This window comes from Pseudomonas sp. GW456-E7, assembly GCF_059424105.1.
In genome coordinates this window covers 1-50275 of sequence record NZ_JBWKZB010000043.1, presented here as the reverse complement: position 1 = coordinate 50275, position 50275 = coordinate 1, and the positions used below count along the sequence as shown (strand labels likewise).

The window sequence follows — 50275 nt, the reverse complement described above, 5'->3', positions numbered from 1 at the left end:
AACTTCCTTTCGGCTTCGATGACCTGAAGCAACCTGCTGCCGAAAACTGCGTAACTCTTTGTTTATCAAGGAGTTTTCCGTTTCGACTGCGCCGGAAGTGGGGCGAATTATAGGCCTCCAGAATCTGCCGTCAACACCTATTTACGCCTATTTGGCAGAAGAGGCCTTTTTAGCCGTTAAACGAGGGATTCGACGAGCTACGGGCGGTAGCCGCAGCACTAACAACAACGCACCTATAGACGCATAGATCACCCACTCTTTGAGGTCGGCACGCACAATCCAGAGCATATGCAGCAATCCAAGCCCGAGAATGACGTAAGCCAGGCGATGCAACTTCTTCCAACTCGCCCGCAATCGCCGCTGACTGTATCGATTGGACGTCACCGCCAATGCCAGCAAACCAAGAAAGCCCAGCGCCCCGACAATAATGTAAGGCCGCTTGCGCAACTCGACACCCAATTGCGACCAGTCAAAACCAAGAATGAATGCGGCATAGCTACTAAGGTGGAGCACTACATAGGCAAAACACCACAACCCCAACTGTCGCCGCACAACAATCCACCCTGGCCAACCGGTGAGCCTCTGCAAAGGCGTCATACCCAAAGTCACGAGCAGCAGAACAAGCGTCCCCAACCCCAATCGATCGACCAGTACCTTGCCCGGATCCGGCCCGAGGACATCCCCCCAGGCCTGAGACAACCACAGCAGCGGCCACACCAGTACCACGACAAAGACACCGATACGCCAAAACGGATAGCGCATCAGTAATTCTTCCTCAGGTCGAGCCCCGTATATAGAGAGGCAACTTCCTCTGAATAGCCGTTGAACATTTGCGTGTCGCGCACATTGGGCTTGAACAAACCGCTCGGCAGGCGGCGTTCACGAGCTTGAGTCCAGCGAGGATGATCAACCGTGGGATTCACGTTCGCATAAAAGCCATACTCATCCGGAGCAATACTCTGCCAGGTGGTTTTCGGCTGCTCGCTGACCAGACTGATGCGCACGATGGACTTGATGCTCTTGAAGCCATATTTCCAGGGCACCACCAAACGCAACGGCGCGCCGTTTTGATTAGGCAACTCACGCCCGTACATGCCTACCGCAAGAATCGCCAAGGGGTTCATCGCCTCATCCAGACGCAGCCCTTCTATATAGGGCCAGTCGATCAAGGCAAAACCCGAGCGCTGGCCCGGCATGCTTTTGGGGTCCTGCAGGGTTTCGAAGCGGATGAATCTGGCTTTCGAGGTCGGCTCTACTTCCTTGAGCAACGCCGAGAGGGGAAAGCCGATCCAGGGAATGACCATCGACCAGGCTTCCACGCAACGCAGTCGGTAGATTCGCTCCTCAAGCTGGTACGGCTTCATGAAATCCTCCAGCGCATACCGCCCTGGCTTGCCCACCTCCCCGTCCACAACCACCGACCACGGCTCAGTCTTCAGCGCGCCGGCATTGGCGGCCGGATCACCCTTGTCGGTGCCGAACTCGTAGAAGTTGTTGTAGTGGGTCGCATCCTTGAACGGCGTGATCGCCTCATCCTTGACGTTGACCGCACCCCACTGGGTAGCAGGAAGTTTTTCGCTGAACCAGGAAGGCGCCTTGCCGGGTTCGACATCCGGGTAACGCGCAGCATCGCCAGCGCTGGCCCATTGCGGCAGGCTGCCCAGGGCGAAACCGGCAATCGTGGCGCCGAGCACATTGCGTCGAGAAAGATAGAGGGATTCAGGTGTGACGTCCGACTCATGGCAGTCGGACGTTCTGGTGACTTTGATCAGCATGGTTACTCCGCAGCTCTGGAGGACAGGTGCACCCATAGACTGCGGAGTATGAGGGAAATTACGCGCTCTTGTTACGGCGAAGACGTAACAGGTATTGAACCGGGCCAGAGGCTGCATAGGCGAGAAACACCAGCAACAGGATGCGCGGCGGATCACTGAACACCACGGCAAACACCAGCACCACCGCGAGAATCGCCACGAACGGCACGCGCCCCTTCAGGTCCAGCTCCTTGAAGCTGTTGTACTTGATGTTGCTGACCATCAGCATGCCGGCCGCAGCCACCATCAGCGCAACCAGGAAGGACATCTTCGATCCCTGGATACCGTAATCGCTGAACGCCCAGACGATGCCTGCAACAACACCCGCCGCCGCCGGGCTGGCCAGGCCGATAAAGTAGCGCTTGTCCGCCGTACCGACCTGAGTATTGAAACGTGCGAGACGCAGCGCCGCACCCGCGACATAAACGAAGGCGACCATCCAGCCGACCTTGCCCATGTCACCCAGCGCCCAACCGAAGGCCAGCAACGCCGGTGCGACACCAAAGGCAACCATGTCCGACAGCGAGTCATACTCGGCACCAAAGGCGCTCTGGGTATTGGTCATGCGGGCCACGCGGCCATCAAGGCCATCGAGCACCATCGCAACGAAGATCGCGATGGCCGCAAACGCGAAATACTTGCTCGCATTGGCCGAGTCACCCGCACTCAGGGCCGCCTGGGCGCTCATCGAGTTGATGATGGAGTAAAACCCTGCGAACAGGTTCGCAGTGGTAAACAGGTTCGGCAGAAGATAGATACCACGATGCCGGACTTTACGACCTTCAGCGTCATGGCCCTCCTCGACATGTTCATCGATGGGCAGCAGGCTTTCGGCGTCAGAAGCCTGGTTTGGCTCTTCGGGGCGTTCGCTCATGGACATTACCTTGCAACGGGGTGGAAAGTTTGGACAGGTGTCTGGGACGACGGTTCGGCCGCAAACGATGCAGCTTTATACCAGAACCGCTCTCCCAAACGAAAAAACGCGGCCTAAGCCGCGTTTTTCGTACAAGGGCGTGACTTAGTTTTTAGCTTTGTCGACGATCTTGTTGGCACCGATCCACGGCATCATGGAGCGCAGTTGCTCACCGATGATTTCGATACCGTGAGCGGCGTTGTTACGACGCTTGGCGGTCATCGAAGGATAGCCGGTAGCGCCTTCGCTGATGAACATCTTGGCGTATTCGCCGTCCTGAATACGTTTCAGGGCGTTGCGCATGGCCTGACGGGATTCGGCGTTGATAACTTCCGGGCCGGTCACGTACTCGCCGTATTCGGCGTTGTTGGAGATCGAGTAGTTCATGTTGGCGATACCGCCTTCGTACATGAGGTCAACGATCAGCTTCAGTTCGTGCAGGCACTCGAAGTAGGCCATTTCTGGCGCGTAGCCAGCTTCAACCAGGGTTTCGAAACCGGCTTTTACCAGTTCAACGGTACCGCCACACAGAACGGCTTGCTCGCCGAACAGGTCGGTTTCGGTCTCGTCCTTGAAAGTGGTTTCGATGATGCCGGTACGACCGCCGCCAACGCCGGCAGCGTAGGACAGCGCAACGTTCTTGGCGTTGCCCGAGGCGTCCTGGTAGATAGCGATCAGGTCAGGGATACCGCCGCCCTTCACGAATTCGGAACGTACGGTGTGGCCTGGAGCCTTCGGCGCGATCATGATCACGTCGAGGTCAGCGCGCGGCACAACCTGGTTGTAGTGGATCGCGAAGCCGTGGGAGAAGGCCAGGGTGGCGCCTTTCTTGATGTTCGGCTCGATTTCGTTCTTGTACAGGGAGGACTGGAACTCGTCCGGGGTCAGGATCATGACCAGGTCGGCAGCTGCAACAGCCGAAGCAACGTCGGTCACTTTCAGGCCATGGGCTTCTGCCTTGGCAACGGTAGCCGAACCTTTACGCAGGCCTACAGTCACGTCAACGCCGGAATCTTTCAGGTTGCACGCCTGAGCGTGGCCTTGGGAACCGTAACCGATGATGGCAACTTTCTTGCCCTGGATGATCGACAGGTCGCAGTCTTTATCGTAGAAAACTTTCATGAATTTCCCCTATATCAGGCCGTTCAGGCCGTTCGCTAATTTGGTTTAGATGCTGAGTACTTTGTCGCCGCGGGCAATGCCGGTCACGCCGCTACGGACGGTTTCCAGAATCGAGGCGGTGCCGATGGACTGAATGAAGCTGTCGAGCTTGTCGCTGGTACCGGTCAGTTGAACGGTATACACGCTGGCGCTGACATCTACGATCTGCCCACGGTAAATATCGGTAGTGCGCTTGATCTCGGCGCGCTGGGCGCCGGTGGCCTTGACCTTGACCAACATCAGTTCGCGCTCGATGTGAGCACTTTCCGACAGGTCGACCAGTTTTACCACTTCGATCAGCTTGTTCAGGTTCTTGGTGATCTGCTCAATGACTTCATCGTGACCGACAGTGGTCAGCGTCAGACGCGACAGGGTCGGGTCTTCGGTTGGGGCCACGGTCAGGCTTTCGATGTTGTAGTTGCGCTGCGAGAACAGGCCAACCACGCGAGACAGAGCGCCGGGTTCGTTTTCCAGAAGCAAGGAAATAATGTGCCGCATGATTAAGTACGCTCCGTCTTGCTCAGCCACATATCGCGCATGGAGCCGTCTTTGATCTGCATCGGATAGACGTGCTCGCTGGTGTCGACCGAAATGTCGATCACCACCAGGCGATCCTTCATGGCGAACGCCTCTTCCATCTTCGACTTCAAGTCCTTCGAATCGGTGATACGCACGCCAACGTGACCGTAGGCCTCTGCCAGTTTGACGAAGTCAGGCAACGATTCCATATAGGAATGAGAGTGACGGCTGCCGTAGCTCATGTCCTGCCACTGGCGAACCATGCCCAGCACACCGTTGTTCAGGATGACGATCTTGACCGGCAAACCGTATTGCAGACAGGTCGACAGCTCCTGAATGTTCATCTGGATGCTGCCCTCGCCGGTGACGCAAACGACGTCGTCATCCGGGAAGCTCAGCTTGATGCCCATGGCCGCCGGGAAACCGAAGCCCATGGTGCCCAGGCCACCGGAGTTGATCCAGCGGTTCGGCTTGTTGAACGTGTAGTACTGCGCCGCGAACATCTGGTGCTGACCCACGTCGGAGGCTACAAAGGCATCGCCCTTGGTCACTTCGCACAGGGTTTCGATCACGGCCTGCGGCTTGATGACGCTGCCGTCGCCCTTGTCATAAGGGAACAGGCCACGATCACCGCGCCACTCATCGACTTGCTTCCACCAGCTGGCAACGGACTCCTTGTTCGGGGTCTCGCCGATTTCCTTGAGGATCGCGACCATTTCGGTCAGGACACTCTCGACCGGACCCACGATAGGCACGTCGGCCTTGATGGTCTTGGAGATCGAAGCCGGGTCGATGTCGATGTGAATGATCTTGGCGTTCGGGCAGAACTTCGACGCGCCGTTGATGACACGGTCGTCGAAACGCGCGCCGACAGCGAGGATCACGTCAGCATGGTGCATCGCCAGGTTGGCGGTGTAGCTGCCGTGCATGCCAAGCATGCCGATGAACTGACGGTCGGTGCCAGGGTAGCCACCGAGGCCCATCAGGGTATTGGTCACTGGCAGGTTGAGCATCTTCGCCAGTTCGGTCAGTGGTGCGGAACCACCGCCGAGGATCACGCCGCCGCCCGAATACAACACAGGACGCTTGGCCGCCAGAAGCATCTCTGCCGCCTTGCGGATTTGACCGGAGTGACCGCGAACAGCCGGGCTGTAGGAGCGCAGCTTGGCTTTTTTCGGGAAGACGTATTCGAACTTCTCGGCCGGGTTGGTCATGTCTTTCGGAATATCGACAACGACCGGACCAGGGCGACCGGATTGCGCCAGGTAGAAGGCTTTCTTCATGACTTCCGGGATTTCCGACGCGTGCTTGATCATGAAGCTGTGTTTCACGATCGGCCGGGAGATACCGATCATGTCGGTTTCCTGGAATGCGTCGGTGCCAACCATGGTGCTCGGCACCTGGCCGGAAATGACCACCATCGGAATGGAGTCCATGTAGGCCGTGGCAATACCGGTGATGGCGTTTGTCGCGCCCGGCCCGGAAGTCACCAGTACCACGCCGGCTTTACCGGTGGCACGGGCGTAGCCGTCAGCCATATGGGTAGCCGCTTGCTCGTGACGAACCAGGATGTGGGTCACTTCCGGTTCTTTGAACAGGGCATCGTAAACATGAAGAAGAGCACCACCCGGGTACCCGTAGATATATTTGACGCCTTCGTCGCGCAAAAAGCGGACGAGCATCTCACCGCCAGATAAAAGCTCCACGTTGCTCACCTCTAAAACGCCAGAATACCGCCCACGAAAAATGGGACGGGTCTTAATAGGTTTACTTCTCAGCAGAGCATGAGCGACGGTGGTCGCCGACTACGTCAGCACTGACTGAGCAAGTATTGGGATCGTCCCAAGTGTTGCGGGCCTTTCCCACCCAGCGCGAGGTAACGCGTTGCGGGTGTAACAGGTCGACGCGGATATGCGCCTCATGATCTGCTGAGAGGGTCTGCTTCTGGCAGTCCCTGTACAGCGGACTTTGGATTCTTCTGTTTCGCCCTTCGCAAGTCAAGTCGTCTATGAGCTTTATTCTACTAAGCACATGAGAACGCAAGAAAAAACCCGTAAATCCGCCGCGTGTTAGCTTCGATTGCGCAACTTTTGGCAAAAAATTGGCACGCGCATGCGCTTACCCTGCAGCGGCCGACAAAATAGAGAGAGATTGTGGACAACTGCCAGCGGACGCTGGCAGCTTCTGGCTCAGCGAGAGGCTGTGATCAACTGATCAAACTCTTTGAGCAATACCTGCAACTGCCGATCCCTGCCCTGGACATTGCGTCCGGCAAAGACCATCTCAGCCATTTCCTGAATGCCCGAAGCATTGGGTAGCGGCAGATCCTGCTCGAGGATCATCTTCATGCGCGGCAGGAAGATCCATTGCAGCCATTGCTCGAAATCCAGTGTATCGACCGAAAACGGCTCGACACTGGAAAGCGCTTCGGCCGATGGCGAGACGTCATCCCACCAGCCTTGCACCCGCAACTCGCGCTCGATCAACAGCAGTTGATCGGCGATTTTCAGAAAGCGCGCATCCATCACAGCGTTACCTTGGCCTTCTGGCGCGCCAGTGCCGCGCCCTGGGAGTCACCCTGCTTTTCACGTGCCTGGGCAATCAGCTCCCACAAGTTGGCCTGAAGGGCCGGACGCCCATTGGCCAAGGTCAGCCCCCGGCGCGCGAACTGCTCGGCCTGGGCTGCATCGCCTTGAGCCATCCGCACCTGCGCCAGACGGTACAGCACCTGCGGTTCACGCGGAGCAACGCGCTGGGCGCGTTCAAGGCTGGAGGAGGCACCGTTGAGATCACCGCTCGCCTGTTGCTGTTGAGCGGTGGTCAGCAAAGCCAGTACCGGGCCGTCCAGCTGCTCATCGGCAGAGAGCCCGCCCGAGCTGGCCGACGGAATCCCGCTTGGCGACGACGGCATGCTGTAGCTGCCCTGGTTGATCGGCGCCGACTGTACCGGCGACGTGTCAATCGGCCCCGGCGTGATCGGCCCCGGGGTAATAGGCGTAGTGCTGATTGGCGTTGAAGTCGTTGCTGCGCCTGGCACCATCACCACGACGCCGCTGTCACCTTGCGGAATCGCCTGGGTCTGCGACTGACCTTGTACAGGGCGCTTGACGGTCGTCTGGCGGAAGCCGCCATTGGCCGAGATCCGCTCACTGTTGGACACCGCGGTGCCGGAATCCACAACCGGAATCGAACCACGTTGGACGGTAGAGCAACCGCTGAGCAAAGCTACGGCGGCAACCGCTGGAATCAACCACTTGTTCACTTGAAATCCTCTTTGCTTAATTCATCCAGCCCTTGACCCAGTCCATCACCGACTCCGCAGGGTTTTCACCACCGCAAGCGGCGCCGGGAGGCGGTTCGCTGCCGCGAATATACGGCATCTGCACGGCACCGGGGCAACCGGCGTCAGAACCTTGCCCGGTTCGCGAATCCACCCAGGCCTGAACAATATTATCCGGCTGCGGCATGTCCAGCGGCAACGGGTCGGCCTTGCGCATGAAGCTGGTCCAGACCTGCAAGGCCCCGGTGGCGCCCGTGAATGGCGTCTTGCCGTTGTCGTCGCGCCCCAGCCAGACCACCGCCAGCAAGTCCTGGCTGAAACCGGCAAACCAACTGTCTCGCGAGTCGTTACTGGTGCCGGTTTTACCCGCGAGGTTCAGCGTTCTTGGCAACACGTTGTAAACCGAGCTGCCGGTACCTTCTCGCATCACGCGCTGCATGGCGCTCTGGATCAGGTAAATGGAGGCCGGATCGAAACGCTGCTGAATCTGGAACGGATAACGCTTGAGCGGCTCGCCTTCGGCCGTCAGCACGCTGCGAATCCCGCGCATCGGTGTATTGAAGCCACCGTTGGCGAGGGTCTGGTACATGGTCGCCACTTCGATGGGCGTCATCCCGCCAGCGCCGAGCAACATCGACGGGAAGGCCGGGAATTCACGAGACACCCCCAGGCGCTCCACCGTCTTCAGGACGTTCGGCACACCGACCGCCAGGCCGAGACGCGCGGTCGACAGGTTGTAGGAATGCGCCAACCCCTGATAGAGGAAGACGGTACCGTGAGAGCGACGATCATAGTTCTGCGGCTTCCAGACCTGGCCGTCGGCGCCCTTGACCGAGAAAGATTCGTCCGACAGCCAACTGGTCAACGTGTACTGGCTCGGCTTCTCCAGCGCGGTCAGGTACACCGCCGGCTTGATCAACGAGCCGATCGGCCGCACAGCATCCAGCGCCCGGTTGAACCCGGCAAAACTGGCCTGGCGACTGCCGATCATGGCCTGTACTTCGCCGGTCTCCGGGTTGGTCACGACCATGGCCGCCTCGACGTCATCGGACCCCTTGCGCCCGGCCAGGCGCTTGAAGGTGTCGTTGACCGAGGCTTCAGCCTTCATCTGCAGGATCGGGTCGAAACTGGTGAAGATGCGCAGGCCTTCTTCGGTCAAGTCTTCGTCGCGATAGTCTTCGCGCAACTGACGCTTGACCAGATCGAGGAAGCCGGGGAACGAGCTGTCGGCCAGACTGCCGCGCTTGGTCACGCCCAGCGGCATTTTCTTCGCCGCCTCAACCTGCTCGGCAGTCGCGACGCCCTGCTCCTGCAGCACATCGAGTACCAGGTTGCGCCGCTCAAGGGCACGCTCCGGATAACGGCGAGGGTTATAGGAAGACGGCCCTTTGACCATCCCCACCAGCAGTGCGACTTGATGCAGCTTGAGTTCGGCCAGCGGCTGGCTGAAGAAAAACTGGCTGGCCAGACCGAAACCGTGCACCGCGCGCTGACCGTCCTGCCCGATAAACACTTCGTTGAGGTAAGCCTCAAGGATTTCGGGTTTGTCGTAATGCAGTTCAAGCAGCAGCGCCATCATCGCTTCGGTGAGCTTGCGGCTCAGGCTGCGCTCGTTGGTCAGGTAGAAGTTCTTGACCAACTGCTGAGTCAGGGTACTGCCGCCCTGACGCATGCGGCCGGATGAACCGTTGACCCAGATCGCTCGGGCGATCGACTTCGGCGAAACACCGAAGTGATGATAAAAATCGCGGTCCTCGACCGCCACCAGCGTTTCCAGCAGATACGGCGGCACCTGATCGATCTTGATCAGGATCCGGTCTTCGAGGTTTTTCGGGTACAGGCCACCGATCAGCAGCGGCTCCAGGCGCACCACCGACAGTTTCGAGCCTTTTGCCCCCGCCAACTCGGCCACGTAATCGCCGGAGAAACGCACCCGCACCGGTTGCGCCTGCTCCATGCCTTCATAGAACTGGAAGCCACGGGTGTTCAGGTCAACGGTATTGCCGTTCACCGACGCCGCGCCCGGGCCGTTGGCCACGCTTTCACGGCGATAACCCAGGGCATCGAGTTCGGTCAGGAAATCATCCCGGCTCAGCTTTTGTCCGACGAACAGCTCGAGGGGACGAGCGTAAACCTTGGCCGGAATCGTCCAGCGCTTGCCGGAAAACTTTTCCTGGACAATTGCATCAAGGTAAACGGCGAATCCGGCCAGCACTACCAGGCCGACCAGACTGAGTTTAATGGCCCAGCCCAGCCACGGGCGCAGGCCCCTGGAGGGTGGTTTTTTTGGGGTACGGGGAGTTCGAGTACGAGTCATGGCGGCGGATTATACGCACTTTATTCATACTCAACAGGAGCGCTCCGAGGTTTGCGTCAAGCGGACTTGCAGCCATAATGACGGCCTTGATTTTCCAGACTCTGAAGGATCGCCTGTGAGCCAGACCTTGATCGCTGCCCTGCAAAACCCTGCCCTCTACCCGCACCCGGTAGAAGGATTCCAGGTCATCGAAACCCATATCTCCTGGGTCATTCTCACCGGCCCCTTCGCTTATAAAGTGAAGAAACCGGTCAACTTCGGTTTTCTCGACTTTACCGGCCTTGAGGCACGCGAACATTTTTGTACTGAAGAGCTGCGCCTGAACCAGCGCCTGACCGACGATTTGTACCTGGAAGTGTTGCCCGTCACCGGCAGCGCCGAGGCTCCGCAATTGGGCGGCGAAGGGCCAGCCATCGAATATCTGCTGAAGATGCGCCAGTTCCCGCAAAGCGGACTATTGAGCACCCTGCAAGCCAATGGCGAATTGACCACCGCGCACATCGACGAGATGGCCGAGCAGATCGCCCGCTTCCACCTCAACGCCCCAAAAGTGCCGGCCGGGCACGAAGCCGGCACCCCGGACAGCGTCATGGCGCCGGTACGGCAGAACTTCGAGCAGATCCGCCCGTTCCTCAGCGATAAAGCCGACCTGTTGCAACTCGACGCCCTGCAAGCCTGGGCCGAAAGCAGCTTCGAGCGCCTCAAACCACTGCTCGCCCAGCGCAAGGCCGAAGGCTTCATTCGTGAATGCCACGGTGACATCCATCTGGGTAACGCTACCGTGATCGACGGCAAGGTCGTGATCTTCGACTGCATCGAATTCAACGAGCCGTTCCGTTTTACCGACGTTTATGCCGACACCGGCTTCCTGGCGATGGACCTGGAAGATCGCGGCCTGAAGTGCCTGGCGCGCCGTTTCGTCAGCCAGTACCTGGAGCTGACCGGCGACTATCGCGGCCTCGAGCTGCTGAACTTCTATAAAGCCTACCGCGCCCTGGTTCGCGCCAAGGTCGCCCTGTTCAGCATGCCGGCCGACGCCACTGCGGTGCAGCGCGCCACGACCCTGCGCCAGTACCGCAACTACGCCAACCTCGCGGAAAGCTACAGCACCATTCCTTCGCGCTTCATGGCCATTACCAGCGGCGTTTCCGCAGTCGGTAAAAGCCATGTCGCCATGCGCCTGGTCGAAGCCCTGGGCGCGATTCGCCTGCGCTCCGATGTCGAGCGCAAGCGCCTGTTCGGCGAGCAGACCGTCGAGAATGATGTACAGGCCGGCATCTATAGCGCCGACGCCAGCGCGGCGACCTATGCCCGCCTGCACGAAATCGCCGACGTCATTCTGCATGCGGGCTTCCCGGTGGTGGTCGACGCCACTTATCTCAAGCGTGAGCAGCGTGACAGTGCGGCGAAGGTGGCCGAGGCCACGGGTGCACCCTTCCTGATCCTCGACTGCAATGCACCACAGGCCGTGATCGAAAGCTGGCTGGCCGTGCGCCAGGCCGACAAGAAGGACCCGTCCGACGCCACTCTGGCCGTGATCGAAGCCCAACAAGCCAGCCGTGAGGCGCTGACCCCCGCAGAAATCCTCTGCAGCAAGCGCGTCCAGACCAATGAAAGCGGGACTCTGGATACCGTTGTGGAACAGATTCGCCAGCGCCTGCCGGGCCTGTAAAAACTATTTCAGTCGTGAGGCCCTCGCAGGCCTCACGACTGTCAAACAGTGGCACTATACTGGCGTCATAAAACCATCAGGTGATGCGACATGAGCCAGCCAAAACTTCTCGACACTCCGCTTTATGCCCTGCTGCACAAAGACGACATCAGAGGCTTTAACAGCGAGCGCCCCAAGGATGGCCCCATCGACATGGTGGGTGGCGATTTCCGGGGGCTGGACCTGCGCGAACTGAATGCCGACGGTGTGGACTTCAGCGACGCCTACTTCCGTTCCGCCGACTTGCGCGGCATCGATTTTCGCAAAGCGAACCTGGAAGGCGCGAGCCTGGCCCACGCGCAAATCTCCGGTACCTACTTTCCAGTGGAACTGAGTGCCGACGAAATCCTCATGTCGATGAACTTCGGCACGCGATTGCGCTACCGCACACGCTGATCACTGTTGCCGGCAGACAGGTCCAGTGCCCCCCATTGCACTGGACTGCGGGGACATTCACTCGCCATCCCTGATTGCTCTCCCCTACCCCTTTTTTTTGCGCGTTCGCCGACCTTCAACACCCTGCCAACACGTGTCTCTTAGAAGCATTTGCGTCGAAAACGAGCAAACAATCACGCTTTTCCTACTGATGGCTACACTCCTCAGAAGATTGCCCACGCTCTCCATTCGGCCATCGCAAGGAGGCTTGATGAATGATGAACTGCAACACCTGAAGAATCTTGGCAAGACGTCAGCGCAATGGCTGCATGCCGTGGGCATCCATAGCGCATCGGACTTGCGTCGCCTCGGGGCGGTGGATGCTTATCGGGCCGTGCGTACGCGCGGTTTTCGGGCGTCCAAGGTGTTGTTGTACGCGATTGAAGGTGCCCTGATGGACGTTCACTGGAATGACATTCCTGCCGAGCGCAAGGAAGCGTTGAACAAACAACTGGAAGCCATTTCTTCACGCCACAAGAACTGAGCCGACAAATATTTCCGAAGTTTTGCAACCTGAAACCCAATGATTACGGGGCCTGCAGAAGTAAATTCGGCAAATCGCAATGAAATCAAAAAACAGCGGTTGACTTGGTAATGAGAATCGATATGATTATCACAACTGGTCGCGAGACTGGTCGATTTTCTGAATAGCCCTTGGTTCGGACTCTCAGATTATCTCCTCATCAGGCTAATCACGGTTATTTGACCCGGCTCTTGCCGGGTCTTTTTTTGCCTGTGGAAAAGTACTGACGGGATTCGGCGATGGATGCGCCCTGCCGATCACCACAATGCGGGTGGTCAGACGCATGACAGTTTCCCGGGCATCGAACGGTCAGGCCAAGTATCCTCGACGATAGGCAGTTGTCCCCGGCGGGCAAGACGGCCAATTGATCGCATTTAACCGTCAAGCCCGGACATATCCGGTCACGAGCTGCGGGACTGAGGATAGAGATGAAGTTGCTTTGTGCAGGTGCCGAACTGGTCAATGACAGCAGTCGCGGTTTCGACATTGACGGCCAAAAGCTTTTTGCGGTGCGCCGCAGCGGCCAGGTCCATGTCTACATCAATCGCTGCCCACACCGGGGTGTGGCCTTGGAGTGGCATCCCGACCAGTTTCTCGACCCCAGCAACAGCCTGATCCAATGCGCCACCCATGGCGCACTGTTCCTGATCGAAGACGGTGAATGCGTCGCCGGCCCTTGTGCGGGGCAAGCCTTGACCAGAGTGGCCTGCCGCGAGGATGAACAAGGGATCTGGATCAGCCTTTAGCCGCCCGGCAACACGTCCAGACGCCGGTCGACCAGCATTTCCTGGTGATTCAAGCTCACAGCGTAAGCCAGCACCTCGACCCCACACTCAATAGCCTCACGCAAAGCCTGCGCATAAGCCGCATCGATTTCCTGCGCCGGACGCACGGCCTCGATGCCGGTCAGGCAAACACAGTACAACTGCACCGCGCGAATACCGTCCCTGGCCAAGTGGGCCAGTTCCCGCAGATGCTTGGCGCCACGCTGGGTGACCGCATCGGGAAACGCCGCCACCGCCGTACCGTCGAAACCCAGGGTCACGCTTTTGACCTCGACGTAGGCAGGTCCTTCGGGGTAATCGAGCCGGAAATCGATACGACTGTTTTCCTGACCATAAGCCACTTCGCGCTTTAGTCCGGTAAACCCGTTCAATTCCGTGATGATGCCCGCTCGCAGCGCCTCTTCGATCAAACCATTGGCCCGGGCGGTGTTCACGCAAAACAGCCGCCCTTGCGGGGTTTCGCCGATCTCCCAGGTGCCGGGCAACTTGCGTTTCGGGTCGTTGGAGCGGCTGAACCAGACCTGTCCGCCTTCGACCTGACAATTGAGCATCGAACCTGTGTTCGGGCAGTGAATGGTCAGCAACTCGCCGTCAACGGTTTCGATATCGGCGAGAAAACGCTTGTAGCGTCGAATCAGGCGACCTTCTTCGAGGGGGGGATGAAATCGCATCAGCCTTGCCAACTCCGCAACCCACGGGCAATGCGCTCGACCGCTTCCTGCAAACGCTCGAGATTTTGCGTGTAGGCGAACCGCACATGATGCCCGGCCTGATAACGCCCGAAATCCAGCCCCGGGGTGAAGGCCACATGTTCGGTCTCGAGAAAATGTTTACAGAACGCGAAGGCATCGCCGCCGAACTTGCTGATATCAGCGTACAAGTAGAATGCCCCTTCCGGTTCCACGGCAATGCCGAAGCCCAACTCACGCAAGGCCGGCAGCAGGTAATCCCGACGCCGGCCAAATTCGGCGCGACGCTCTTCGAGAATACTGATGGTTGCCGGCTCGAAACAGGCCAGCGCGGCGTGCTGCGCCATGCTTGGAGCACTGATGTAGAGATTCTGGGCGAGTTTTTCCAGCTCACCGACGGCAGCGTCAGGGGCGACCAGCCATCCCAACCGCCAACCGGTCATCCCGAAGTACTTCGAAAAACTGTTCAGCACGAAGGCACTGTCGTCGACTTCCAGCACGCTGGCCGCATCGGTGCCGTAGGTCAGGCCGTGATAGATCTCGTCGACCACCAGATGACCGTGGCGCTCCTTGATCGCGACAGACAGTTTCGCCAGTTCATCGCGGGTCAGGATCGTGCCGGTCGGATTGGCCGGCGACGCCACCAATGCGCCCACACTGTCGTGATCCCAATGACGCTCGATCAGGCCGGGCGTCAATTGATAACGCACCTCCGGACCGACCGGCACCAATTGCGCGGCGCCTTCGACCAGTCGCAGGAAGTGCCGGTTACAGGGGTAGCCCGGGTCCGCCAGCAGCCAGTGCTTGCCGGGGTCTACCAGTAAAGCGCTGGCCAGCAGCAACGCGCCGGACCCGCCGGGTGTGATGAGGATGCGCCGAGGGTCGATGTTCAAGCCATAACGCTGCTGATAAAAGCCCGAAATGGCCTCACGCAGTTCCGGAATGCCGCGCGCGGCGGTGTAACGGGTCTTCCCCGCTGTCAGCGCAGCCTGGCCGGCCTGGATGATCGGTTCGGCGGTGGTGAAGTCCGGCTCGCCGATTTCCAGGTGGATCACATCGTGGCCAGCCGCCTGCAATTCATTGGCCCGCGCCAACAGCGCCATGACATGAAAAGGTTCGATCGCGCGACTGCGGGCACTGTAGGACTGAGCCATTGGCCTTCCTTCAACTGGGAAAAAAACCGATTCTACCCAAGCGCAGGAACGAGCGAGAACCTAAAGCGGTCAGAGGGCTTATAACCCTGACTACAAACGATTCAAGCGTGTGCGCAAGGTTTGACTAAAATCAATAGTTGAGCAGGGTTCCGGAGCCGCCAGACAACGGTTTGTCATCATTGGCAAGCACCATGAGCCGCAAGCTCGACATCCGGGAGTAGCGCGGCCCGAGTTGATCTGGTAAGTTCGCCCGCTTGCAGCCGCAGGGCCGGCAGGTGTCGGTGATGGAGCAATCCTGCGCAGATGGATTACAAGAGTAGAGGCGGTCTATTTCATGTCCACCCAAGCAAAGCAGCAAAACCAGGCAATCAGCGGCTTCGAGCCCTATGTTCAGAAAGCTGGCGAAGAGTACATGGGCGAGCCCATGCGCAAGCACTTCACCAAGGTCCTGAATCAGTGGAAAAAAGAGCTGATGGAAGGTGTCGACAAGACCGTGGACCACATGAAGGACGAAGCGGCCAACTTTCCTGATCCGGCAGACCGTGCCAGCCAGGAAGAGGAATTCGCCCTCGAACTGCGTGCCCGCGATCGTGAACGCAAGTTGATCAAGAAGATCGACAAGACCCTTCAACTGATCGAAGACGAAGAGTACGGCTGGTGTGAATCCTGCGGCATCGAGATCGGCGTCAAGCGCCTCGAAGCGCGTCCTACCGCCGACCTGTGCATCGACTGCAAGACCCTGGCGGAAATCAAGGAAAAGCAAGTCGGCAAGTAATTGCGACTTGAACGAAGAACGGAGCGTGCGAACGCTCCGTTTTTGTTTCTAAAATTCGCCTCAGCAGCAAACCTGTGGGAGCGGGCTTGCTCGCGAAAGCGGTGCATCAGCCTATATTGATGTTGAGGCTGATGGCGTCTTCGCGAGCAAGCCCGCTCCCACAAGGTGGTTAGCGCAAGCCTGGAAAAAGTAACACTGCCCTTATGACTGCCATCGCCTCATCCACCTACATCGGGCGCTTTGCCCCCACGCCCAGTGGCCATCTGCATTTCGGTTCTCTGGTCGCAGCGCTGGCTTCTTACCTCGATGCGCGCTCGGTGGGCGGACGCTGGCTGATGCGCATGGAAGACCTCGACCCGCCCCGTGAGGAACCCGGCGCCCAGGCGGCCATTCTCAAGGCCCTGGAAAGCTATGGCTTCGAGTGGGATGGTGACCTGGTTCGCCAAAGCGAGCGGCACGACGCCTACGCCGAGGTGCTCAATCGCCTGTTCAATCACGGCCTGGCCTACGCCTGCACCTGTTCGCGCAAACAGCTGGAACCGTATCACGGGATTTATCCGGGGCTGTGCCGCAATGCCGGCCATGGCGCCGATGATGCCGCCATCCGCCTGCGCGTACCGGAGCTGGAGTACCACTTCCTCGACCGGGTGCAGGGCGAGTACCGCCAGCACCTGGGCCGGGAAGTCGGTGATTTCGTGATCCGCCGCCGCGACGGGCTCTACGCCTATCAACTGGCCGTGGTCCTGGACGATGCCTGGCAGGGCATCACCGACATCGTTCGGGGTGCCGACCTGCTGGACTCCACGCCCCGCCAGTTGTACCTGCAAGAACTGCTCGGCCTGCCGCAACCGCGTTATCTGCATATCCCGCTGATTACTCAGCCTGATGGCCATAAACTCGGTAAATCCTACCGTTCGCCGCCGTTGACCAAGGATCAGGCAACGCCACTGTTATTGCGGGCGCTGCGTGCACTGGGACAGAACCCGGGAACCGAACTGATTGATGCCACGCCACGGGAAGTGCTGAACTGGGGCATTGCCCACTGGGATGCCTTGCTGATCCCGCGCACACTGAGCCTGCCCGAGGCACAGCTGCTGTGATCGCACTTGCAGTGGCGCGCCCATCCGTTACCATCGCCGCACGTTTTCGGGCACGCACATAAAAAAGAGAGGCCGGGATGTACATCTATCGCTTGGTCCTGCTTTTGGTAGTGGGCATTTACCTGTTTTCCCCGGCCATCATGGATTGGTGGATCGACGCCACTGGCGCCTGGTATCGCCCTTATCTGCTCTGGCTGATTCTGATCGTCGTGACCTTCATCCTGCAGAGTCAAAAAGATGCCGATGAGCTTTAGCCTGACCCAGATGATCCTGATCAGCGCCGCGTACCTGGCGGTGCTGTTCGGTGTGGCCTGGATCAGTGAACGGGGCATGATTCCCCGGGCGATCATTCGCCACCCGCTGACCTACACCCTGTCACTGGGCGTCTATGCCAGTGCCTGGGCGTTTTACGGCACCGTGGGCCTGGCCTATCAGTACGGCTACGGCTTTCTGTCCAGCTACCTGGGCGTTTCCGGGGCCTTTCTGCTGGCGCCGGTGTTGCTTTATCCGATCCTGAAGATCACCCGCACTTATCAACTGTCGTCCCTGGCGGATTTATTTGCCTTCCGCTTCCGCAGCACCTGGGCCGGAGCGCTGACCACGATTTTCATGCTGGTCGGCGTATTGCCGTTACTGGCCCTGCAGATTCAGGCGGTCGCTGACTCCATCGGCATCCTCACCCGCGAGCCCGTACAAAATCGCGTGGCCCTGAGTTTCTGCGCACTGATTACGCTGTTCACGATTTTCTTCGGCTCCCGCCACATCGCAACCCGGGAAAAGCATGAAGGCCTGGTGTTCGCGATTGCCTTCGAGTCGGTGATCAAGCTGATCGCCCTCGGCGGTGTCGGGTTGTATGCGCTTTACGGCGTGTTCGACGGCCCGCAACAGCTTGAGCTTTGGCTGCTGCAAAACCAGACCGCGCTCGCGGCCCTGCACACGCCTTTGCAGGAAGGCCCGTGGCGCACCCTGTTGCTGGTGTTCTTCGCCTCGGCGATCGTGATGCCGCACATGTATCACATGACCTTCACCGAGAACCTCAACCCGCGTTCGCTGGTCAGTGCGAGCTGGGGCCTGCCGCTGTTCCTGCTGCTGATGAGCCTGGCGGTGCCGCTGATTCTCTGGGCCGGCCTGAAACTGGGCGCCACCACCAATCCGGAATACTTCACGCTGGGCATCGGCATCGCCGCCAACAGCAAGGCTTTGGCATTGCTGGCCTATGTCGGCGGGCTGTCCGCCGCCAGCGGCCTGATCATCGTCACCACGCTGGCGCTGTCCGGGATGGCCTTGAACCACCTGGTGCTGCCGCTTTATCAGCCACCGGCCGAAGGCAACATCTACCGCTGGCTGAAGTGGACCCGCCGGGCGCTGATTGTCGCGATCATCATGGCTGGCTACGGCTTCTACCTGATGCTCGGCGCCGAACAGGACCTGGCCAACCTCGGCATCGTCGCGTTCGTCGCCACGTTGCAGTTCCTGCCGGGCGTGCTCTCGGTCCTGTACTGGCCGACCGCCAACCGTCGCGGCTTCATCGCCGGCTTGCTGGCGGGGATACTGGTGTGGCTGGTGACCATGTTGTTACCGTTGGTCGGCAACCTGCAGGGCTTCTACATTCCGCTGCTGAACATGATCTACGTGCTGGACGACACCAGCTGGCACATGGCGGCGATTGCCTCGCTGGCGGCCAACGTACTGATGTTTACCCTGATCTCGCTGTTCACCAACGCCAGCACCGAAGAGGCCAGCGCTGCCGAAGCCTGCGCCGTGGATAACGTGCGCCGCCCGCAACGCCGCGAACTGCACGCCGCCTCGCCCCAGGAATTCGCCACGCAGCTTGCAAAACCATTGGGTGCAAAAGCGGCGCAGAAAGAAGTGGAACAGGCACTGCGCGACCTTTATCTGCCATTCGACGAACGCCGACCCTATGCCCTGCGTCGCTTGCGTGACCGCATCGAAGCCAACCTCTCCGGCCTGATGGGGCCGAGCGTGGCCCAGGACATGGTCGAAACGTTCCTGCCCTACAAGGCAGGTGGCGAAAACTACGTGACCGAAGACATTCACTTCATCGAAAGTCGACTCGAGGACTACCACTCGCGCCTGACCGGTCTGGCCGCCGAACTCGATGCCCTGCGTCGCTATCACCGCCAGACCCTGCAGGAATTGCCGATGGGCGTGTGTTCGCTGGCGAAAGATCAGGAAATCCTCATGTGGAACAAGGCCATGGAGGAGCTGACCGGCATCGCTGCGCAGCGCGTGGTCGGTTCGCGCCTGAGCACCATTGCCGATCCGTGGAAAGAACTGCTGCAAGGCTTCATCAATCTGCCGGACGAGCACTTGCACAAGCAGCACCTGGCCCTCGACGGCCAGACACGCTGGCTGAACCTGCACAAAGCGGCGATCGACGAACCCCTGGCACCGGGCAACAGTGGCCTGGTGTTGCTGGTGGAAGACCTGACCGAAACCCAGATGCTCGAGGACAAACTGGTGCACTCCGAGCGCTTGGCGAGCATCGGTCGCCTGGCGGCCGGCGTGGCCCATGAAATCGGCAACCCGATCACCGGTATCGCGTGCCTGGCGCAGAACCTGCGCGAAGAACGCGAGGAAGACGGCGAGCTGAAGGAGATCAGCGGGCAGATCCTCGAGCAGACCAAGCGCGTGTCGCGCATTGTCCAGTCGCTGATGAGCTTTGCCCATGCCGGCAGCCATCAGCACAGCGACGAGCCCGTCTGTCTGGCCGAAGTGGCCCAGGATGCCATCGGCCTGCTGGCACTGAACCGACGCAATTTCGAAGTGCAGTTCTACAACCTGTGCGACCCCGAGCACTGGGTCGAAGGCGACCCGCAACGGCTGGCCCAGGTGTTGATCAACCTGCTCTCAAACGCCCGTGACGCATCGCCTCCCGGCAGTGCGGTGCGGGTCAAGAGCGAAGCCGGCGAACACACGGTCGATCTGATCGTGGAGGACGAAGGCAGCGGTATTCCGTCGAGCATCATGGACCGATTGTTCGAACCTTTCTTCACCACCAAGGACCCTGGCGAAGGCACCGGTCTGGGCCTTGCACTGGTCTATTCCATCGTTGAAGAGCATTATGGACAAATCACCATCGACAGCCCGGCTGATGTTCAAAGCCAACGCGGCACCCGAATCAGGGTTACCTTGCCGCGTCATGTCGAAGCGACGTCCGCTGTGAACTGAGACCGTCGAGAGTATCGAATCAATGCCGCACATTTTGATCGTCGAAGACGAAACCATTATCCGCTCCGCCTTGCGCCGCCTGCTGGAACGCAACCAGTACCAGGTCAGCGAAGCCGGTTCAGTGCAGGAAGCACAAGAACGCTTCACCATTCCCTCGTTCGATCTGATCGTCAGTGACCTGCGCTTGCCGGGCGCGCCTGGCACAGAGTTGATCAAGCTCGCCCAAGGTACGCCGGTGCTGATCATGACCAGCTACGCGAGCCTGCGCTCGGCCGTCGACTCGATGAAAATGGGTGCGGTGGATTACATTGCCAAGCCATTCGACCACGACGAAATGCTGCAAGCCGCCGCACGCATCCTGCGTGACCGACAAACGGCACAAACCGGTGGTGAAGCGGTTGCCGGCAAAGCCGCCAATGGTGCGGCGAAGTCCGGTGCCGACAACAGCAACGGTGAAATCGGCATTATCGGCTCATGCCCGCCGATGCAGGACCTGTATGGCAAGATCCGCAAAGTCGCGCCGACCGATTCCAATGTGCTGATCCAGGGCGAATCGGGCACCGGTAAAGAACTGGTGGCCCGCGCACTGCACAACCTGTCCAGACGCGCCAAGGCACCGATGATTTCGGTGAACTGCGCAGCCATTCCGGAAAGCCTGATCGAGTCCGAACTGTTCGGCCACGAAAAAGGCGCATTCACCGGCGCCAGCGCCGGGCGCGCCGGCCTGGTGGAAGCGGCGGACGGCGGCACCTTGTTCCTCGACGAAATTGGCGAACTGCCGCTGGAAGCCCAGGCTCGCCTGCTGCGCGTATTGCAGGAAGGCGAAATTCGTCGCGTAGGTTCTGTGCAGTCGCAAAAAGTCGATGTGCGCCTGATCGCCGCGACTCACCGCGACCTCAAGAGCCTGGCGAAGATCGGCCAGTTCCGCGAAGACTTGTATTACCGCCTCCACGTTATTGCGCTGAAGCTGCCAGCCCTGCGCGAACGCGGTGCGGACGTCAACGAAATCGCCAACGCCTTCCTGGCGCGGCAAAGTGCGCGAATCAACCGCACCGACCTGAAGTTCGCCGCGGATGCCGAGCAAGCCATTCGTCACTACTCCTGGCCGGGCAACGTCCGTGAACTGGAAAACGCCGTCGAGCGCGCCGTTATCCTGTGCGAAAGCCCGGAAATCTCCGCCGAGCTGCTGGGCATCGACATCGAACTGGGCGACCTGGAAGATGACGAATTCATTGGCCTGCCCCCCCAACAGGGCAACAGCAACGCCGGTAACAGCAACCACGAACCGACCGAAGACCTCTCCCTGGAAGACTACTTCCAGCATTTCGTCCTCGAGCATCAGGACCACATGACTGAAACCGAGCTGGCCCGCAAACTCGGGGTCAGCCGCAAATGCCTGTGGGAGCGCCGTCAGCGCCTGGGCATCCCGCGGCGCAAGACCGGGGTGGCCAGCGAAAGCTGAACCCCACCTGTCTCATGTGCGGGTAACACGTGACTTTGTGAAAAAACTGTTACCTCAGTTTTTTCACGTAACAGAAGCCGGGGCTTACGGTAACGAAGCCCCGGCTTTTTTTCGCCTTCGAAATGCCTGGCAGCCGACCTAACCCCTTGTTTTATTGGGTTTCGCAAAAGTTGGCACGCACCCTGCTATATGTTTGGTACAAGAACAATAACAAGCAATGCACAAGACAATAAAAATAAGACGAATCGACTCACGCACAATAAAAACAAGACGGCGAGAGGCGCAGCTAACTGATTCTTTTGGAGAGGCGTTGTATTTGGGGCTTGCCCCACGACCAGGCCGAGAACAACAAAAACTGTCCTAAGACAGAGCCTGTACTGGTTGGATCGAAAGATCACTGCAATTCAGCGACCAAAGCAATCCGTTTGCTCTTGGCTCCCGATTGGGAGGGTCATGAAGGAAAGCTTCATGACAAGGGCACTTAACAAAAACAAAAAGCCCGAAACCAAAAATAAAAATAGAGCATGCAACTACTTCTTGGGGAGCTTCGGCTCCCCTTGTAGTTTCCGCGATTCAGAAAAACCCGCGTATCACTGTAGGAGCGAGCCTGCTCGCGAAAATCCCACAGGCACATCGGGGCATCTGGTTTTACGCGTAATCGTTCACGTCCATCGCGAGCAAGCTCGCTCCTACATCCTGCGCCTTACAGCTCATATCTGCTGTGTCCTACACCATCCCCCGACTAAATGCTAGAATCCCCGCCCATCATGCGGTCATTCTTCTGTTATGGCCGAATATTCCTTCAAACAGTGCATCCCATGCTGAAGAAGCTGTTCCAGTCATTCCGTTCTCCCAAGCGTCCTACGCAACACATTCGCAGCACGCCTGAAGTGCTCAACAGCGGCCAACACTCGCTGCAAAAGGCGCAATTCAGCCGCTACGCGGTGAATATCGTTGAACGCCTGCAGAGCGCCGGTTATCAGGCTTACCTGGTGGGCGGCTGCGTGCGCGACATGTTGCTGGGCATTACACCGAAAGACTTCGACGTTGCCACCAGCGCCACCCCCGAGCAGGTGCGGGCCGAATTCCGTAACGCGCGAATCATCGGGCGTCGGTTCAAATTGGTGCACATCCACTTCGGCCGCGAAATCATCGAAGTCGCGACCTTCCGTGCCAATCACCCGCAAAACGAAGACGAGGAAGACAGCAACCAGTCTTCGCGCAACGAAAGCGGGCGCATCCTGCGCGATAACGTCTATGGCACCCTGGAAGAAGACGCGCAACGTCGCGACTTCACCATCAATGCCCTGTATTACGATCCGGTCAGCGAGCGCATCCTCGACTACGCCAACGGCGTACACGACATCCGCAATCACCTGATCCGCCTGATCGGCGATCCGAAGCAACGCTACCAGGAAGACCCGGTACGCATGCTGCGGGCCGTGCGTTTCGCCGCCAAGCTGAACTTCGGTATCGAAAAACACAGCGCCCTGCCGATCCGCGACCTGGCGCCGATGCTGCGCGAGATCCCGTCGGCTCGCCTGTTCGAAGAAGTGCTCAAGCTGTTCCTCTCCGGCCACGCCGCGGATACGTTTGAAATGCTGGTCGACCTGCAGTTGTTCGATCCACTGTTCCCGGCCAGCGCCGAAGCACTGGAATACAACCCGACCTACACCCACACCCTGATCAGCGAAGCCCTGATCAATACCGACCTGCGGATCAAGCAGAACAAACCGGTCACCCCGGCGTTCCTGTTTGCGGCCCTGCTCTGGCCTGCCCTGCCGGCGCGCGTCCTGCGTCTGCAGGAGCGTGGCATGCCGCCGATTCCGGCGATGCAGGAAGCGGCGCATGAGCTGATTGCCGAACAGTGCCAGCGAATCGCGATTCCGAAACGCTTCACCATGCCGATCCGCGAGATCTGGGACATGCAGGAACGCCTGCCGCGCCGCAGCGGCAAGCGTGCCGATCTGTTGCTGGACAATCCGCGCTTCCGCGCCGGCTATGACTTCCTGTTGTTGCGCGAGAGTGCAGGCGAGCAGACTGACGGCCTCGGCGAATGGTGGACCGACTATCAGGACGCCAATGAAAGCGAGCGCCGCGACATGATCCGCGACCTCAGCGGCAAGGAAGAAGGCACCGGCGCCCCGCGCAAGCGTCGCCGCAGTGGTGGTTCCAAGCGCAAGCGCGCCGCTGGCGCTTCGAGCAGCTCGGGCGAGTAATCCATGGAACGCATCTACATCGGCATGGGCAGTAATCTGGCTGCCCCCGCCGAACAATTGCGCAGCGCCGCCGAGGCGCTGGCGTCCTTGCCGCAATCCCGACTGGTCGGGGTTTCTGCGTTTTATCAAAGCGACTCGCTGCTTCCCGGACAACCGCGCTACACCAATGCGGTGGCCGCTCTCGACAGCATGCTGGCGCCACTGGAATTGCTGGATGCCTTGCAGGCCATCGAAAACGGCCAGGGTCGCGAGCGCCTTGAACGCTGGGGACCGCGTACGCTGGACCTCGACATCCTGCTGTTCGGTGATCGCCTGATCGACGAGCCGCGCCTCAAGGTTCCCCACTACCACATGCAGGAACGGGCCTTTGTGCTGTATCCGCTGGCGGAACTGGCACCTGCGGATTTGCAACTCGCCGATGGCCGAACCCTGGTCGAACTGCTCAAGGCATGCCCGTTCGTCGGCCTGGAACGCCTGCCCCCGAACTGACCCAAATCCCCTGTGGGAGCGAGCTTGCTCGCGATAGCGGTGTTTCAGCCAACATTGATTCTGGATGACACACCGCCTTCGCGAGCAAGTCGGATCGCCGCACCGCCACTCCCACATTGGTTTTGTGTCGAGCACAAGATCTGCTGCTGAATCGCATCAGTTACTCCGGTAACACCCCACCCGTAACAATGCGGTAACACACGCAATTGACTTCCCTCGTTCTCCTCACGACTATAGGCGTCCCGCTGCCGCCTACACGGCGTTCAAGGGCGCAATCCAGGCCTTAAAAGCACGACGAAAGAGCGTGCGCCTGTATTCAACGAAGAATCACGCGCGTTACTCGCAGTAGTTTCCACAGCGCCTGAATGAGGAACTTTTCATGCCAGCCATCACCCTGACCACCCTGCAAGGTCTGAAGCAAAAAGGTGAAAAGATCACCATGCTGACCTGCTACGACGCAACCTTCGCCCACGCCTGCAACCAGGCCGGCGTCGAAGTGCTGCTGGTGGGCGACTCTCTCGGCATGGTTTTGCAGGGCCACGACAGCACCTTGCCTGTCACCACCGCAGAAATGGCTTACCACGTGGCTGCCGTCAAACGCGGTAACAGCGATGCCCTGATCCTCGCCGACCTGCCTTTCATGGCCTACGCCACCACCGAACAAGCCATGACCAACAGCGCCCTGTTGATGCAGGCCGGCGCGCACATGGTCAAGGTCGAAGGAGCGTTGTGGCTGGCCGATTCGATCCGCCTGCTGGCCGAGCGCGGCATCCCGGTCTGCGCGCACATGGGCCTGACGCCGCAGTCGGTGAACATCCTTGGCGGCTACAAGGTCCAGGGTCGCAATGAAAACCAGGCGCGGCAGATGCGTGCCGACGCGATCGCCCTGGAACAGGCTGGCGCGGCCATGCTGTTGCTCGAATGCGTCCCGAGCGAGCTGGCAGAAGAAATCACCCAGGCGGTGAAGATTCCGGTGATCGGGATTGGCGCCGGCAATCGCACCGATGGCCAGGTGCTGGTTCTGCACGACATGCTGGGGCTGTCCATTACCGGCCGCGTGCCAAAATTCGTGAAGAACTTCATGACTGGCCAGACCAGCATTGAAGCTGCATTGAATGCCTACGTGACTGAAGTCAAGGCGGCGACTTTCCCTGGAATCGAACACGGATTCTCTGCATGAACACCGTAAAAACCGTACGTGAACTTCGGGCCGCCGTGGCCCGTGCCCGTAGCGAAGGCAAGCGCATTGCCTTTGTGCCGACCATGGGCAACCTGCATAGCGGTCACGTTGCGCTGGTGACCAAGGCCTCCCAACGGGCGGACTTCGTGGTGGCGAGCGTTTTCGTCAACCCGCTGCAATTCGGTGCTGGCGAAGACCTCGACAAGTACCCGCGCACCCTCGCCGCCGACCAGGAAAAACTGCTCCAGGCCGGTTGCCATCTGCTGTTCGCGCCAACCGTCGAAGAGATGTATCCCGACGGCATGGCCGGCCAGACCCGCGTCAGTGTCCCGCAATTGTCCGAAGGCCTGTGTGGCGCAAGCCGGCCGGGGCATTTCGAAGGCGTGGCGACGGTGGTGAGCAAGCTGTTTAACATGGTCCAGCCGGACCTGGCGATCTTTGGCGAGAAGGACTTCCAGCAACTGGCGGTGATTCGCGCGCTGGTACATGACTTGAACATGCCGATCCAGATCATCGGTGAGCCGACCGTACGGGCGGCCGATGGCCTGGCGCTGTCGTCGCGCAACGGTTTCCTCAACGAAGAGCAACGCGCTGTGGCACCGGTGGTCTACCGCACGCTGAATGCGATCAGCGAGGCGATCAAGCAGGGCGAACGCGACTTCCCGGCGCTGATCGACACGCAGGTCAAACAGCTCGAAACGGCTGGCCTGCGTCCTGACTATCTGGAAATCCGCCATGCCCTGACCCTGCGCCCGGCGACGGCGCAGGATCGTGACCTGGTGATTCTGGTAGCGGCGTTCCTCGGTACGACGCGGTTGATCGACAACCTGCATCTGAACCTCGACGCGCCCGTCTGACCAACACAATAACCCTGTGGGAGCGAGCCTGCTCGCGAAAGTGGATGTTCAGTCACAACAGTTTTGCCTGATCCACCGCTATCGCGAGCAAGCTCGCTCCCACAGGGGTTCTGCTGCGCACATACAGACCTTACTGACGCCCACAAACCCTTCGGGCCACTTGCCCGCCGACCTGGGAAACACTCATGCACGCCATCATGCTCAAAGCCAAGCTGCATCGCGCCGAAGTCACCCACGCTGTACTCGATTACGAAGGCTCCTGCGCCATCGACGGCGAATGGCTGGACCTGTCCGGCATCCGCGAGTACGAACAGATCCAGATCTACAACGTCGACAACGGCGAGCGCTTCACCACCTACGCCATCCGTGGCGAAGAAGGTTCGCGCATGATCTCGGTCAACGGCGCCGCCGCGCACAAGGCCAAGGTTGGCGATCGGGTGATCATCTGCGCTTACGCACACTACAGCGAAGCCGAACTGCTCAACTTCAAGCCGCGCATGCTCTACATGGCACCGGGCAATGAACTGAGCCACACCAGCAATGCCATTCCGGTCCAGGTCGCCTGATCCGAGCCCTGTCTCTTCCGTTTGTCGGACCATTCCTAACTTCGATGTTAAAAAAGTACCGGAAACAGGTCAGACAAAGTCAAGACAGATCATTGCGCGGGGTTTACTGTATTCGCCCTGCGCCATGAAATCGTGTCGACGCAGTTGACCGGAACGCCCACCCACAGCGCTCCGGGATTTTTAGTGTTCTAAAGGCCGTTCAAGTAATAAGGAAACCCGCAGCGATGGCGTATTACCGCACTCCTCACGACGTTACCGCTCTGCCCGCCTGGCAAGCGTTGAATGACCACCGCCAAGCCATGCAGGATTTCAGCATGCGCGAAGCCTTCAATGCCGATCCGCAGCGCTTTACTCAATTCACCCTCAGCAGCTGCGGCCTGTTTCTCGACTATTCGAAAAACCTGATCAACGCCGAGACCCGCAATCTGCTGGTGGGCCTGGCCAACGAAGTCGACCTCAAGGGCGCGATCAAATCGCTGTTCGATGGCGAAATCGTCAATGCTTCCGAAGGCCGTCCAGCCCTGCACACCGCGCTTCGCCGCCCGGTCGGTGACAAGCTGTCGGTCAATGGCGTCAACGTGATGCCCGAAGTGCACAAGGTGCTGAACCAGATCACCGACCTCGTCGGCCGCATCCACGATGGTCTGTGGCGTGGTTACACCGAGAAGCCGATCACCGACGTGGTGAACATCGGCATCGGTGGCTCCTTCCTCGGCCCGGAACTGGTGTCCGAAGCCTTGCTGTCCTACGCCCAGAAAGGCGTGCGTTGCCATTACCTGGCGAACATCGACGGCAGCGAGTTCCACGAACTGACCATGAAGCTGCGCGCCGAGACCACGCTGTTCATCGTCTCGTCGAAATCCTTCAACACCCTCGAAACCCTGAAGAACGCCCAGGCCGCCCGTGCCTGGTACCTGGCCCAGGGTGGTTCGGAAGCCGAGCTGTATCGCCACTTCATCGCGGTATCGAGCAACAACGCCGCCGCCGTAGCCTTCGGTATCCGCGAAGAAAACATCTTCCCGATGTGGGACTGGGTCGGCGGCCGTTACTCGCTGTGGTCGGCCATCGGCTTGCCGATTGCCCTGGCCATCGGCATGTCCAACTTCAAGGAGCTGCTGTCCGGTGCCTACACCATGGACCAGCACTTCCAGAGCGCACCGTTCGAACAGAACATGCCGGTGCTGCTGGCCTTGCTCGGCGTGTGGTACGGCAACTTCTGGGGTGCGCAAAGCCACGCGATCCTGCCGTACGATCACTACCTGCGTAACATCACCAAGCACCTGCAACAGCTGGACATGGAATCCAACGGCAAGAGCGTACGCCAGGACGGCAAGCCGGTGTCCACCGATACCGGGCCGGTGATCTGGGGCGGTGTTGGCTGCAACGGTCAGCACGCCTACCACCAGCTGCTGCACCAGGGCACCCAACTGATTCCGGCCGACTTCATCGTGCCGATCGTCAGCTTCAACCCAGTGTCCGACCACCACCAGTGGCTGTACGCCAACTGCCTGTCCCAAAGCCAGGCGCTGATGCTCGGCAAGACCCTGGCCGAGGCCGAAACCGAGCTGCGCGACAAAGGCATGAGCGAAGCCGAGGTACACAAACTCGCGCCGCACAAGGTGATCCCGGGCAATCGTCCGAGCAACACCCTGGTGGTCGAACGCATCAGCCCGCGTCGCCTCGGCGCACTGGTGGCGATGTACGAACACAAAGTCTTCGTGCAAAGCGTGATCTGGGGCATCAATGCCTTCGACCAGTGGGGCGTGGAGCTGGGCAAGGAGCTGGGCAAAGGCGTCTACAACCGCCTGGTCGGCAGTGAAGAAACCCCGGCCGAGGACGCCTCGACTCAAGGGTTGATCAACTACTTCCGCGGTCGTCACCGCGGATAATCTGACACTGCCCTGTTGTACCTTGTGGGAGCGAGCCTGCTCGCGAATGCGGTTTGTCAGTCGACTTTGTTGTTGACTGACCCAACGCTTTCGCGAGCAGGCTCGCTCCCACAGTTGTTTTGTGTACGGCTTGAACCCATTGACCACTCGGCGCATCTTTATCTTTGTCGCAAAACAAGAATAAGGAACCGTCATGTTCGATATCAGCAAGTTCCCCAAAGCCGATGCCGTCCGCCGGGCTGCACAACTGAGTCAAGACGACTATCAGCGCCTGTACCGCGAATCCATTGAACACCCCAGCACCTTCTGGGCCGAACAGGCCACGCGCTTTCTCGACTGGAGCGCGCCCTGGGAAACCGTCCAGCGCTACAACCTGAAGACCGGTGAGGCCAGCTGGTTTGCCGGTGCGCAATTGAATGTCAGCTACAACTGCATCGACCGGCACCTGGAGAAACGCGGCGATCAGGTCGCCATCATCTGGGAAGGCGACGACCCTGCCGACTCGACATCGATCACCTACAAACAACTGCATGAAAACGTCTGCCGCCTGGCCAACGTGCTGAAAAGCCGTGGCGTGAAAAAAGGCGACCGCGTGTGCATCTACATGCCGATGATTCCCGAGGCGGCCTACGCCATGCTTGCCTGTACCCGCATCGGTGCGGTGCACTCGGTGGTGTTCGGCGGTTTCTCCCCGGACTCGTTGCGCGACCGCATTCTCGACGCTGACTGCCGCACCGTGATCACCGCCGACGAAGGCGTGCGCGGCGGCAGGCCCGTGCCACTCAAGCAGAACGTCGACAAGGCGCTGCAAAGCTGCCCGAACGTCAGCACCGTGCTGGTGGTCGAGCGCAGAAATGTGCAAGTGAACTGGGTCGAAGGACGGGACATCAAGTACCAGCAGGCCCTGCGCGAAGCCAGCGCCGATTGCCCGCCCGAGCCGATGGACGCCGAAGACCCGCTGTTCATCCTCTACACCTCCGGCAGTACCGGTAAACCCAAAGGCGTGCTGCACACCACCGGCGGCTACCTGCTGCAAGCGACGATGACCTTCAAGTACGTGCTGGATTACCGCGATGGCGAGGTCTTCTGGTGCACCGCCGACGTCGGTTGGGTCACTGGCCACAGCTACATCGTCTACGGTCCGCTGGCCAACGGCGCGACCACGCTGATCTTCGAGGGCGTGCCGAGCTACCCGACGACCTCGCGCTTCTGGCAGGTGATCGACAAACACAAGGTGAACATTTTCTACACCGCCCCGACGGCCCTGCGTTCGTTGATGCGCGAAGGGCCCGCCGCGTTGAAGGGAACCTCCCGCGCCAGCGTCAGGCTACTCGGTACGGTCGGCGAACCAATCAATCCGGAAGCGTGGGAGTGGTACTTCCATGAGGTGGGCGAAGAGCGTTGCCCGATCGTCGATACCTGGTGGCAGACCGAGACCGGCGGCATCATGCTCAGCCCTTTGGTCAGCGCCCAACGAATCAAACCCGGTTGCGCCACACAACCGATGTTCGGTGTGCAGCCGGTGCTGCTCGACGAGCAAGGCAAGGAAATCAAAGGCGCCGGCAGCGGCGTACTGGCCATAAAATCCAGCTGGCCGGCGCAGATCCGTAGCGTCTATGGCGACCCGCAGCGCATGGTCGACACTTATTTCAAGCCGTATCCGGGTTACTACTTCACCGGCGATGGCGCGCGGCGCGATGAAGATGGCGACTACTGGATCACCGGGCGCATCGACGATGTGATCAACGTGTCCGGCCACCGTATCGGCACCGCCGAAGTGGAAAGCGCCCTGGTGCTGCACGACAGCATCGCCGAGGCCGCTGCGGTCGGTTACCCCCACGACATCAAGGGCCAGGGTATCTATGTCTTCGTGACGCCCATGAACGGCGTCGAAACCAACGATGAACTGAAGCAGGAATTGCTGGCTCTGGTCGGCAAGGAAATCGGCAGTTTCGCCAAACCGGACTTGATCCAGTGGGCGCCGGCCTTGCCGAAAACCCGCTCAGGCAAGATCATGCGGCGCATTCTGCGCAAGATCGCCTGCAACGAACTCGATAGCCTGGGCGATACTTCGACCCTGGCCGACCCGAGCGTGGTGCAAGGGCTGATCGATAAACGCCTGAATCAATAATGCTCGCTCTCTGTAGGAGCTGCCGCAGGCTGCGATCTTTTGACTTTGCTCTGCAGGATCAAAAGATCGCAGCCTGCGGCAGCTCCTACAAAAAATTACCGGGACACCATGGAATTCATCCGCACCCGCATCGAAACCCAAATCATGAGCCTGACCGGTTTGTCCCTGGGCAAGCTCGACCTGGAAAACCCCAAGGGCGACCCCGGGCTGTTCGGACCGGATTCGGTGAGCTGGCAAGTCCATGGCGATTTCAGCAGCATGCTGATCGGTGGCATCAGCGCCCTGATGCTGCAGGCCCTGCACCCGCTGGCATTGGCCGGGGTCTGGGACCATTCGAATTTTCGTGAAGACATGCTCGGTCGCTTGCGCCGCACCGGGCAGTTCATCTCCGGCACCACCTTCGGTTCGCGGCAAGACGCCGACTGGTTGATCGAGAAGGTTCGCACCATTCACTTGCAGGTGACCGGCACGGCGCCGGATGGACGCCCCTATGCCGCCAGCGATCCCGATCTGCTGACCTGGGTGCACGTCGCCGAGGTCAGCAACTTCCTCGCCGCGCATTTGCGCTATCGCAACCCGCAACTGTCCCCAGCCGATCAGGATCGCTATTACGCAGAGATCGCCCTGGTCGCCGAGCGTCTCGGTGCCCGGGATGTGCCCCGTTCGCGGCAGGCCATTGCCGACTACCTTGAGCGCGTGCGCCCGCAACTGCTGTGCGACGAGCGCAGCCGCGAGGTGCTGCGCCTGTTGTTGAACGCGCCCTCTCCCAGTCGTTTGGCCAAGCCGTTCGGTGGGTTGATGATGCAGGCGGGGATCGATCTGTTGCCGGACTGGGCCAGTGACATGCTCGGCGTCAGCCAGAACCCGCTGCAACGCAAGCTGATCCGCGCCAGCGTCAATCGCAGCGCGCCAATGCTGCGCTGGGCGGTGCGTAATGGATCGGTGCATCGGGCCAAACGACGGATGGGGTTGTTGAGTTAGACACAGCCGAAAAGCATCGCGAGCAGGCTCGCTCCCACAGGGGACTTTTGTTGGTCGCAGATCCGTGTACGACACGAATCCAGTGTGGGAGCGAGCCTGCTCGCGAAGGGAGCACCTCGGTCCAGCTCCAAACTGTTAAACTCCCGCGCCCAATTCTCTCCTGCAAGGCGCCCAGCATGTCTTCCTTGAATCAGGCGCTGCGCGCCGCCCTCGATCAACGCCAGGACCTGCTCGCCGAACTGCACCAGCAGGGCACCGATTGCTATCGCCTGTTCCACGGCAGCCAGGAAGGTGCCGGTGGCTTGACCATCGACCGCTACGGCCCGCAATTGCTGGTGCAGAGCTTCCATCAGCCGCTGGAGCGCGAGGCGCTGCTGCAGCTGCACGACGCGATCAACCAATACCTGGGTTTTGAAACCCTGCTGGTCTACAACGACCGCTCCCGCGGTAACTCGCGCATCGATCGCGAAGACATCGTCTACCGCGCCGACGAAGCCGCCCTGCAAGACCTGGTCGGCCACGAATGGGGCCTGAACTATCGGGTGCGTGGCCGCCATGCCGGACAAGACCCGCTGCTGTTCCTTGACCTGCGCAACACCCGCGGCTGGGTCAAGGATCACAGCAAAAACAAAAGCGTGCTGAACCTGTTCGCCTACACCTGTGGCGTCGGCCTCAGTGCCGCCGCCGGCGGCGCGCGCGAGGTGTGCAACCTGGACTTCGCCGAAGGCAATCTGGCGGTCGGTCGCGAGAACGGCCAACTCAACCCGCAGTTGCCGCCCATGGAATTTATCCAGTCCGACTACTTCCCGGCCATTCGCCAACTGGCCGGCCTGCCGATCAGCCAGCGCCGCGGGCAAAAACTGCCGAGCTATCAGCGCCTGGAACAGCGCCAGTACGATTTGGTGCTGCTGGACCCACCGGCCTGGGCCAAGAGCGCATTCGGCACCGTCGACCTGCTGCGCGACTATCAGAGTCTGCTCAAGCCGGCCTTGTTGACCACTGCCGACAACGGCGTGCTGATCTGCTGCAACAACCTGGCGAAAGTCAGCATGGACGACTGGCGCGAGCAGGTTTTGCGTTGCGCAGAGAAGGCCGGGCGGCCGGTGCGTGAATGGAGCGTGATGAAACCAGGCGCCGACTTTCCGTCGATGGATCAGCAACCACCGCTGAAAACCCTGATTCTGCAGCTCTGACAGCTGTGGGAGAAATCTGAAACTTCCTCGACAGGTCAATCACTTCGGAACCAGAAACGCGTGCCATACTCCAAGGCACTCCGATTCAGACAGATGAAGCCGCACATGTACAAAGGATTGATTCGCGCCATCGGCGCCTTGTTGACTGCTCTGGCTCTCTACAGCTTGCTGGGTTTTCTGATTTTACCGGGGGTGGCGTTGCGCATTGCCAACCAGCAACTGGCCAACTACGCCACCACCCCCGCCACGATCCAGCGGATCGAGTTCAATCCGTTCAGCCTTGAACTGACCCTCTGGGGCTTGAACATCGGCGAGCCCGGCAAGGAGCAGGTCGCTTTCGAACGCTTGTACGCCAATCTGCAACTCGACAGCCTGTGGACCAAGGCGGTGCACCTGTCCGATGTCGAACTGGACAAGCCCAAGACCGAAATCCTGTTCGGCAAGGACGGCAAACTCAATCTGCTTGGGCTGTTCAAACTGCCAGAAAGCGAACCCACGCCCGCCGACCCGGATGCCAAGCCGTTTCCGCTGCGCATCGAGCGGATCAAGCTGGCCGGCGGCGCCGTGCACTTTGAAGACGCCCGCCCCAGCGAGCCCATCGAGTTTCTCTACGACTCCCTCGATTTCGAATTGAAGAACCTCAGCACCCTGCCCGATGACAGTGCCGACATGACCCTGGTGGCCGTCGGCCCCAATGGCGGACAGATCGACTGGACGGGCAATTTCAGTCTGATCCCGATCGCCTCCGAAGGTAAGCTGAAAATCACTGATGGCAAGATGAAAGCCTTTTGGCCCTATGTGCGCGATGCCGTTCCACTGGATCTCGAAAACGGCATCATGAGCATCAGCACCGACTACAAACTCAGTCTGTCCAAGGAAACCGAGCTGCTGCTGAGCAATGTTGCGGTCACTGTCGCCCCCTTCGCGATCAAGGCGCCGGATGGCCGGCCGCTGGTAAAGCTTGAGCGACTGGACGTCAGCGAAACCACGGTGGACCTGGCCAAACAGCAGGTGGTGGTCGGCAAGATCCGCAGCCACAAACTGGAAACCTGGGCCGCGCTGGAACCGGACGGCCAACTCGACTGGCAGAAACTGTTCGCCAGCCAACCGTCAAAAGCCACCGCCAAAGCCAAGGCGGATGCCGAACCGGCCAGCACTCCGGCGGCGGCAGACTCACCGAAACCCGAACCGGGCGCACCCGACAAACCCTGGCAGGTACTGATCAAGGATGTGCAACTGCGCGACTACAAGGTGCATCTGGCTGACCGCAAGGCGCAGCCTGCCGTCGCTCTGGACCTGGCTCCGCTGAACCTCGACCTGCAAAACTTCGACAGCCTCAACGGCTCGCCCTTTACCCTCAAGCTCGATACCGGCGTGGGCAAGCAAGGCAAGATCATGGCCGACGGCGAGGTCAACCTGGCCCCGGTCAGCGCCACGCTGAAGGTCCAGACCAGGGACATCGACCTGCGGGTTGCCCAGTCCTACATCACGCCATTCATTCGCCTGGAACTGCGCAGCGGCATGCTCGGCAGCGATCTGGCGGTCAACCTCAAAAGCACCGAGCCCCTGGCCTTCAACGTCACCGGTCGCGCCCAGGTCGATCAGTTGCATACCCTGGACACCCTGAAAACCCGCGACTTCCTCAAGTGGCAACAGGTCGTGGTCGAAGGCCTGAACTATCAGCATGGGGACAGCCTGTCGATCGATAAGGTCAACCTGTTCCAGCCCTATGCGCGTTTCATGATCAACGATGATCGCACCACCAACATCGACGATCTGCTGATCCCGCAACCAGCGGACTCCGGGGCAAAACCGGCAGCGAGCAAACCGACAAGCAACGAAAAACCGTTGGGCATCCACATTGGCGGCATTTTCATCAATGACGGTTCGGCCAACTTCGCCGACTTCAGCCTGACCCCGAACTTCGCCACCGCCATCCAGCAACTCAACGGGCAGATCGGCACCATCGACAGCCGCCAGCCGAAACCGGCCAGTGTCGACGTCAAGGGCAAGGTCGACCGCTACGCGCCGGTGACCATCAAGGGCTCGGTCAATCCGTTCGACCCGATGGCCAGCCTCGACATCGCCACCAGCTTCAAACGCGTGGAACTGACTACGCTGACCCCCTACTCCGGCAAGTTCGCCGGCTACCGCATCCGCAAGGGCCGGCTCAATCTCGACCTGCACTACCAGATCACCAAGGGGCAGCTCAAAGCCGACAACAAAGTGGTGGTCGAGCAACTGCAGCTGGGTGAAAAAGTCGACAGCCCGGATGCCGTGAGCCTGCCGCTGAAACTGGCGATTGCCTTGCTCAAGGACGTCGACGGCAAGATCTCCATCGAGCTGCCGGTCACCGGCGATCTGAACAACCCTCAGTTCAGCGTCATGCCGATTATCTGGCAGACCCTGCGCAACCTGATCGTCAAAGCCGCAGCGGCGCCGTTCAAACTCATTGGCGGGCTGGTCAACGGTGGCGGTTCGGAAGACCTGGGCAGCGTTTCATTCGCGGCGGGTTCCAGCGAGTTGGGCAAGGACGCCGAAGGCGCCCTGGACAAACTGTCCAAGGCACTCAAGGAGCGCCCGGCCCTGCGCCTGGAAATCGAAGGCACCGCCGCCCAGAGCAGCGATGGCCCGCTGATCGCCGAACAACGCCTGGAACGGGAATACCAGTACAACTACTACAAAATGCTCCAGCGCCGCGGTGACAAGGTCCCGGCCCAGGCTTCGTTGCTGGAAGTGCCGGATGGGGAAAAAGGTCCGTTGCTCGAAGGTATTTACCGCACCCGCCTGAAAACCCAGCCCCCTGCCGAATGGAAGGACCTGGGCAAGGAAGAGCGCACCGCAAAAATGCGCGCCGAGGTGATCAAGTTCTGGAGTTCCAGTGACGTACTGTTGCGTCAACTGGGCCAGGAGCGCGCCAGCAGCATCAAGGATTACCTGGTCGACAAGGCCAAACTGGAAGATGAGCGGGTGTACTTCATCGACGCCAATCTGGGCGAAGCGGAAAGTGACGGCCGCGTGGTGACACCGATGCATCTGGATGCCGAGTGATGATGCGGCGGCTGGCAGGCCTGGTCCTGGCGCTATCGGCCAGTCAGGCCTGGGCCGCCGATACCCTGCGCTGCGGCAGCCAATTGATCAGCGTCGGTGATCGCTCGAGTGAGGTGGTGCAGAAATGCGGTGAACCGGTGAGTCGCGACCTGCTGGGCTACAAGCGCAGTGCAGACCGGCGCGAGGAGTTTCAGGTCGAGGAATGGACCTACGGACCGAATGGCGGCATGTATCATTACTTGCGGTTCGAAGGTAATCGGCTGAAACAGATCACCAGCAAACGCGGCAATTGATTAACCACGATTCAATGTGGGAGCGGGCTTGCTCGCGAAAGCGGTTTTTCATTCAACGCATGTGTTGAATGTCAGTCAGCCTTCGCGAGCAAGCCCGCTCCCACAATTGTTTACGGCGAACCACATAAAACAGGCCCCGGCAAAAATGCACGGGGCCTGTGGTGGCCAACATCCGTTTGGCCCTTCGCATGAACACTCAGGTTGCAACAGACGTATGACTCGGCTCGTCTGTCGCGCCTTCTCCCGGTCCAGGCGAGAAGTCTTGCCTTACTCGGCTTTCAGGCCGTCAGCGGAGACCGCCTTGACGCCTTTGATTTTCTTGGTGATGGCCACAGCCATTTCCTTTTGCGAATCGGTCACGGCGGTGGTCGACGACAGCGATACCACACCTTTGTTGGTTTCAACCTTGATGTCGCTACCTGGAATACCTTTTTCGGTCATCAGGTCAGCTTTGACTTTGGTGGTGATCCAGGTATCGGAAGTGGCTTCTTTCGCTTCGGTCATCTCACCGGCAGCCAGCACCATTGGCGACTGGGTTGCCTGGGTGGTTTGAGCAAACGCGGCGTTGGCCATGGTCAGGGTCAGCGCGGTAGCAGCAGCGGCAGTGATAGCGAACTTCTTCATACGAGTAACTCCTGTTTTTCGGAAAGTCTGCCGGGTGTCTTGTCGGCAGGGTTACCAAGGATATTGCGAACGCTGTGCCAACTTTGAGACCAAGGATAAAACCTTATAAATCAACAAGTTATAAAATCAGCTAATTTTCGGAATCATGCAAAATGCACGAGATGCACAAACACTGCATGCAAGTTGCGGGTTTATGAAAAGTTCCTAAGATGCTGAAATTTCTGAGCTTTATGAGCGGCTTTTGACGACCGGTCGACAAACAGGAAAAACCCCGCAAAAGCGGTAGTGCTCACTGTATCTGTGGCGGGGGAGCTTGCTCCCGCTGGGGCGCGAAGCGGCCCTGAAAATGGGACTGCTGCGCAGTCCAGCGGGAGCAAGCTCCCTCGCCACAGATGAACAGCATTACGCAAAAGCGGGGAATTGATTGAGCAACTCATGCCGCAGAACCGGAACACCCTTTAGGCAAGTAATCCGAGGAAACACTGCTCTTGCATGACCAGCCTTTGGCTTCGTCCCGTGTCAGGGTGACGGTTTTGCCCTGGACCACCCCCGGGGCATTGTGCAACGTACATACGATTGATCCCGCTCCCTCCGGCGTTGTAGCCGTCACAGACAGGGTGCAATGGGTGGTCGATGCCTCACCGGCGGGCGCCACGTTGGCAATTGTCGGCGTTTCCCCCTGATTGATCACATCCTCGAACGGCACTTTCATCGCAGTCAGCTCGGCCATCGCCGCCGTGACCTTGGCCCGGGCCTGGTACTTGGAATACATCGGCAGGCCCAGTGTTGCCAGGATCCCGATGATCGCCACCACGACGAGCAACTCGATCAGGGTAAAACCTTTCTGATTCTTCATGTACAAGCTCCATGCATGAGTCGAAGGCTCATGACCTGCCCCTTGGCAGCACAGCCTGTGCCAAGGCCGGAAGCCCCTGTTGGCAGGGGACCTGGTAGCCGTCAGGCCTTTTCCTCCCACCAGAACCCGCACTATCTGACGTTTTTTGTCACCTCACCCTGGCGGGTTTGGCCCCATCCTTTGACTAGGCTATAAGAGCAACTCAATCGGAATACCCAGGACTGAACATGGCGGTCAAGGCAGCGAAAATCAGCGTGTATGCATGGGAAGGCATCGACCGCAAAGGCACAAAAGTGACCGGCGAACTCAGCGCTCAAAACCCGGCGCTGATCAAGGCGAAACTGCGCAAGCAAGGCATCAGTCCCGGCAAGGTTCGCAAAAAAAACCCATCTGTGTTCAGCATGGGCAAGCGTATCAAGGCCCAGGACATTGCCCTGTTCACCCGGCAAATGGCGACGATGATGAAGGCCGGCGTACCGTTGTTGCAGTCCTTCGACATCATCGGCGAGGGCTTCGATAACCCGGCCATGCGCACGCTGGTGGACGAACTGAAACAGGAAGTTGCAGCAGGCAGCAGCCTCGCCGCCGCCCTGCGCAAGAAGCCCCGGTATTTCGATGAGCTGTATTGCAACCTGGTGGATGCCGGCGAGCAGGCCGGTGCCCTCGACACCCTTCTGGAGCGGGTCGCGACCTACAAGGAAAAAAGCGAATCCCTCAAGGCCAGGATCCGAAAAGCCATGACCTACCCACTGGTGGTGGTGTTCGTCGCGGCGATTGTCACCGGGATTCTGCTGGTCAATGTCGTGCCGCAGTTCGAGTCGGTGTTCAAAGGCTTCGGCGCCGAACTGCCGGCCTTCACCGTGATGGTCATTGGCCTGTCGCAATTCATGCAGGCCTGGTGGTGGGTGGTCCTTGGTGCACTGCTCACGATGGCCTTCGGCGTGCGCCACGCCCTCGGGAAGTCCCCGGCCTTGCGTGACCGGATGGACACCTGGCTGCTGAAACTGCCGCTGGTGGGCACCCTGATGCACAAGTCCGCCGTGGCCCGGTTCGCACGTACACTGTCGACCACTTTCGCTGCTGGCGTGCCGCTGATGGAGGCCCTGCAATCAGTGGCCGGCGCGACCGGCAATAGCGTGTTCAAGCGCGCTGTGTTGCGCATCCGGCAAGACGTTTCGACCGGCATGCAATTGAATTTCGCCATGCGTACCTCCGGCGTCTTTCCGAACATGGCGATACAGATGACGGCCATCGGCGAAGAGTCAGGCACCCTGGACGCCATGCTCGACAAAGTCGCGGGATTCTACGAAGACAACGTCGATAACATGGTCGATAACCTCACCAGCCTGATGGAGCCGTTCATCATGGTGGTGCTGGGTGTTATCGTCGGTGGACTGGTAGTTGCCATGTACCTGCCCATCTTCCAACTTGGCTCAGCGATCTGACATGCCCTTGAATGAAATCCTGATTCACTCTCCGCTGGCCTTTGTCCTTCTCGCAGGCATCACCGGCCTGCTGGTCGGCAGTTTCCTCAATGTCGTGATCTGGCGCCTGCCGAAAATGCTCGAACGCGACTGGCGTGAGCAGGCCCATGACATTCTCGGGCTACCTGGCGAAACGCCACTGCCGACCTACAACCTGTTGCTGCCCCACTCCCAGTGCCCGCACTGCGGTCACCGAATCCGCGCCTGGGAAAACATCCCGCTGCTCAGCTATGTGTTTTTGCGCGGCCGCTGTTCAGGCTGTGCGGCAGCGATCAGCCCGCGCTATCCGTTGACCGAACTGGCCTGCGGGTTGTTGTCGGCGTTTGTTGCCTGGCACTTCGGCTTCGGCTGGCCGGCCGCCCTGGTGCTGGTCCTGAGCTGGGGATTGCTGGCGATGAGCCTGATCGACGCCGAACATCAGATATTGCCGGACGTACTGGTGCTGCCGTTGATTTGGCTGGGGTTGATCGTCAACAGTTTCGGCCTGTTCGTGTCGTTGCACGAGGCGCTTTGGGGAGCGATCGCCGGCTACGGCCTGCTGTGGTCGGTGTTCTGGCTGTTCAAGCTGATCACCGGCAAGGACGGCATGGGCTACGGTGACTTCAAGCTGCTGGCGATGCTGGGCGCCTGGGGTGGCTGGCAGATTTTGCCGCTGACCATCCTCCTGTCCTCGCTGGTGGGTGCCATTATCGGGCTGATGCTGCTGCGCTGGCGCAATGCAAAAACCTCGACACCGATCCCTTTCGGTCCCTATCTGGCCATTGCCGGCTGGATTGCCTTGCTCTGGGGTGGTCAAATAACCGACCTCTATTGGCAGTTTGTCGGTTTGAAATGAATACCCCTGTGGAAAAACCCTGGATTCTCGGCCTGACCGGCGGTATCGGCAGCGGTAAAAGCGCGGCCGCCCAACACTTCATCGATCTGGGCGTGCATGTGGTCGACGCCGATCATGCCGCTCGCTGGGTCGTTGAACCTGGCCGCCCGGCACTGGCACAAATCGCCGAACACTTCGGCCCCGGCGTGTTGCAGACCGACGGTCAACTGGACCGCGCCGCACTACGCAAATTGATCTTCGAAGTGCCTGAAGAGCGCCGCTGGCTGGAGGCCCTCTTGCATCCACTGATCGGCGAGGAAATCGCTCATCACCTGGCGCTGGCAAAATCACCTTATGCGATTCTGGTATCGCCGCTGCTGATCGAGTCCGGTCAGTACGCCATGACCCAACGGGTGCTGGTGATCGATGCCCCGGAACAATTGCAGATCGAACGCACCCTGTTCCGTGACCAGACCAGCGAGCAGCAAGTCCAGGCGATCCTCAAGGCCCAGTCCAGCCGCCAGGATCGCGTGAGCCATGCCGACGACGTCGTGGTCAACGACCGCGATCTGGCCTGGCTGCACAGCGAGGTCGAACGCCTGCATCACTTTTATCTTACTTTGCGTGGAGGCCAGTCATGAGCCAACCAACAACCGTCGAATGCCCAACCTGTGGCGCCCCCGTGGAATGGACCGCCGAGAGCAAATTCCGGCCATTCTGCTCCGATCGCTGCAAACTGATCGACCTGGGTGCCTGGGCGTCCGAAGAACACAAGATTCCAGTGGCTCCCGATGCCGAGGACGAGATGTTCAGCGGTGACTTCGATCCGCGCCACTGATCCACCGGTTCGACGATTTCAGGGCTTGGGATCGTCGTCCTTCCAGGGGGCCGAGAGGTAGCGGGTGCGGTTGAACGTCTCAAGCCACTCCGGACAAAACACGACCAGCGCACTGACGATCATGCCGTTGATAAAGGCTTCGGGAAAAATGATCAGCCATAGATATCCGACAAAATCTTCCAGCCAGTACGGCATGGCAAAACGCTCGTCGAACCATAGCAACCAAAGCGCCAGCAGCAGGCACAGCAATGCCGACAGCGCGGCGGCGAAAAATCCGGAAACGAAGATATACACAAAAGGATTTCGTGGCTGCGCCCGCTCCACCAGGATCGCGCAACACTCGGTGACCAGCACCGGCAGTGCAATCAACAGCGCGCCATTGACCCCGACGGCCGCCAGGTCCTGTCGGCCGAGCAGCACCAGCCCCGTTTGTGCAACCAACCCGCCGAGCAGCGCCAGCGGCCAGTCCAGCAGTAGCGTCACCGCTGTCATGCCGATGAAGTGGTAAGACACGCCGGTATCAAAGTCGCGCCGCACCAGCCACAACAGAAACAGCGCAAACACCGTTCCAAACAGCAGGTGCTGACGACGGCTGTCGGTGAACAGTTCAACCCAGGGCGCGCGCCAGATCGCCCAGATCAACACGGGCACATAGATCAGCCAGCCGACCGCAAGGGTTTGCGATGACAGCAACTCTGCACCGATCATGGCTACGCGCGACTCCTTGGCGAAAGACAAATGACACTCAGTCTACACCGCCGCTCGCCTGCCCTTCGACTTCAAGCCCAATGCCGCGGATCGTTCGTCACCGCGTCATGTTCGGCAAACAGCTTCGGCAACTCAGACTTGAGAAAATCCACCCAGGTGCGGACCTTGGCATCGAGAAAGCGTCGCGAAGGATACAGCGCATACACATTACGCTCGCGCAGGCGCCATGCCGGTAACAGGCGCAGCAAAGTGCCGTCGCTCAAGGGCCGCGTCGCGGTGTAGAACGGCAGCAGGCTGATGCCCATGCCCGCCTCCGAAGCCTTGACCATCGACTCGGCAACGTTGCACTGAAAGGTCTTGGCCGGGCTGACGGCGTGCTCGCCGTGCTCGTCCTGGAAAAGCCATTGATCGCTGTACAAGGGGTCGAGCATGCGCAGGCATTGATGATCGTTCAGCGCCAGCGGCTGCCGCGGTACACCCCGGCGTTGCAAGTAAGCCGGGGAGGCACAGGGCACGCTGTAGATCTGACCAACGGCCTGCGCAACCCTTTGCGAGTCGGCCAGTTCGGGAGCTATCGAAATCACCACATCGTGCCCCTCCTCCAGCGGATCGGGATTGAGCTGCGACAAGGTCAGCTCGAACACCACATCGGGATAAAGCTCGCTGTAGCGGGCGATCAACGGTGTGAGCAGCACACCCAGGCCGTTCATGCTGTGCACCCGCAGGCGTCCGGCCGGATTGATATGAGCGCCACGGGCCTCGGCCGTTGCCTCATCCATGGCGTCGACGATTTGCCGGCTGCGCAGCAGGAAGCGCTCGCCGGCGTCGGTCAGGCTCAAGCGCCGCGTGGTGCGTTGCAGCAGGCGCGCCTGTACATGTTCCTCCAGATCCGCGACCAATCGGGATACCTGCGCGGTCGACAGATCCAGCGCATCGGCAGCCCCGGTGAAACTGGCGCAATCCACCACCCGGATGAACACGCGCAAGTTGTTAAGCACATCCATAAGCCCCCCTCGGGCGATGACTGTTACGTTTTATGTAAGGCTGCATCCGCCGTTCGCCCCTTTATCCGTCGGTGGCAAAGACTAAAATTCAAACATCACCTACAACACGGAGCACGCCAACATGAAAACGTTGATCAGCCTGTTGCTGACCGTCATCGCCACCTCGGCCATGGCCGCTGACAACGAGCCGCTCGCAGTCCTGTACAACCCGGCGCAGTCACTGGACATCGCCAAAGTGGTTTCTGTGTCCGACACTGCGACCGCGTGCGGGGTTGTACCGGCGACCATGGAGTATGTCGATCATCAGGGCCAGACCCACCGCGTGACCTATAACGTCATCGGTGATTGCACCAGCAACCTGTAATCAATGGGCTCACAGCAAGGTCCAGGTGTAGCTGAGGATCAAGCGGTTCTCGTCGATATCACTGCGGTAGTTTGAACGCGCCATCGCGTTGCGCACTCGGATGCCAAGGCCTTTGAGGCTGCCGCTCTGCAACACATAGCCGATGTCCAGGTCACGCTCGCGATCCTTGCCTTCATAACCCTTGCCGGTATCGACGTTATTGCCGCTGATGTAGCGCACGGTACTGGTCAGCCCCGGTACGCCGAGCGCCGCGAAGTCATAGTCGTAGCGCGCCTGCCAGGAACGTTCATCGGTGGAGGCGAACTCGTAGGTCGGCACTTCGTTGCCCAGCGGCGAGATGTTGGCAAACACCCGTGGAAACGCGCTGTCGCCGAACATGCCCTGATAGCCGACGTAAAACGTATGACCGCCACGCTTGGCCGACAGCAACGAGAAGAACGCCTGGTTGTCGATGTTGCCCAGCAGTTTTTTGCCGTCCTCGCGCGAATCGTAGTAACCGAGGTTGGCGCCGAGGATCCAGTCGCCCACCGGTTCACTGTGCTTTAAACCCAGAAAGCGCTGGTTGTAGATATCTTCCAGTTGCCCGTACCAGGCGCTGACCGAGCTGAGCTTGTCGTTGAAGGCATAATCAGCGCCGGCAAAATTGAAACCGTCACTGCTGACCTGGCGCTGCGGCACGTGCCCCAGCATCGCTTGCATCTTTTCGTCGCCAGCCTCGTTGCGCAGGCTGGTTGAACTCAAGTGACCACCCTGCAGCGTCAGGCCATTGATCTCGCTGGAAGTGATACTTGCACCCTGATAACTCGGTGGCAGCAGGCGGATATCGCTGAATGCCAACACCGGCAGATTGGGTTGCAACTCACCGACTTTCAGCTCTGTTCTGGAGTAGCGCATCTTCAACGCGCCTTCCAGGCGGCTGTAGTTGTCCGGCGCGCGGCCGTCGTCCTGCACCGGCAGCAAACCGGTATTGGTCCGGTCCGGAGCGCTGTCGAGCTTGAGACCGAGCAAGCCGATGACGTCCACCCCAAACCCGACAGTGCCCTGGGTGTATCCGGACTTCACGTTGAGGATGAAACCCTGGGCCCACTCTTCAGCCTTCGATTGCTGGTTGGCGCCGACGATGTCGGAATAGTCGCGGCTGAAGTAGTAATTGCGCGCCTGCAACGTCGCGGTGGTGTCTTCGACAAAGCCGGTTTGCGCCGCCATCGCACCTGTGGAAAAACTCGAGACGACAGCCAGGGACAACGCCGAACCGGTTGTTGGGAGAATCTGTTTCATCGTTTTTCTCTTATTGTTATTGATCGACTGGTTGAAGGACTTCAGTAGCCGTGGATTGGCGATGGGGAACGGGACGACGGACGCTCAACAGCACATGGGTGACCATGCCGAAAATCAGCCCCCAGAATGCCGCGGACAAACCGAACAACGACATGCCCGAAGCCGTGACCAGAAAGGTCACCAGCGCGGCTTCACGATCGCTCGGCACCGCCATCGCGCCCGTCAACGCGCCGGCAATGGCGGCGAACAGGGCCAGCCCGGCCAGCGCCGCGATCAACTCTTTGGGGAACGCTGAAAACAGCGAGACCAGCGTGGCGCCGAAGATCCCCAACAGCAGGTAGCACAGGCCGCCGACGACCCCGGCCACGTAGCGTTTGTGAGGATCTTCGTGGGCTTCGCGACCGGTGCAGATCGCCGCGGTGATCGCCGCCAGATTCAGCCCATGGCAACCAAAGGGCGCCAGCAGCGCGGTGCCCAGCGCGCTGCTGGCGATGATCGGGCTCGCCGGCGTCGGATAACCGCTGGCGCGCAGCACCGCCATGCCGGGCACGAACTGACCGGTCAGCGCCACCATCACCAGCGGCAAGGCGATGTTCAGGATCGCGCCCAGGCTGAACTCGGGCGTGATCCACACCGGCGTGGCCAGGCCGATCACCAGCGCTTCACGATGCAAATCACCGGTGAACGCGGCAATCGAACACCCCACCACCAGCACCAGCATCACCGCATAACGCGGCATCACGCGCTTGCAGATCAGGTAGCAGGCAAACATCGCCAGGACCAGCACCGGCTTGTGCTGCATCGACACGAACAACCCGGTGCCGAAACTGAACAGGATCCCCGCCAGCATCGCCGCCGCGATGGCCGCGGGCAGCCTGCTGATGATCCGGTCGAAAGCCCCCGAGATGCCAACCACGAAAATGACCAGGCTGCTGACCAGATAAGCCCCCACCGCCTCTGCCATGGAGATGTCCGGCAACAGCGTCACCAGCAACGCCGAGCCTGGCGCCGACCAGGCGATGATCACCGGAACGCGGTAGCGCAGGCTCAAACCGATACCGAGCACGGCACTGCCAATTGAGATCGCCCAGATCCAGGACGACAGCATTTCCCGCGAAAGATGGGCCGCTTCTGCCGCCTGAAAGATGATCACCAATGGACCGGCATAGGAAATCACCGTGGCAATGAATCCAGCCACCGCGGCTGACAACGAGAAGTCCTGGAAAAACGCTTTCATCACTCAGGCACCGGTCGCTGACAACACAGGATTGAGACCTGCAGCGCTGCGTCGGCTGCTTATGGCGAACACGGTCATGGCCAGGGCCGCCACCGCACCGGGCACGGCAAACGCCATGAAATTCAGCTGCAGGGGCAGGCTGATCCCGAGCAAGGCACCACCCAGCAGCGGACCGACGATGGCCCCGTTGCGCCCAATGCCCGACGCCCAGCCCAGACCGGTAGAACGAATCGTCATGGAATAAAACTGCGCGGCGCAGGCGTACAAGAGAATCTGCGAGCCAATGGTGGTGGCACCCGCAATGGCGATCAGCAGGTACAACACCGGCATCGGGCTGTTGAAGCCCAACAGCGTGATCGACACCGCCGCCATGGCGAAAAACACCGCCAGCACCCGCGGCAGATTGAGTTTGTCGCCCAGCACCCCGCCACCGACCGCACCGAAGATCGCCCCGAAATTCAACACCAGCAGGAACGACAGGCTCGAACCCAGGCTGTAACCGGCGTTGGCCATCAGTTTCGGCAGCCAGGAACTCAGCGCGTACACCATCAACAGGCAGCAGAAAAACGCCAGCCACAGCATCAGCGTGCGCAGCGCACGGCCTTCACGGAACAGCTGCAACACCGGGGTGCCCGTGCCTTTTACCTCGGCCATGTGCAGTTGATCGGAGGTTTGCGCGACGTAGGCCGGATCGATGCGCTGAAGAATATTGCGCGCCTCTTCATGACGCCCCTGACGCAACATGAAGCCCACCGATTCGGGCAGGAAATACATGATCAGCGGCAACAACAGCAACGGCAGGACCGCCACGTAAAACACCGACTGCCAGCCGAAACTCGGGATCAGCACAATGCCCAGCCCGGCAGACAGCATCCCGCCCACCGAGTAACCGCTGAACATGATCGCGACCAGCGTGCTGCGGATTTTTTTCGGCGCGTACTCGTTCATCAGTGCGACGACGTTAGGCATCACGCCGCCAATGCCGAGCCCGGCAATGAAGCGACAGAGGCCAAACTCCGTGGGGTTGCGGGCGAAACCATTGAGCACGGTGAAGCCACTGAAGAGCATCACGCAGATCGTGATGGCTTTTTTGCGGCCGATCCTGTCCGACAGCGGACCGAAGAACAGCGCGCCGAACATCATGCCGAACAGTGCATAGCTGCCCAGTGCACCGGCTTGCAGAGGACTGAGCCCCCACTCTTTCATCAGCATCGGCAAGACCACGCCGTAGATCACCAGATCGTAACCGTCGAAGATGATGATCAGGGCACACCAGAACAGCACCATCCAGTGAAAGCGGTTGAAACGAGCGTTGTCGATAACCTCATGTACGTCGATCTTGCGCATGGCATCTATCTCTTGTTGTTGTTTTTTAGAGCGGCGGTAACACGGCTTACGTCCGTACAGCCGAGGGTAGAGCCGCCCGCCACGTGGCAATAGCCAGTGCGCGCAGATCACTATCCGTTTTGTGCAGGGCCCTGAAACGGGCATGGGAACGGAAGGCTTATGAGCCTCTCCGACAAATTGTCTTCTTTGCGATCACATTTGAACGCTAAGCTTGGGCCTATGGATGACTCAGATTATTTACGCCTGCTGACCATCGCGGCCGAGCAAGCCAACGCGTTTTTGTCCAATGCCCGCAAATGGGAGCGTGAGCGTTGGGTGTGCCAGCGCCTGTTGCAAGGTTTGAACATTCCCTATCGCGCCGATGAGTTCGCCCCCGCCGGGGAGCCGCCGGATGTGTTGTTTCGCGATGCCAGTTTCGAGGTGTTCTTCGTGCTCGACGAGGGCCGGCGCCTCAACGATGAATGGCGCGACGAACTGCAACGCCGACGCAGCGCGTTTTCCCTGAGCCAGCTGGTACGCCGCGAGGCCAAGCCACGACGCATCCCCGCCAACGAGTTCTTGCTGCGATTGGCGCCGACCTTGCGCAAAAAAGCGCACAACTACAAAGAGCGCGGCATGGATCTGGGTGAACTGGACATCATTGCCTTCGCCAGCCTCAAACGCGAAGTATTGGACCTCAACAGCCATTTCCCGCCGCCGACCGAGTACCTGCGCCAGGGCTGGCGTTCGCTGTCCTTGGTCGGGCCGACATTTGCCCGCGTGCTGTTCGCTCACCCGGATGCGCCGGACTTCTTGCGCAGCAACCTGGGACGCAGCATTGTCTTCGACGTCGGTATCAGCCTGTGAGCCCGCTGCAGGAGCTGATCGCCGAGGTGCCGCAACAAGGTCGTGTGCGCTGGATCGGCGTGCGCCCGCAATCACGTTCGGCGATGCTTGAACTCGATGCCGTGGAAGCGCGCCTGGAGGCCGGCCTGACCGGCGACCACGCCCGCCCCGGCGTGCGCAATGCGCGGCAGGTCACGCTGATTCAGTGGGAGCATCTGGCGGTGATCAGTTCGCTGATGGGGCGTGCACAGGATCATCCGGTCCGGCCTGAAGATCTGCGGCGCAATCTCGTTATCAGTGGCATCAATCTGTTCAGCCTAAAGGGCCGCCGCTTCCGGATTGGCCAGGCAACGTTCGAAACCACCGGCTGGTGCCAACCCTGCGCGCGCCTTGAAAGCAACCTGGGCATCGGCACCTTTCAGGCCGTGCGCGGACATGGCGGAATCACTGCCCGGGTGTTACAAAGTGGAATCATTCGCCTGGACGATATCGTCAGCGTCGAACCCGTTCCAGACAGTGGCTATGCTGCGTTCAACCCTGGGTAAAAACACTGTAGCTTCCACACATTCAGCAACGTCTACCTTTGACGAGGCCCGATATGACCAGCCGCCTGAACCCCGACGACCAAAAGCATGTCGAAGAGTACCTGCAGTTGTCCCAGCACCAAGTCGAGCGCCGACCTTTCCGGCCGTGGATGCTCCTTGTACTGGTATTGGCAGTGACCATTGGTCTGGGCCTGTTGAGCCGACTTATCAGTTACCTGACGCTATGAGCTGCCTTGCGCTCGCTCGGGTAATTGCACCGATTTCTTTTAGCCTTGCGAGTTATCCTTATGTCCCATCGTATTGTCATTGTCGGCGGCGGCGCCGGCGGTCTGGAGTTGGCTACCCGTCTGGGTAAGACTCTGGGCAAGCGCGGTACGGCCAGCGTGATGCTGGTCGACGCGAACCTGACCCACATCTGGAAACCCTTGTTGCACGAAGTGGCAGCCGGGTCCCTGAACTCTTCCGAAGACGAACTCAACTATGTCGCCCAGGCCAAATGGAACCACTTCGAGTTCCAGCTGGGGCGCATGAGCGGGCTGGATCGCGCGAAGAAAAAAATCCAGTTGGCCGCCACCTATGACGAAGCCGGCCTGGAACTGGTGCCGGCCCGCGAAGTGCCTTACGACTCGCTGGTGATCTCCGTCGGCAGTACCACCAACGATTTCGGCACCCAGGGCGCAGCGCAACACTGCCTGTTCCTCGACACCCGAAAACAGGCCGAGCGCTTCCACCAGCAACTGCTCAATCACTATCTGCGCGCTCACGCCGGCCAGACCGACACGATCGAGCAAATCAGCGTGGCCATCGTCGGCGCCGGTGCCACCGGGGTCGAGCTGGCCGCCGAGCTGCACAACGCCGCCCACGAACTGGCAGCCTATGGCCTGGACCGGATCAAACCGGAAAACATGCACATCACCCTGATCGAAGCCGGTCCACGGGTGCTGCCGGCGCTGCCGGAGCGGATTGGCGGGCCTGTGCATAAAACCCTGGAGAAACTCGGGGTCAACGTCATGACCAATGCCGCAGTCAGCGAAGTGACGGCCGACAGCCTGATCACCGCCGACGGCAACGAAATCAAGGCCAGCCTGAAAGTCTGGGCCGCGGGGATTCGCGCGCCGGGTTTCCTCAAGGACATCGATGGCCTGGAAACCAACCGCATCAATCAACTGCAGGTGCTGCCGACGCTGCAAACCACTCGCGACGAGAACATCTTCGCCTTCGGCGACTGCGCCGCCTGCCCGCAACCAGGCAGCGACCGCAATGTGCCACCACGCGCCCAGGCCGCTCACCAACAGGCTTCGTTGCTGGCCAAATCGCTGAAACTGCGCATCGAAGGCAAGCCCCTGCCGGAGTACAAGTACACCGACTACGGCTCGCTGATCTCACTGTCGCGTTTTTCGGCTGTGGGTAACCTGATGGGCAACCTCACCGGCAGCGTGATGCTCGAAGGCTGGCTGGCGCGGATGTTCTACGTGTCGCTGTATCGCATGCACCAGATGGCACTGTACGGCCCGTTCCGCACGGCGATGCTGATGTTGGGCAGCAAGATCGGTCGCGGTACTGAGCCACGGCTGAAGCTGCACTGATGTAAACCTGTGGGAGCGAGCTTGCTCGCGATGGCGTCCTTTCTGTCGATATCAATGTCGCCTGATACACCGTCATCGCGAGCAAG

47 protein-coding genes are annotated in these 50275 nt (G+C 59.9%); 29 read left to right on the top strand and 18 right to left on the bottom strand.

Going from position 1 to position 50275, the window contains the following annotated elements; genetic code table 11:
* Positions 1-147 precede the first annotated feature (147 nt).
* From msrQ to mrcB, 9 genes are all read right to left on the bottom strand, one after another.
* Positions 148-762: a protein-methionine-sulfoxide reductase heme-binding subunit MsrQ gene (msrQ, locus tag AC07YV_RS23445; protein ID WP_102701642.1), complete on the bottom strand. Its 615-nt coding sequence runs from the start codon at positions 760-762 to the stop codon at positions 148-150.
* Positions 762-1775, bottom strand: coding sequence for a protein-methionine-sulfoxide reductase catalytic subunit MsrP (msrP, locus tag AC07YV_RS23440; protein ID WP_102701641.1), 1014 nt, complete (start codon positions 1773-1775; stop codon positions 762-764). Before msrP ends, msrQ begins: the two co-directional genes overlap by 1 nt.
* Before the next feature lie 58 nt (positions 1776-1833).
* Positions 1834-2688, bottom strand: a complete 855-nt coding sequence (gene pssA / locus AC07YV_RS23435) for a CDP-diacylglycerol--serine O-phosphatidyltransferase (protein WP_102701640.1) — start codon at positions 2686-2688, stop codon at positions 1834-1836.
* 144 nt (positions 2689-2832) lie between these two features.
* Complete coding sequence (gene ilvC, locus AC07YV_RS23430) at positions 2833-3849, bottom strand: ketol-acid reductoisomerase (protein WP_003228216.1); 1017 nt, start codon at positions 3847-3849, stop codon at positions 2833-2835.
* 45 nt (positions 3850-3894) lie between these two features.
* Entirely contained in the window at positions 3895-4386 is a 492-nt protein-coding gene (ilvN, locus tag AC07YV_RS23425) for an acetolactate synthase small subunit (protein WP_003176102.1), read from the bottom strand.
* 2 nt (positions 4387-4388) lie between these two features.
* Positions 4389-6113 carry an acetolactate synthase 3 large subunit gene (locus AC07YV_RS23420; protein ID WP_015096847.1) on the bottom strand — a complete coding sequence of 575 codons (1725 nt, stop codon included), beginning with the start codon at positions 6111-6113 and terminating at the stop codon, positions 4389-4391.
* 483 nt (positions 6114-6596) lie between these two features.
* Complete coding sequence (locus tag AC07YV_RS23415) at positions 6597-6932, bottom strand: YqcC family protein (protein ID WP_102701639.1); 336 nt, start codon at positions 6930-6932, stop codon at positions 6597-6599.
* Positions 6932-7669 (bottom strand): tetratricopeptide repeat protein, encoded by a 738-nt coding sequence (locus AC07YV_RS23410; protein ID WP_102701638.1) that lies wholly within the window; start codon positions 7667-7669, stop codon positions 6932-6934. Before AC07YV_RS23410 ends, AC07YV_RS23415 begins: the two co-directional genes overlap by 1 nt.
* A gap of 16 nt (positions 7670-7685) precedes the next feature.
* Positions 7686-10004 (bottom strand): penicillin-binding protein 1B, encoded by a 2319-nt coding sequence (mrcB, locus tag AC07YV_RS23405; protein WP_102701637.1) that lies wholly within the window; start codon positions 10002-10004, stop codon positions 7686-7688.
* A 115-nt stretch (positions 10005-10119) separates the two neighbouring features.
* Between mrcB and AC07YV_RS23400 the strand changes: the two genes are divergently transcribed.
* From AC07YV_RS23400 to AC07YV_RS23385, 4 genes are all read left to right on the top strand, one after another.
* Complete coding sequence (locus AC07YV_RS23400; RefSeq protein WP_102701636.1) at positions 10120-11676, top strand: bifunctional aminoglycoside phosphotransferase/ATP-binding protein; 1557 nt, start codon at positions 10120-10122, stop codon at positions 11674-11676.
* Between the two features lie 90 nt (positions 11677-11766).
* Positions 11767-12111, top strand: a complete 345-nt coding sequence (locus AC07YV_RS23395; RefSeq protein ID WP_102701635.1) for a pentapeptide repeat-containing protein — start codon at positions 11767-11769, stop codon at positions 12109-12111.
* A gap of 250 nt (positions 12112-12361) precedes the next feature.
* The gene (locus AC07YV_RS23390; protein WP_007971093.1) at positions 12362-12634 is read left to right on the top strand and encodes a TfoX/Sxy family protein; all 273 of its coding nucleotides are present in this window, start codon (positions 12362-12364) and stop codon (positions 12632-12634) included.
* A gap of 467 nt (positions 12635-13101) precedes the next feature.
* Positions 13102-13419: a Rieske (2Fe-2S) protein gene (locus AC07YV_RS23385; protein ID WP_015096854.1), complete on the top strand. Its 318-nt coding sequence runs from the start codon at positions 13102-13104 to the stop codon at positions 13417-13419.
* Here AC07YV_RS23385 and sfsA read toward each other — a convergent pair.
* Positions 13416-14129: a DNA/RNA nuclease SfsA gene (gene sfsA / locus AC07YV_RS23380; protein WP_102701634.1), complete on the bottom strand. Its 714-nt coding sequence runs from the start codon at positions 14127-14129 to the stop codon at positions 13416-13418. The genes AC07YV_RS23385 and sfsA overlap by 4 nt on opposite strands.
* On the bottom strand, positions 14129-15301 hold the full coding sequence (locus AC07YV_RS23375) for a pyridoxal phosphate-dependent aminotransferase (RefSeq protein WP_102701633.1): 1173 nt from the start codon (positions 15299-15301) through the stop codon (positions 14129-14131). The genes sfsA and AC07YV_RS23375 overlap by 1 nt, the downstream gene beginning before the upstream one ends.
* Positions 15302-15635: 334 nt before the next feature.
* Here AC07YV_RS23375 and dksA point away from each other — a divergent pair, with 334 nt between their 5' ends.
* From dksA to AC07YV_RS23295, 16 genes are all read left to right on the top strand, one after another.
* Positions 15636-16076 carry an RNA polymerase-binding protein DksA gene (gene dksA / locus AC07YV_RS23370; protein ID WP_007971100.1) on the top strand — a complete coding sequence of 147 codons (441 nt, stop codon included), beginning with the start codon at positions 15636-15638 and terminating at the stop codon, positions 16074-16076.
* A 203-nt stretch (positions 16077-16279) separates the two neighbouring features.
* Entirely contained in the window at positions 16280-17176 is an 897-nt protein-coding gene (gluQRS, locus tag AC07YV_RS23365) for a tRNA glutamyl-Q(34) synthetase GluQRS (protein ID WP_102701632.1), read from the top strand.
* A 77-nt stretch (positions 17177-17253) separates the two neighbouring features.
* A complete protein-coding gene (locus AC07YV_RS23360; protein WP_003176118.1) occupies positions 17254-17430 on the top strand; it encodes a hypothetical protein in 177 nt (58 codons plus the stop codon).
* Complete coding sequence (locus AC07YV_RS23355) at positions 17414-20368, top strand: sensor histidine kinase (RefSeq protein WP_007971103.1); 2955 nt, start codon at positions 17414-17416, stop codon at positions 20366-20368. The genes AC07YV_RS23360 and AC07YV_RS23355 overlap by 17 nt, the downstream gene beginning before the upstream one ends.
* A gap of 22 nt (positions 20369-20390) precedes the next feature.
* A complete protein-coding gene (locus AC07YV_RS23350; RefSeq protein WP_102701631.1) occupies positions 20391-21830 on the top strand; it encodes a sigma-54-dependent transcriptional regulator in 1440 nt (479 codons plus the stop codon).
* A gap of 818 nt (positions 21831-22648) precedes the next feature.
* Entirely contained in the window at positions 22649-24049 is a 1401-nt protein-coding gene (locus AC07YV_RS23345) for a polynucleotide adenylyltransferase PcnB (RefSeq protein WP_173900847.1), read from the top strand.
* A 3-nt stretch (positions 24050-24052) separates the two neighbouring features.
* Complete coding sequence (gene folK / locus AC07YV_RS23340) at positions 24053-24538, top strand: 2-amino-4-hydroxy-6-hydroxymethyldihydropteridine diphosphokinase (protein WP_102701628.1); 486 nt, start codon at positions 24053-24055, stop codon at positions 24536-24538.
* Positions 24539-24917: 379 nt separating this feature from the next.
* Positions 24918-25718, top strand: coding sequence for a 3-methyl-2-oxobutanoate hydroxymethyltransferase (gene panB, locus AC07YV_RS23335; protein ID WP_095965623.1), 801 nt, complete (start codon positions 24918-24920; stop codon positions 25716-25718).
* Complete coding sequence (gene panC, locus AC07YV_RS23330; RefSeq protein ID WP_102701627.1) at positions 25715-26575, top strand: pantoate--beta-alanine ligase; 861 nt, start codon at positions 25715-25717, stop codon at positions 26573-26575. The genes panB and panC overlap by 4 nt, the downstream gene beginning before the upstream one ends.
* Before the next feature lie 185 nt (positions 26576-26760).
* Positions 26761-27141: an aspartate 1-decarboxylase gene (gene panD / locus AC07YV_RS23325; protein ID WP_003228271.1), complete on the top strand. Its 381-nt coding sequence runs from the start codon at positions 26761-26763 to the stop codon at positions 27139-27141.
* Between the two features lie 224 nt (positions 27142-27365).
* Positions 27366-29030, top strand: coding sequence for a glucose-6-phosphate isomerase (gene pgi, locus AC07YV_RS23320; protein WP_102701626.1), 1665 nt, complete (start codon positions 27366-27368; stop codon positions 29028-29030).
* A gap of 193 nt (positions 29031-29223) precedes the next feature.
* Positions 29224-31161, top strand: coding sequence for an acetate--CoA ligase (gene acs, locus AC07YV_RS23315; protein ID WP_102701624.1), 1938 nt, complete (start codon positions 29224-29226; stop codon positions 31159-31161).
* Between the two features lie 108 nt (positions 31162-31269).
* Positions 31270-32142 carry an oxygenase MpaB family protein gene (locus AC07YV_RS23310; protein ID WP_102701623.1) on the top strand — a complete coding sequence of 291 codons (873 nt, stop codon included), beginning with the start codon at positions 31270-31272 and terminating at the stop codon, positions 32140-32142.
* A 176-nt stretch (positions 32143-32318) separates the two neighbouring features.
* Positions 32319-33335: a class I SAM-dependent rRNA methyltransferase gene (locus tag AC07YV_RS23305; RefSeq protein WP_102701622.1), complete on the top strand. Its 1017-nt coding sequence runs from the start codon at positions 32319-32321 to the stop codon at positions 33333-33335.
* Between the two features lie 93 nt (positions 33336-33428).
* Positions 33429-36386 carry a DUF748 domain-containing protein gene (locus AC07YV_RS23300; RefSeq protein WP_102701621.1) on the top strand — a complete coding sequence of 986 codons (2958 nt, stop codon included), beginning with the start codon at positions 33429-33431 and terminating at the stop codon, positions 36384-36386.
* Complete coding sequence (locus tag AC07YV_RS23295) at positions 36386-36679, top strand: DUF2845 domain-containing protein (protein ID WP_102701620.1); 294 nt, start codon at positions 36386-36388, stop codon at positions 36677-36679. The genes AC07YV_RS23300 and AC07YV_RS23295 overlap by 1 nt, the downstream gene beginning before the upstream one ends.
* A gap of 267 nt (positions 36680-36946) precedes the next feature.
* On the opposite strand, the gene AC07YV_RS23290 is transcribed toward AC07YV_RS23295, so the two are convergent.
* Positions 36947-37303 (bottom strand): BON domain-containing protein, encoded by a 357-nt coding sequence (locus AC07YV_RS23290; RefSeq protein ID WP_056728649.1) that lies wholly within the window; start codon positions 37301-37303, stop codon positions 36947-36949.
* Positions 37304-37736: 433 nt separating this feature from the next.
* The gene (locus AC07YV_RS23285) at positions 37737-38159 is read right to left on the bottom strand and encodes a pilin (protein WP_102701619.1); all 423 of its coding nucleotides are present in this window, start codon (positions 38157-38159) and stop codon (positions 37737-37739) included.
* A gap of 227 nt (positions 38160-38386) precedes the next feature.
* On the opposite strand from AC07YV_RS23285, the gene AC07YV_RS23280 reads away from it, so the two are divergent.
* Genes AC07YV_RS23280 through yacG form a run of 4 tightly spaced genes read left to right on the top strand, consistent with a single transcriptional unit; the run spans position 38387 to position 41295 of the window.
* Positions 38387-39604 carry a type II secretion system F family protein gene (locus tag AC07YV_RS23280; RefSeq protein WP_102701618.1) on the top strand — a complete coding sequence of 406 codons (1218 nt, stop codon included), beginning with the start codon at positions 38387-38389 and terminating at the stop codon, positions 39602-39604.
* 1 nt (position 39605) lies between these two features.
* Positions 39606-40478 (top strand): prepilin peptidase, encoded by an 873-nt coding sequence (locus AC07YV_RS23275; protein WP_102701617.1) that lies wholly within the window; start codon positions 39606-39608, stop codon positions 40476-40478.
* Positions 40475-41098, top strand: a complete 624-nt coding sequence (gene coaE / locus AC07YV_RS23270; RefSeq protein WP_102701616.1) for a dephospho-CoA kinase — start codon at positions 40475-40477, stop codon at positions 41096-41098. The genes AC07YV_RS23275 and coaE overlap by 4 nt, the downstream gene beginning before the upstream one ends.
* On the top strand, positions 41095-41295 hold the full coding sequence (yacG, locus tag AC07YV_RS23265) for a DNA gyrase inhibitor YacG (RefSeq protein ID WP_007970539.1): 201 nt from the start codon (positions 41095-41097) through the stop codon (positions 41293-41295). The genes coaE and yacG overlap by 4 nt, the downstream gene beginning before the upstream one ends.
* Positions 41296-41313: 18 nt before the next feature.
* Here yacG and AC07YV_RS23260 read toward each other — a convergent pair whose 3' ends face one another.
* On the bottom strand, positions 41314-42003 hold the full coding sequence (locus tag AC07YV_RS23260; RefSeq protein ID WP_102701615.1) for an energy-coupling factor ABC transporter permease: 690 nt from the start codon (positions 42001-42003) through the stop codon (positions 41314-41316).
* A 71-nt stretch (positions 42004-42074) separates the two neighbouring features.
* A complete protein-coding gene (locus AC07YV_RS23255) occupies positions 42075-43007 on the bottom strand; it encodes a LysR family transcriptional regulator (protein ID WP_102701614.1) in 933 nt (310 codons plus the stop codon).
* A 121-nt stretch (positions 43008-43128) separates the two neighbouring features.
* Between AC07YV_RS23255 and AC07YV_RS23250 the strand changes: the two genes are divergently transcribed.
* Positions 43129-43371, top strand: a complete 243-nt coding sequence (locus tag AC07YV_RS23250; RefSeq protein ID WP_102701613.1) for a DUF2790 domain-containing protein — start codon at positions 43129-43131, stop codon at positions 43369-43371.
* 9 nt (positions 43372-43380) lie between these two features.
* On the opposite strand, the gene AC07YV_RS23245 is transcribed toward AC07YV_RS23250, so the two are convergent.
* The 3 genes from AC07YV_RS23245 to AC07YV_RS23235 are packed head-to-tail and all read right to left on the bottom strand — an operon-like array spanning position 43381 to position 47233.
* Positions 43381-44649, bottom strand: coding sequence for an OprD family porin (locus tag AC07YV_RS23245; protein WP_102701612.1), 1269 nt, complete (start codon positions 44647-44649; stop codon positions 43381-43383).
* Positions 44650-44665: 16 nt separating this feature from the next.
* Positions 44666-45886, bottom strand: a complete 1221-nt coding sequence (locus tag AC07YV_RS23240) for a benzoate/H(+) symporter BenE family transporter (RefSeq protein WP_102701611.1) — start codon at positions 45884-45886, stop codon at positions 44666-44668.
* A 3-nt stretch (positions 45887-45889) separates the two neighbouring features.
* Complete coding sequence (locus tag AC07YV_RS23235) at positions 45890-47233, bottom strand: aromatic acid/H+ symport family MFS transporter (RefSeq protein WP_102701610.1); 1344 nt, start codon at positions 47231-47233, stop codon at positions 45890-45892.
* A gap of 219 nt (positions 47234-47452) precedes the next feature.
* On the opposite strand from AC07YV_RS23235, the gene AC07YV_RS23230 reads away from it, so the two are divergent.
* From AC07YV_RS23230 to AC07YV_RS23215, 4 genes are read left to right on the top strand one after another with little or no spacing between them, the layout of a single operon-like run.
* Positions 47453-48079, top strand: a complete 627-nt coding sequence (locus AC07YV_RS23230) for a DUF1780 domain-containing protein (RefSeq protein WP_007970534.1) — start codon at positions 47453-47455, stop codon at positions 48077-48079.
* Positions 48076-48603 carry an MOSC domain-containing protein gene (locus AC07YV_RS23225; protein WP_102701609.1) on the top strand — a complete coding sequence of 176 codons (528 nt, stop codon included), beginning with the start codon at positions 48076-48078 and terminating at the stop codon, positions 48601-48603. The genes AC07YV_RS23230 and AC07YV_RS23225 overlap by 4 nt, the downstream gene beginning before the upstream one ends.
* A 53-nt stretch (positions 48604-48656) precedes the next feature.
* Positions 48657-48830, top strand: a complete 174-nt coding sequence (locus AC07YV_RS23220; protein ID WP_007970531.1) for a DUF3094 domain-containing protein — start codon at positions 48657-48659, stop codon at positions 48828-48830.
* A gap of 60 nt (positions 48831-48890) precedes the next feature.
* Positions 48891-50189, top strand: a complete 1299-nt coding sequence (locus AC07YV_RS23215; protein WP_102701608.1) for an NAD(P)/FAD-dependent oxidoreductase — start codon at positions 48891-48893, stop codon at positions 50187-50189.
* Positions 50190-50275 lie beyond the last annotated feature (86 nt).

Coding starts and splice junctions, on each gene's coding strand:
- msrP (WP_102701641.1), bottom strand. CDS start 1,775: ATGCTGATCAAAGTCACCAGAACGTCCGACTGCCATGAGTCGGACGTC.
- AC07YV_RS23235 (WP_102701610.1), bottom strand. CDS start 47,233: ATGCGCAAGATCGACGTACATGAGGTTATCGACAACGCTCGTTTCAAC.
- AC07YV_RS23415 (WP_102701639.1), bottom strand. CDS start 6,932: ATGGATGCGCGCTTTCTGAAAATCGCCGATCAACTGCTGTTGATCGAG.
- AC07YV_RS23375 (WP_102701633.1), bottom strand. CDS start 15,301: ATGGCTCAGTCCTACAGTGCCCGCAGTCGCGCGATCGAACCTTTTCAT.
- AC07YV_RS23295 (WP_102701620.1), top strand. CDS start 36,386: ATGATGCGGCGGCTGGCAGGCCTGGTCCTGGCGCTATCGGCCAGTCAG.
- AC07YV_RS23280 (WP_102701618.1), top strand. CDS start 38,387: ATGGCGGTCAAGGCAGCGAAAATCAGCGTGTATGCATGGGAAGGCATC.
- AC07YV_RS23345 (WP_173900847.1), top strand. CDS start 22,649: ATGCTGAAGAAGCTGTTCCAGTCATTCCGTTCTCCCAAGCGTCCTACG.
- pssA (WP_102701640.1), bottom strand. CDS start 2,688: ATGAGCGAACGCCCCGAAGAGCCAAACCAGGCTTCTGACGCCGAAAGC.
- pgi (WP_102701626.1), top strand. CDS start 27,366: ATGGCGTATTACCGCACTCCTCACGACGTTACCGCTCTGCCCGCCTGG.
- AC07YV_RS23310 (WP_102701623.1), top strand. CDS start 31,270: ATGGAATTCATCCGCACCCGCATCGAAACCCAAATCATGAGCCTGACC.
- panC (WP_102701627.1), top strand. CDS start 25,715: ATGAACACCGTAAAAACCGTACGTGAACTTCGGGCCGCCGTGGCCCGT.
- sfsA (WP_102701634.1), bottom strand. CDS start 14,129: ATGCGATTTCATCCCCCCCTCGAAGAAGGTCGCCTGATTCGACGCTAC.
- coaE (WP_102701616.1), top strand. CDS start 40,475: ATGAATACCCCTGTGGAAAAACCCTGGATTCTCGGCCTGACCGGCGGT.
- AC07YV_RS23240 (WP_102701611.1), bottom strand. CDS start 45,886: ATGAAAGCGTTTTTCCAGGACTTCTCGTTGTCAGCCGCGGTGGCTGGA.
- ilvC (WP_003228216.1), bottom strand. CDS start 3,849: ATGAAAGTTTTCTACGATAAAGACTGCGACCTGTCGATCATCCAGGGC.
- panB (WP_095965623.1), top strand. CDS start 24,918: ATGCCAGCCATCACCCTGACCACCCTGCAAGGTCTGAAGCAAAAAGGT.
- ilvN (WP_003176102.1), bottom strand. CDS start 4,386: ATGCGGCACATTATTTCCTTGCTTCTGGAAAACGAACCCGGCGCTCTG.
- AC07YV_RS23350 (WP_102701631.1), top strand. CDS start 20,391: ATGCCGCACATTTTGATCGTCGAAGACGAAACCATTATCCGCTCCGCC.
- AC07YV_RS23275 (WP_102701617.1), top strand. CDS start 39,606: ATGCCCTTGAATGAAATCCTGATTCACTCTCCGCTGGCCTTTGTCCTT.
- AC07YV_RS23395 (WP_102701635.1), top strand. CDS start 11,767: ATGAGCCAGCCAAAACTTCTCGACACTCCGCTTTATGCCCTGCTGCAC.
- AC07YV_RS23245 (WP_102701612.1), bottom strand. CDS start 44,649: ATGAAACAGATTCTCCCAACAACCGGTTCGGCGTTGTCCCTGGCTGTC.
- mrcB (WP_102701637.1), bottom strand. CDS start 10,004: ATGACTCGTACTCGAACTCCCCGTACCCCAAAAAAACCACCCTCCAGG.
- AC07YV_RS23290 (WP_056728649.1), bottom strand. CDS start 37,303: ATGAAGAAGTTCGCTATCACTGCCGCTGCTGCTACCGCGCTGACCCTG.
- AC07YV_RS23215 (WP_102701608.1), top strand. CDS start 48,891: ATGTCCCATCGTATTGTCATTGTCGGCGGCGGCGCCGGCGGTCTGGAG.
- AC07YV_RS23305 (WP_102701622.1), top strand. CDS start 32,319: ATGTCTTCCTTGAATCAGGCGCTGCGCGCCGCCCTCGATCAACGCCAG.
- AC07YV_RS23255 (WP_102701614.1), bottom strand. CDS start 43,007: ATGGATGTGCTTAACAACTTGCGCGTGTTCATCCGGGTGGTGGATTGC.
- AC07YV_RS23220 (WP_007970531.1), top strand. CDS start 48,657: ATGACCAGCCGCCTGAACCCCGACGACCAAAAGCATGTCGAAGAGTAC.
- AC07YV_RS23385 (WP_015096854.1), top strand. CDS start 13,102: ATGAAGTTGCTTTGTGCAGGTGCCGAACTGGTCAATGACAGCAGTCGC.
- AC07YV_RS23285 (WP_102701619.1), bottom strand. CDS start 38,159: ATGAAGAATCAGAAAGGTTTTACCCTGATCGAGTTGCTCGTCGTGGTG.
- msrQ (WP_102701642.1), bottom strand. CDS start 762: ATGCGCTATCCGTTTTGGCGTATCGGTGTCTTTGTCGTGGTACTGGTG.
- AC07YV_RS23360 (WP_003176118.1), top strand. CDS start 17,254: ATGTACATCTATCGCTTGGTCCTGCTTTTGGTAGTGGGCATTTACCTG.
- AC07YV_RS23250 (WP_102701613.1), top strand. CDS start 43,129: ATGAAAACGTTGATCAGCCTGTTGCTGACCGTCATCGCCACCTCGGCC.
- dksA (WP_007971100.1), top strand. CDS start 15,636: ATGTCCACCCAAGCAAAGCAGCAAAACCAGGCAATCAGCGGCTTCGAG.
- yacG (WP_007970539.1), top strand. CDS start 41,095: ATGAGCCAACCAACAACCGTCGAATGCCCAACCTGTGGCGCCCCCGTG.
- AC07YV_RS23260 (WP_102701615.1), bottom strand. CDS start 42,003: ATGATCGGTGCAGAGTTGCTGTCATCGCAAACCCTTGCGGTCGGCTGG.
- AC07YV_RS23300 (WP_102701621.1), top strand. CDS start 33,429: ATGAAGCCGCACATGTACAAAGGATTGATTCGCGCCATCGGCGCCTTG.
- gluQRS (WP_102701632.1), top strand. CDS start 16,280: ATGACTGCCATCGCCTCATCCACCTACATCGGGCGCTTTGCCCCCACG.
- AC07YV_RS23355 (WP_007971103.1), top strand. CDS start 17,414: ATGCCGATGAGCTTTAGCCTGACCCAGATGATCCTGATCAGCGCCGCG.
- panD (WP_003228271.1), top strand. CDS start 26,761: ATGCACGCCATCATGCTCAAAGCCAAGCTGCATCGCGCCGAAGTCACC.
- folK (WP_102701628.1), top strand. CDS start 24,053: ATGGAACGCATCTACATCGGCATGGGCAGTAATCTGGCTGCCCCCGCC.
- acs (WP_102701624.1), top strand. CDS start 29,224: ATGTTCGATATCAGCAAGTTCCCCAAAGCCGATGCCGTCCGCCGGGCT.
- AC07YV_RS23230 (WP_007970534.1), top strand. CDS start 47,453: ATGGATGACTCAGATTATTTACGCCTGCTGACCATCGCGGCCGAGCAA.
- AC07YV_RS23390 (WP_007971093.1), top strand. CDS start 12,362: ATGAATGATGAACTGCAACACCTGAAGAATCTTGGCAAGACGTCAGCG.